Here is a 57,671-nt window from a genome sequence, read left to right on the forward strand (position 1 = left end):
GAGATTTCTCGTGGTGGTCAGGTGTTTTTTGTGCATAACCGTATTGAAAATATTAAAGAAGTAGCTGGTATGATTCAGCGCTCAGTACCAGATGCTAGAGTAGGTATAGGACATGGTCAGATGGATGGTAAAAAACTTGAAGAATTAATGTTGTCTTTTATGAATGGTGACTTTGATGTTCTTGTTGCAACCACGATTATAGAAAGTGGTTTAGATGTTCCGAATGCAAATACTATTTTTATAAATAATGCAAATAATTTTGGTCTATCAGACCTGCATCAAATGCGTGGACGTGTAGGTCGTAGTAATAAAAAAGCCTTTTGTTATTTCATCACACCGCCATATGATATGATGACTGATGATGCTCGCAAACGTATACAAGCAGTAGAGACTTTCTCAGAACTAGGTAGTGGTTTTAATATCGCAATGAAGGATCTTGAGATACGAGGTACTGGAGATATTTTAGGTGGTGAACAAAGTGGTTTCATGAATGAAATAGGTTTTGATACGTATCAAAAAATATTAAATGAGGCTATTGAAGAGCTTAAGGAAAACGAGTTTAAAGATCTATATAAAGAGGAAACTGTCGAAAAAATTCACGTTACTGATGTCACCATAGACACTGAGTTTGAGTTACTTTTCCCAGACGACTATATTAATTCTATAACAGAGCGATTAGCTTTGTATTCTAAACTTAACGAACTCAAAAATGAGGCTGAATTAGAAGTGTTTAAAAAAGATCTAGAAGATCGTTTTGGAGATTTGCCAGATCAAGCTGAAGATCTATTAACCAGTATCAAATTAAAGTGGATAGCAGCAAGAATGGGACTCGAAAAGCTCATTATGAAGCAGGATAAACTCATCGGTTATTTCATTTCTGATCAGCAAAGTGATTTTTATCAAAGTGCCACATTCTCAAAAATACTACAAGCAGTACAAGGGCAACCACGTGTGCTGCGCATGAAAGAGAAACAAACTAGAGGTGGATTAAGGTTATTGCTTACCATAGACAAGGTGAAAACCGTTGATCGTGCTTTTGATGTATTAAATGCTATTCTACCAGCTGTAGAAAAAGTATAAATAATATGTTCATAAATTAAAAAGCCTTGTTCTTACATAGGAACAAGGCTTTTTAATGTTATAATATGAACGCTTTCGCGAAAGCGTAATTTTAATAATCTTAGAACCAATGGCCCCAAGGTAGTCTAGTTAAGACTAGAATAAAGGCAAGTGAGTAAAATATGGCTAGCGTTTTAAGTTTTCCATTACTTACGATTTTTTTCTTATGTTTTGAATACCCGATTGTTAAAAGGGTAATGGCGATAATCATGGTTAAAGGATGCTCAACTAACATAAGACGTGCGTCAGAGTTGCCCATCACTTCTTTCATCCCACCAGACCATGCGTCAAACCAAGGAGACGTAAAGTATAAAATTATACCGATCAATAATTGGATATGTGTTACTATAAGACCACCTAGTGCTAGACTAAAGTCTCTATTACCAAATTCTTTTTTAGTAAAATAACCAATAAGAGAATTGATAGTAGCTAGTCCTAATACAATTACGACGATATATGCCCAGCCAGAGTGTGCGTGTTTAATAATTTCCATAGTGATATAATTTAAATTCAAAAATAACTATAAACAAGAAACCCTATTCAATTGAGTAGGGTTTCTTTATGAAATGTATGTATTAAGATCTTTCTTAGTTGAAGATATATCTTAAACCCACTTGCATTTGCCATCTTGAAGATTGTGTTCCTGCATCATCAATTCTTTCAAAACTTTCTGCAAAGTCTGGATTGAAAGAGAATTCAGGATCAACACCATTACTTTCAACTTCAACAATACCTACGTTACCAAAACTGCTGTTTACAAATGATTGCTCACCCCAGTTTTTGTTTACTAAGTTTAAGAAGTTAAAGATGTCTAGAGATACTTGGAATGTGTGTTTCTTTTCATTGAAGTTTAAGCTAAAGTCTTGTAAAAGCTTTAAGTCTACCATGTGGTTCCATGGTCCACGATCTCCACTACGCTCAGCATATTGTCCACGACGGCCATCTAAATAGTCGTTACCTTCAATGAAAGCATCTAGAGCAGCCCATTGGTCTGCAGCAGATACGCCATTGTTATCAACTAAATTGATTTCACTTGCGTTTCTAGGAATATAGAATAAAGCATTATCACTTGAGTCATCATTTAATAAATCTCTACCTTGGTAGATGTAGCTTAAAGCACCACCTTGTTGTCCATTATAGAACACACCTAAGGTAGTTTTTAAATTATCATTCCACTTATACTCATAAGAAGCGTTTGCAGATATTCTGTGACCTACTGCAAAAGCAGAGTTACCAATCTGTGCAGTATTCTTACCATTTACAGTTACGATGTTTCTCCATTGAGAACTGTTTTGAGAAGAAGTACCTTCAAAGATAGATTTACCTTGTCCATAAGAATAAGAAACTTGTCCAGAGAAACCATTGTCATATGGCTTAGTGATGCTTAACGTTCCATTATAAGACCATCCTTCATTAGTGTTAGTTCCTAAGATAACTCTTGTGTAAGTATCATCAATTTCATCACCACGATCATAGAAAGGACGTCCGTCTGCATTATTAAGTGATAATGTAGGATCTTTAAGGTTTAAGTTCTGATAAAATACGTTGTTAATCGTCTCATTATATAAGAAATCTGCACTTACAATAAGTCCCCAAATGTTAGTCTTTTGATCGATACCGATATTGTACTTCATTACCTGTGGTAATTTGAAGTCTGGTGAGAAGATGTCAATCTGTCCACCATTTGCACCACTACCTGGAGCTGGAGCACCGTTTAATGGCTGGTTGAAAGGATCTGCAACAAAGTTTTGACTACCGAAAGCAGCAGTTCCACCTACAGCAATACCATTGTTGTTATAAGCACCACCTGGCCATACTAGAGGAACTCTAGAGGTAAAAATACCTAATCCACCACGTACTTGTGTTTTTCTGTCTCCATTTACGTCCCAGTTAAAACCTGCACGTGGAGAAACATGAATTTGACTTTTAATTTTCTTACCAACTCTTGCACCTTGAAGATCTTTACCTTCAGCTTCTAATAAAGCAACAGTTCTATCATTGAAGTCATCGTTTGCTTGACCTGCATCATAGAAAGGAACATCAAAACGCACACCATAAGTAAGTTTAAAGTTGTCAGTCAATTTCCATTGGTCTTGAGCATATAAACCTAGTTGAGAGTAGTTAAATGCAGCAGCAGCAGCTTGAATATCATCTCCACTAGTTCCTGCTGGATCTAGTAAAGAATAAGAGTGGAAGTATGAGTCTGCAGCAACATCGTTAGAAGGGTCATTATCAAAATAAGTATTGAACTCTGCTAATGAGTTGAACTGATACTGTCCGTAGTTTTGTCTTACAAAAACGTTTCTCATATCATAGTTTTCAAAGTTACCACCGAAAGTCATGTTGTGAGCTCCTTTAGAAACTTCAAAGTTGTTTGTAATCGTGAAGATTTTTTGCTCAAGAATATTAGCCGTTGAAAATGCTTCAGAACCAAAAGTAATGTCACCATCACCATCTTCAATGCTTACTCTAGGGAATGGATTTCCGATTGGATCACGGTTGTCATTTACAGATGTATAACTTACAATTAAGTTGTTAGAAAGATCTCTACCATTTGTAGTGTTCCATTCTAATGTTGAAAAGTGAGTCTCAGACGGGAAATAAATTCCTGCGTTAGCAAAATTTATCGCTCTATTACTACTTTGACTAGGAGAGATCGACTCACCATTTACATAATTGTGCTTTGCAGTAAGTGTGTTCTTATCATTGATGTTATAATCTAATTTAATAGTAAACTTTTCACTGTTTAATTCAGTGATTGTGTTTTCATAACCACCTGGATTATATCCAAATACGTTGATTAAATTATCTCTTAAAGCGTTGATGTCTGCAATACTACTATCCCCATTATAAAGAGCAGAATCAAATGGTCTAGGCTCTTCTTCTCTTTGGATTTCAGCATTTACAAAGAAGAAAAGTTTATCCTTAATAATAGGTCCACCTACACGTACACCATAAAGATTTGCAGAAAAGTCATCTAATTTCTCACGGTTGTCTTCACTAATTCCAACTGGAGTTTTTCCAGCAAGACTTTCGTTACGTAAATAGAAGTAAGCACTTCCTTCAACTTCGTTAGTACCAGATCTAGTAATTGCGTTAATTGCACCACCAGTAAAACCTGATTGACGTACATCAAATGGAGCGACATTTACTTGGAAAGATTCGATAGCATCAATAGAAATCGGGTTAACACCAATCTGTCCACCATTAGTTCCTGATCCAGCAAGTCCAAATACATCATTGTTTACAGCACCATCAATAAAGATAGAGTTGTAACGGTTGTTTTGACCAGCTATAGAAATAGCGCCACCTTCAGACACAGTAGCTTGTGGAGTTTTTCTTAAGAAATCTCCAATACCACGTGTTACAGAAGGCATCGTGTTAATCTCACGCTGTGAGACGTTAGTTTCAGTACCTGTTTTACCAGAATCAAAAATGCCGTCACGTACCGCGTCAATAACAATCGCATCTAATGCATTAGTAGAGTCAGTAAGAGTCAAATCGATTCTTTCAGATTCACCTAATTGCAAATAAATGTCGTTTAATACTACTTCATTCTTACCTACATAAGAAATTGTAATAGTATATGGACCACCAGTACGCATGTTAGATACACGATAGTATCCATCTATATCAGTTGTAGATCCATATTTTGAATTAGTAGGGCCATGAACTGCAACTACAGTAGCTCCTAGTAATGGTTCATCCTCTGCCTCAAGGATACGACCGTTAATACTCGAGGTTGTTACCTGAGCAGTTACAGCCATGGAGCTTAACAAAAGCCCAATTGCTAGTAAAAATTGTAAAGATTTTTTCATTTTCAATCAGTTATAGTTTGAGTTGCAAAAATACTGACGAAAAAAGCCTGCAATATTAAGTTAACATTAAGAATGTCAAAAACTTATTAACCGTAACACGTTGAAAAACAGAAAATTAATTATTTAAGCTTCCAAATCTCTTTAAAATTCCGGTTGTTGAACTATCGTGGGCGGCATATTCTTTATTTTCTATGTTGTCTAGGACTTTGTCTGCAAGAACTTTTCCTAGTTCAACGCCCCATTGATCATAACTATAAATATTCCATATAACACCTTCAGTAAAAATTTTGTGTTCATACATAGCGACTAACTTACCGATGCTCTGTGGTGTAAGTTCATCAATTAAAATGGTCGTTGTAGGTTGATCTCCTTCAAATACTTTAAAAGGCAATAACATTTCAATTTCCTCTTTACTCTTACCAGATTTTTCTAGATCTTTTTTGGCCTCAGCTCTTGTTTTACCATTCATTAAGGCTTCAGTTTGCGCAATGAAATTTGCCATCAGCTTATTGTGATGATCTGGCTGATTGTATTTCGCTTTCGCGAAAGCGATAAAATGAGCAGGTATTAATTTAGTTCCTTGATGAATTAACTGAAAAAATGCGTGCTGCGAGTTAGTACCAGGTTCTCCCCAGATAATATTACCTGTGTCATAGGTAACTGAGTTGCCATCGCGGTCAACAGATTTACCATTACTTTCCATAATGGCCTGTTGTAAATAAGCAGGTAGTCTATGAAGGTATTGTGTGTATGGAATGATAGCCTCGCTTTGTGCGCGATAAAAGTTATTATACCATATGGTCATTAATGCTAATTGAACAGGAATGTTTTTTTCAAAATCAGTGTTTTTGAAATGGTTGTCCATGTCATGTGCGCCATCTAATAATGATTGGAAGTTTTTAGTCCCTATTCCTAGAGCTACAGACATACCTACAGTACTCCACAATGAAAATCTACCACCTACCCAATCAAACATCGGGAATATGTTTGCATGATGGATACCAAAGTTGACTGCTTTTTCTACATTGCTGCTTACGGCTATAAAATGATTTGAAACAGCATCTGCTCCTATTTTTTCAATAAACCAGTTTCTAATGGTTGTAGCGTTAGTCAATGTTTCTTGTGTCCCAAAAGACTTTGAAACGATGACAAATAATGTTGTTTCTGGGTTTATTTTTTTAAGAACTTCTTCTACATGATCTCCTTCAACGTTAGAGACAAAATGAAGGGTCATGTCATTTTTGTACGCTTGTAAAGCCTCATAAATCATGACTGGTCCTAAATCACTACCACCGATACCTATATTAACAATGGTGTCAAATTTTTTACCACTAGCTGTTAAAGTTTTACTGTTCAGGACGCTATCAACATAATCAAACATCTTTTGCTTACTCTCGATGGCGTCACTTACATTGCTTGCAACACTGCTGTCTGCACTAGATTGTGGGGTTCTTAATGCAGTATGTAAAACGGCGCGTTTTTCTGTGGCGTTTATAATCGCTCCATTAAAGTAAGAGTTAATAGCTTCTTTTAAACCACACTCTGTAGCTAGTGATGTAAGGTGAGTCCTTGTAGTCTCGGTAATTAAGTTTTTAGATAAATCAACATAAAAATCCTTGTCTATTAACGTAAGCTTTTCTGCTCTAGAGGTGTCTTTTTTAAACTCTTCTCTGAGGCTGAAATCGTCAAAACCTTCAAAGTGTTTTTCTAATTTAAGCCATGCGTTTGTTTCAGTCGGATTTATGTTTTTCATAGTACTTGGTCGTCGTTTTTAAAAGAAAGTAAATCTATTTCGTCCTTCAATGGTTGAATGAAATTGAGGTAGTCTTCCATTTTTTCATTAGGCAATGGATCTGCGCTAGGTAAATTTTGTTTGTATGGGTCTACTTGTTTTCCGTTTACCCAGAATCGATAACACACATGTGGTCCTGTTGCTAGCCCAGTAGATCCTACAGTTCCTATTACTTGACCTTGTTTTACACGCTGACCTACCTTTACTTTGCGTTTTGTCATATGTAGGTACTGAGTAGAATAAGTGTTATTGTGCTTAACTTTTACATAGTTACCATTACCGCGTGTATACCCAGATTTGATTACTACACCATTTGCGGTAGATACGATAGGCGTTCCATAAGCAGCGGCATAATCTGTTCCCTTGTGTGCTTTCCATCTTTTTTGAACAGGATGAAACCTACGTTTTGTAAAACGGCTCGATATTCTCGAATAGTTTACAGGTGCTTTTAAGAAAAAACTACGTAATGTTTTACCGTTTTCATCATAATAATCACTGATGTTGTTTATGGAGTCAGTCTTGAAATCAAACGCGTAAAATGGTGTCTTATCTGTTTCAAATACGGCAGCTTCTATACTTTCAATCCCTGCATATATACTATCGTTGATATAACGCTCTGTATAAATCATTTTAAAACGATCACCTTTTTGGAGCCTAAAAAAATCAATAGACCATCGATAGATATCTGATAATTCATAAATAGCCGCCATGCCTAATCCTTCTTCTTCCATTGCCTCTGACAGCGTAGAATTGATAACGCCAGATGCTGTTTTTCTGACAAATTTCAATGGGTGTTTATCTTTATATGCTTTAAGGCTATCTGCAAAATTGAGCACTACATAATCCATTTTAGTAGGCTCATAGATAAAAGCTTCTGGTGTGCCCAGGCTATCTTTTCTTTTTAAAATTTTATAAGGCTTACCTACTTGTATACGTCGCACGCTATATACAGCGTCTAGTTCTTCGGCAGCTTTGAAAATACTTTGGCCATCTACTAGATGTGGATCTATTATATTACCAAAGGTGTCACCACTTTTTACAGTATCGGTAACTACTTCATAATTATTAAGGTCAAAACCATATTGCATTACTGGAACTACTACCTCAGCAACCTCTGATTCTACATAAACTTCTTTTTCTTTACAAGCTGTAAGGCTTATTCCCAGTACTAGGGCGATGACTAGAAATTTCTTCATCTATTATTTTGTGTTTAATGCGTGTTCAACCCATTGTTTTCCCCAGTTATCGATCTCATCTTGAGTCCATAGTTCTGGATAGAAAATAATTTTTTGAAAACTAGGTGGCAAGAATTTTTTCCAGTTAGTTCCTCCAGTTGCTTGTATAGGATCGCCTTCTTTTCTCAGATAGCGATGGGCACTTCCCATATGCATTAGTTTCCAGTTGATATTAGCGTTTTGGTCATGAGCGCGCATGGCGTCCATTAGTTCTTTTGTTTTTTCTTCTTCAGGTAATTGCAGGTATCGTTGGTAAATATTTGTGTCCTTTACCTCATGCGCGATACGCAAGAATCTAGGTGTGTAACGTTCTTCAAACTGTTTTAGTGTAAGCGTTTTTTCTTGGGTATGCATATCGATACCACCTTGCTTCCAGTAACAATGATTGTAGAGTTCTTCAAGGTTGTCGTTATCGCTTTCGCGGAAGCGTTCTCTAACATCTGGATGTACTACATTTATTAAATCACTACTGTAAAATTCTATCATGCGGAACTGTGCACTCTGAAAACCACTAGCTGGTAATAATGACATACGGAATTTTAAAAATTGCTCGCGTTCCATTCCTTTAATCATTACTTCAAAAGAGCTAATTAAAATACCGAAATAGCGATTAATACGACGCAGTTTTTCTGCAAAGAAAGGACCTGTTAAATCTTTACTTTCTATAATTTGTAATTGCTCGTGTATAATGAGTTTAAAATAAAGCTCTGTAATCTGATGGTAACCTATAAAAATCATTTCATCTGGAAAATGAGTAGATGGCACCTGTAGACTTAGTAGTGTGTCTAATCTTATGTAATCCCAATAAGTAATGTATTGGTCATATAACAGTCCATCTAGATAGGAGAGCATGTCCTGACCTGAATTCTTAAATTTTTCTTCTAACAACTGAATACGTTGCGCGATTTCTGGACTGATTTCCTGTGACATGAAAACATTTTAAGGTTCTACAAATGTAATAATACCTGTGAAACCTTAAAACGTATCTATTGATTTAAGAAGGATGTTGTTAACAGTAGCGATAAAACTACTATGGCAAGGTTTTAAATTGATATTTTAAACCTTTAAAAGCGTCTAAATCTGCAGTTAATGATCCAACGGCTAGTTTTGCTTTTATTTTTAAAGGCATTTTGTTTTCATCATCAGATATCCATACCGTTAGGCTTTCTTCTTCTTTAAAAACGCGGCCTGATTGTACGTAGGGTCTGAATTCTAAAGCAGGAACTTTACCAAATTTAGTTCTAATGGTGTCACGACCTAAGAATTTTAATTTAAAGTCAAAATTCTCTTTATCAAAGAACATTGGTAATTTAAACTCGTCCCCTTTTTTTAATGTCTTTATATCTACTATTGTGCGCAAATGATAAAAAGCACTCATCATATCTTGAGTAGAAGGTTCTATATCCATAGACTCTACTTTATTATGCTTTTTATCATTAATAACAGCTGTTCTAGTGTCATGATTAAAGTCTATCTGAATATCCTTAGTGTGTCCACCTTCATCAATATCGCGTATAAATCGATACGGCTTTACAGTAGTGCGATCTATATAAGTTTCATAGCGATCGTCTACTTTAAAGAATAGGTGTAATAAACCTGTGGATTTACCTTTTCCTTTAATATGGTAAACTTCTTTTCCTTCTAGTTTAGTTTCACTAACCTGCATGGTAGCATAGCTAGCGTTAAAAACGCCATAATGAATTCTAAAACGGAACCATTCCCCTTTTTTAAATGCCATTTCTGGTGGTGCAGTGGAAGGCATAAAAGCCGTTGTGGCGATAAATATTGCGAGTATAGGAAGTATTAATTTTTTCATGATACTTTGATTTAAAAGCATTTTCATGCGTTTCAAAGTATGAAATACAAAACTCGTTCCAAAACTCGATTCTTTCATGGTATCACATTTTAATCTTGTGGAATATCTTCAATAATTGTTTCTAATTCTTCAACTTCTATTTGAACAGAGTCCGTTGTTTCATTTAAAGTATCTACTTCTTCTTCATATTCATACCAGTCGTCTTCAACCTCAGATTCTTCATATTCATAATCATCATTATACCATTCTTCATCTTCATCCATCATGTCTAAGTAGTTGTATTCATCAAATGTGTTACTGAATAGCCCTATAAAACCTAAAACAATTAAAATTAAACTTACAATACCTACCACTAGATTAAAAGTCTTTGCGTTACTAACTCTTTTATAACTACCAGGATCATATTGTTCTGGGTTTTGCTGATACTTAGTCATACTAGATTGAGCAAGAGCAAAACCTATAATACTTAAGACAAGAGCTAGATACTGGCCACCTACACAACAACAAATCACAAATAAAACGGTCGCAACAATTGCAAGGACCATGGCACTATTATCTGCTGGTAATTTTGAGCGATAAGGTTGTGAGCTCCAGTTTTGTCCACCTTGATTTTGATTATGTTCATGGCTTTTTGAACTGTCGTATCCAGAGTTAGAATAGTTATTATCTTCCCAGGACCTATTTTGATTAGAAGAGTTTTGGTTGGTGTTGTTTTCCAATGGTGTAAAGTTTAGTTTTTATAAAATTAGTGACTAGATTCTAGCCAGCTTTTATGATAATCCTCATCAGCTATTTCTAGTGCTGCTTTTGTAACCTTTAAAGGTTTAAAAGTGTCTACCATAACGGCTAGTTCTTCAGTTTTAGTTTTTCCTATGCTGCGTTCTGCCGCTCCTGGATGTGGACCATGTGGTATTCCTGCAGGATGTAAGCTGATATGTCCAGCATCTACATCGTTGCGGCTCATAAAATCACCATCTACATAATACAGTACTTCATCACTATCAATATTACTATGGTTATATGGTGCTGGTATACTATCTGGATGATAGTCGTATAATCTAGGGACAAAACTACATACTACAAATGCATCTGTTTCAAAGGTTTGATGTACTGGTGGCGGCTGGTGAATGCGTCCGGTTATAGGTTCAAAGTCGTGTATGGATAATGCATAAGGGAAATTATAACCATCATAGCCCACAACGTCAAACGGATGTGATGCATAAACCATGTCAAAAATCTCGTCTTGTTTTTTAATCTTCATTAAAAAGTCACCCAATTCATCATGTGTTTCCAGCGTGTCGGGTCTTCTTAAATCTCGCTCGCAATATGGCGAGTGTTCTAGTAACTGACCGAACCAATTGCGATAGCGTTTTGGAGTGTAAATAGGTCTTCTGGACTCTGTGATAAAAAGTCTATTATCCTTATCATCAAACCTTAATTGGTAAATAATCCCTCGTGGAATTAACAGATAATCACCATATTTAAAATCTATATTACCCAAATGTGTGCGCAATGTTCCTGATCCTTTATGGATAAAAATCAACTCATCTGCATCTGAATTTTTATAAAAATAATCTGTCATAGATTCTTGTGGTGCTGCCAGTATAATGTTGACATCACTATTAGTAAGAACTATAGTGCGACTCTCTAAATAATCAGCTTTAGGTTTTACTTGAAAACCTCTAAATCGATATGATTTAATATGATTTTCTAAAGCAATCTCAGGTTTTACTGAATACTGTCCTTTAATTTCCTTAACCATAGTAGGTCTATGGACGTGGTATGAGTTTGTAGACATACCGTCAAAACCTATGGTTCCAAAAAGCTGCTCAGAATACAATTCACCATTTGGTTTTCTGAATACAGTGTGTCTTTTAGGCGGTATTTTTCCTAGCTTGTGATAAAAAGGCATGAGCTTTTATTTTTATGACTAGCAATTTCGGAAATTCCTGAGATGATTCCATGCTTTAAGTCAATTATTTATAAGTGGGCTTTTGAGAATACGCTTTCGCGAAAGCGTACTAAAACTGAAACCCTAGATTTACATAGAACTCACCTTTACTTTGCTCTGGACTAAAGCTGTATTTTAATTCTAATGGTCCTAAGAATGTCTCTAGTCCATACCCGATAGCATATCCCGTAAAACCATCTGTACTGAACCAGTCTGATTTTTCAAATAGATAATCATCAATCTTAACAGAATTAGTACTTAAAATGATATGGTTGTTTTTAAAGATTTCATAGTCTAGTTCAATAAGTCCACCCATTACCGTATTACCACTCAAGCTTATAAAATCATAACCGTAAAATGGTAGTATATTATTAATGCGCCTTGCGCCATAACCACCTAAGTAAAAGTCAAAAGAACTATTGCCAGGATTACCTATGGGTAATCCAAATAGGACATCTCCACGCAGACTCCATTTACCAAAGCTTCTTGCATGACCTACAGAAACTTGGGCCATTGAAAATTCTTGAAAGTTATTATCTACCTTGCTACTATTATATAAATAGATGTGTAAATCACTATCTATTTTCCAGCCACTAGATGGGAAAAACAAGTTGTCATAGGTATCATAGAGTACACTTGTGTACACACTACTATAATTGCTATTTTCAAATATCGTGCGCTGGTCTGTGTTAGCATTAGTGCCCAATGTTTCTGTAAATAATCTTAGAGATTTATATTCTGCTCCTATAGTAAGATTGAACCCATTTCCTATTTTAGTTTGTAGAAATAGTTGTTGAGTCCAGTCGTTGTAATCTAGATCTATAGAGTTGACATCAATATCTATATCTGTAACTTGTTCTAGAAAACTAGCAGATATCTGTTTTTCATATTGAACAAACTCGCTATGAAAGCCGATAGACCAGTACTTACCTTTATCGATATAATAATCAAAATTATATCTGACATTGTCACCTAAAATAACATCTGCAGAAACGACATCACTATCAAATAAAACGTTTTTTCTAGTAAGGTTAACTAATGCTGCACTTCTTAACAACTCATCATAATGAACACCTAGTCTTAGGTAATTGCGCACCGTAGTTTCTATAACGCCTATTTCTAGAATAGCACCATCTGGTGTATTGATAATTTCATAATTAATTTTAGAAAAATTATTAGTGGCTTGTAAATTATTAATTCCGTCTCTGATGTCTGTATATGCTACGTTACCAGGTGTTTCAATTTTAAATCTACCGTTTATGTAGGCTCTAGAATAGTTTTCATTACCATTAATATATACTTGAGCTAGGTATATGCTATCTGTTGTTACTGCAGGTAATTTTTCTCTATGATAGCCTTCTCCATCAATTAGCTTTTGCAGTTGGTCTAATTTTTTAAATGCAGCTATTTCTCCTTCTTTAATAATCGCTTTTCCTTGATCAAAGGATATGACTGTGTAATCTTCAATATCAGGATCAATATAGATATCAGTGAAGGATACTTTTTCTTTCATCGCATTGATAGTACGATAATTATTAATTTGAGTAAGAATATCAAAAGCACCGTTGAGTTGATCTCTGTTTTTAAGTCCATCTTGAACATCTACACCTATGATAATGTCCATTCCTAAAGCTCTTAACTTTTCTACTGGGTAATTGTCTGTGACGCCGCCGTCTATAAAAAGTCTATTCTCTATTTCTACCGGAGCAAATAAGGAAGGTAAGGCACCACTGGCATTTACTGCACGAGGTAAATAGCCATTATCTAATATGATATCTTCTCCAGTTTCAACATCTGTAGCTACACAAAAAAATGGAATTGGTAATTCACTAAATTCATGCACATCTTTAACATGAGAGAGCAATCTGGAAAGTAAATTATATATATTTTGTCCTTTGCTTAGTGAGTTAGGTACTTGTACTTTAAAGTCCTTAAAGGGTAAGGTCACACCATAGCGTTCATTATCCTTGCGTTCAAAGTATGTTTTGGATTCACGTGGTATGTCATCTGAAATTATATCGTCAAAATCAATAGTCTGAAACACAGAATCTAATTGCTTACCGGTGTAGCCAGATGCATATAAAGAACCTACAATTGCGCCCATGCTAGTTCCTGCAACATAATCTATCTTAATACCTAACGAGTCTATGACTTTTAACGTTCCGATATGAGCGAGTCCTTTTGCGCCACCACCAGATAATACTAGACCTATTTTTTGCTTGTTAGCTTTTTGATTTTGTTGCGCATATAAAAAATCCGCTTGCGCGAAAATGAATACTAAGACAATCCATATGTGTTTATTCATTTTCATTCTTATAAAAGTCGATGATTTTTTGTGCTCTTGAAACACCAATAATATCTTCTATTTCTTTTTTAGAAGCTGTTTTGATTCTTTTTACAGATCTGAAATGCCTTAACAACTCAACAGCTGTTTTTTCTCCTATTCCTGGTATGTTGTCTAACTCTGTTTCAATAGCTTGTTTACTGCGCTTATTGCGGTGATGTGTAATCCCAAAACGGTGCGCCTCATTTCTCATTTGTTGAATTACCTTAAGTGTTTCAGAACGTTTATCGAGATATAATGGTACTGGATCGTTAGGATAAAATAATTCTTCTAGTCTTTTAGCAATTCCTATAATGGTGATTTTTCCTCTCAGCCCTAATCTATCTAGAGCTTTTAAACCACTAGATAATTGTCCCTTACCACCATCAACCACTACAAGCTGAGGTAATGGCTCGCCTTCTTCTAATAATCTTCTATAGCGTCTATGTACGACCTCTTCCATACTGGCAAAATCATCTGGACCTTCTACTGTTTTAATATTAAAATTACGATAATCTTTCTTACTCGGTTTTCCATTTTTAAATACGACGCATGCAGCAACAGGATTTGTTCCTTGAATGTTGGAGTTATCAAAACACTCTATATGAACCGGTTCTTCATCCAGTCTTAGGTCTGCTTTCATTTGTGCCATAAGACGTTTAACGTGTCTATCTGGATCTACTATTTTAATAGTTTTAAATTGTTCCTGTCTATAAAATTTTGCGTTGCGCAATGATAAATCTACAATCTTCTTTTTATCACCTAACTGTGGTATTGTTACCTTTATTTGATCACCTAGCTTTACCTCAAACGGCACATAAATTTCTCTACATTGAGAGTTAAAACGCTGGCGCAATTCAATGATTGCAATTTCTAGTAATTCTTGATCGGTCTCTTCTAGCTTTTTCTTGATTTCTAAAGTATGTGAACGCACAATCGCACCATGTGATAATTGTAAGTAGTTTACATAAGCATGTGTTTCATCAGATATCAGACTAAAAACATCTACATCAGTAATTTTAGAATTAACCACAGTAGACTTAGATTGATACTTTTGTAAAATTTCTAGTTTTTCTTTAATACGTTGAGCGTCTTCAAACTGCATGTTTGCCGCATACTCCATCATTTGTGATTCAAAATGCTTTGCGGCATTTTTATAATCACCTTTTACAATATTGCGCACATTATCAATATTTGCGGCATATGCGGTTTCACTCATTAAACCATCACAAGGTCCAGCACAATTACCTATATGATACTCTAGGCATACTTTATATTTTCCAGCATTAATCTTATCTGCACTTAGGTCGTATTTGCAAGTACGTAAAGGATATAATCCTTTAATAAGATCTAGTAAGGCACGCACAGTTTTAACACTCGAAAAAGGACCGTAATATTCACTACCATCCTTAATCATTCTACGAGTTAAAAAAACACGAGGAAAACGTTCTTTCTTAATGCATAGCCACGGATAGGTTTTATCATCTCGCAACATGATATTATATCGCGGATTTCTATTTTTAATCAAAGAGTTTTCCAGCAATAGCGCATCCATTTCTGTTTCAACCACGATATGTTCAATAGTCACGATTTTCTTAACCATCGATTTGATACGATAACTATCGTGATTCTTTGTGAAATATGATGAAACGCGCTTTTTCAGGTTTTTTGCCTTTCCAACATACAGTAGTTTGTGATCTTTATCATAATATTGATAAACACCTGGTGTAGAAGGTAGGATTCTGATTTGAACCTCGAGCGGTGATAATTCCATAGCGATGTAAAGTTAGGAATTTTCTAGAGCACGCTTTCGCGAATGCGTATTAAAATCAACCTATTTTCTTATCATTTCTATAACGGTGTGGATTTTGAAAATATTTTAATTTTACAAATAAAAGATGGCAAGTTTTAAAGAAATCATATCAACAAATACACCAGTTTTAATTGACTTTTTTGCTACGTGGTGCGGCCCATGTCAGACCATGATGCCAGTATTAGAAAAGCTTAAAGATGAACTAGGCGATGCTGTAAAAATTCTCAAGATAGATGTTGATAAAAACAAAGCACTCGCCACTCAAATGAATGTGCGTGGTGTACCAGCTTTTATGATCTATAAAAATGGTAAGCAAACTTGGAAAGGAAGTGGTGTGCAACCGCTGCATGTACTGAAGGAGCAAATTGCTAAAGCGGCTCTATAATTATTTCCTAATAAGCTTGAGCTTATAACTCTGCACTATTATAGTATCGTTAGGATGCATTAATATCCTAAAATTAGGATCATACCTATTTGTTTCATTATAGATAATATTTCTATCCATATATTGATCTGATCGAGATATATAAATCGCTGTAGTTATAGGTAAGTATTCTCCTGTGTCATCCTTTTCTATAAAAAAGCAGTCGTTATAAATCCGACGCGCAGCGCTAAGATCATCTGGGTCGTCTAGGTCTAATATCGTTCTATCATTCAACCTTTGATATTTGAACATATCGAATCTCCAAAACTCAGCATTAGTTTGCTGAACATTTTCCCATACTTCATAATCACCTCTATCAATGACTGTTCTCGTCTGCATTCTTTGGTAAAAACGAGTTGTTACTTTATTAATGCCAGAAAATGTTCCATTCAGATCTTTGTATAGGTCCATTTGATAAGGATTCACTAACGCTTGCTTATCCTGCCAATAAGTTATCAGAGTATCATTTTGTACTTCACCTTGTTTGGTATATATCTTAATTTCTGAAATATCATAAGGAGTTTGCTCCACTGTGTATGTTACTGCTTCATCAGTACTACATGAAATTAATAAAAGCGCTAATATGAAAGTGAAATATTTATTAAGTTCCATCATATTCAATTATTTAAAATGTGTTTCTTTGGTTTTATATACTGCAATTAATTCCAGAAATAATATCATTTTCATCTGGATCAATTAAATTGTTGTTAATATCAAAAACATTAATAGTCCCAACATTTAATATACTGTCTAATGCACAAAAATTAGATAAGTTATCATTTTCATATATACCAACGTTACCATTAAAAGCTATAACGCCTTCAAGACCATCCAAACTTAATAAAGAATCATTATTAAAAATTGAAAGGCCGCCATCGCTACCAGCTCCAATAGATAAATTATTAAATGTAGGAAGTATTGCTAGTGATGGATTATCGCTTAAGCTCAGTTTTCTCAATGTTCTTAAATTTTGAATTCCAGTTATAAAGGTCAGGTTTTGATTATCAAAAATTTCGACGCCAGAGACGCTTTCTAAATTTTCCAAACCTGATAGAGTCGTTAATGCATCGTTGATACCTATACCTAGGTCACCACCTATTATTGTTAAGTTGCTCAGGGATTGTAACGAGTTAAGCATGTTATTGTTTTTAATAATTAAATAACGTTCAGTGCTTAAAATGTTTTCAAGTCCGATCAATCTAGTTAATGAGTTATTATTGATAATTTCCAAACTATTTATACTTGTCACATTTCTAATAGCTAGAAAATTGTCCAGTAAATCGTTATCTAATATTTGAATATCACCTACAGCAGTTAAATTTTCTAGTCCTTGAAAATTTATAAGAGAATTATTATTAATTACAGCGATATTAATTCCGTTAGATTCAACATTAGAAAGTGAAGATGTATCAGTTAAATTGTCATTAGATCTTATGGTAAGAAAATTACCAATAGTTGTCAATGATTCTAAGCCATTCAAATTTGTAATTAATGGGTTATTTATAATTATAATACTACCGCTAACTGAGGTTAAATTTTGAAGTTTTGTTAAATTCGTGATGTCTGAAATTGAAGAAGCAGAACCTACGATCAGATCTCCGTTAATCTCACAATATCTGCTGCTAAATCTATTTACCTCTTGTTGAGTGCTTAGGGTAATATTACCATTAAAAACGCAATTTCCCTCATCACTACTGTCGCTCGAACAGGAAATTAGAATTAGAATTGAAACGATTGAAAGAATAAATTTCATATTACCTATAATTTTGATAGTCTGACGAATCATAAGGAACAATATTACAAATTTTGAAAAGGAATATTAAGAGATACAAGAAATAATTTCTAGCTGTTTTGTTTCATTAAAATCTATTTGAAATTAAGAGGACTTAATTGTAATTAACCTCTTAACGCTAAGACTATTTAAACATGCGTTATCTTCTACTTTTTATTCTCATTTCAACCACAGCCATGGCTCAAAATATGACACCTACCCAACCATTAAATGTTTTAGGAACAGCATTAGAATCTTGCTGCAACGATCCTATGACAGGTTACTGGCGCGATGGTTATTGTCGTACGGCAAGTGAAGATCTTGGTACTCATGTGGTTTGTGCCGTGATGACACAAGAATTCTTAGATTATACAAAGTCACGAGGAAATGATCTTTCCACGCCTAATCCTGCATATCGTTTTCCTGGATTAAAACCTGGTGACAAGTGGTGTCTGTGTATTTTAAGATGGTTAGAAGCAGAGAAAGCTGGTGTCGCTCCTCAAATTAATCTTATGGCTACTGACGATGCTGCTTTAAAGTACACTAGTTTAGAATTACTTAAAAAGCATGCGATAGAGTAATAGTTATTTTTGCCAGTCTTCACCTTTAAGTTTTGTGGCAGCAATAATAACATCCATTCTAGAGATTTGACCGATTAATTTACCGTTTTCAGTTACAGGAAAACGTCTGTGACCTGTTTTTAAGAAACGAGTAGCGGCCTCAAAAATGTCTGCTTCTGCTTCTATAGTGTCTACCTGTTTAGACATATAATCACTCACCTTACGATCACCGACGGGCATATTGTGATATCGACTATCGCCTATTACATGCATGAGATCAGTATCACTTATAATACCCACCAACTCTTTTTTTTCATTGACAACAGGTCCACCTGTAATACGTTGTTTAAGTAAGGTTTCCATTACAGTAGTAATACCTTGATCGGGATTAAAGGTGACTAATTTACGAGTCATAAAATCTTTTACTTGAAAAGCCTGATTTGAACTACTTACCTGACCAGTTCTTTTTCCTACAAAACTTTTGATACCCATAATTGATGTTTTTGAATATCAGTAAGGTAAGAAATTTTTATGAATTTAATATGTGTTTTTTTTAACTAAAACGTACTTAAAATTTAACTAAAAAAAGAATTGCATATTCTGGAACTAGAATACATTTACTTCATAATCTTAAAGTCATAAACCATGGCAAATAAACCAGCAAAAGGCCCGAAAAATTTCGGTAAACCTTCTTCCAAGCCTGCGGTAGCTCCAAAGGCAAAGAAACAAGCTCCAAAGAAGTAATTGTTTCTTATGGTGCAATACGATTGCACCCTTTAAGTCTAAAAATTTAAAAAGCAAGGCCGTTTCCTTAAAAAAGAAACGGTTTTTTTATACGTTTAATTTTTAGGGTACTGTAGTTCTTTTTGCTTAATTAAATAATCAAAAACTTTATCGCCTTGGGTATCATATATAGTCAGTTTTAAAGATCTATTTCCATAAGAACCAGTAACGTCTATAATTCCAAAATTATGTTCATAAAAAGTAGCTCCTTTTACCTGTAAAGTGTTTCCTTCTTCTCTGGCTTGATGAGTTCCAGCAGTTAATGGTGAACAAGTTATATCTATTAAAGGATAAGCATCTTCACGTTCTAATCTAGATATTTCAGTATGATGTCTATCACCACTTATAAATAGAACACGCTCAATACGTTCTTCATGTAATCGATTTAAGAGACGTTCTCTTTCACCTGGATAAGTCGCATAATTTTCATAAACTGCCGCATCGCTTATGATCTGTCCTCCAGCAACGACTACTTTAAAAGATGCGTTGCTAGCTGTTAACGCATCGATAAGCCAGTCTAGTTGATCTTCTCCAAAATAGTCTTTATGGTTATCCATCCCTTTATTAGGTGCTCGATGATAGCGATCATCTAGAAAAAAGAATTCAACATCATTAAAAGGGAAGTGCTGTGTGACACCACCATTTCCAGCAGCATTAGTGTTTAAATTTCCCCAGTAATCATTAAAGGCTTTTTCGGTAATTTTTTTATGAACATAACTGCGGTCAGAGTCGTTAGGTCCATAATCATGATCATCCCATGTGGCATAATGATGTACACTTCCTAAAAGTGCCTGCAGTTCTGGTAAGGCACGCGTGTTTCTGTGACGGTATCTAATACCTGTTTCAGTTAAAAAATCAGGTGTTCTTAAATAAGTATTATCTCCTGACCAAAGCATCAGATCAGGATCTTTAGATAAAATACTATTGAAAATTTCATAATGACCACCATATGGCGATGGTCTATCATCTTTTTGATCGTTAATAAAATTGCAAGAGCCCAAAGCTATTTTAATATCTGGTGGATCTGTTCTATACTGCCATAGGGTTTGTGTCTGAAATTCTAATTTATAATCTCTAGGGACATATATGTCATTAATGTAGAGCTTGTATGTGTAAGTAGCGCCATAGATAACTTCTCGCGGATATAGTTTTGCGATATAATCTCCATCAGCATGAGTTGATACGGTTTCTGTAAATCGCATGTCTTCATCACCTGTAAAGTATCCGATTTTCACATTTGCAGGTGCCTTTGTTTGTATCCATATAAGCGCTTCTCTAAAATCAGAGTAGCCCACCATAGGTCCAGATTGTAGTAAGGATTCTTGTGCTATCGAGAGACTTGATATAAAGAGTAAGAGTAGAAGTATCTTTTTCATGATGATTTTTTAATTTTTAAAGGTCTTAAAAATTTACATAGTCTGTATAAACCTAAGGTTAATTATATGCCATATGATATAGATTATACGCTTTCGCGAAAGCGTTTTTCAAACGATACAATTAACAACGATTACTTAAAGATATATTCTCATAAATTACATGCATCTTTGCCTACTTAATCGATGATAAATAGTGTCTAAAAAGAAACTTATAATAGGTCGCACTGATCGTGCAGACTTTCCTAAACTTGAAATCGAAAATCTCGATATTAAAATTGATACGGGTGCTTATACCTCTAGTATTCATTGTACTGATATTGTTGAAGAAAACGGTATACTGCTCGCTACATTACTGGATGAAGCACATGAGCAATATCATGGCAAGCAAATGAGGTTTGAAGAGTATGAAATAACTAGTGTGCGTAGTAGTAATGGTACTTCTGAATTGAGGTATGAAGTGCAGGCTAACATCAGACTCTTTGGTAAGTTATGGAAGATTTCATTAACGCTTAGTAATAGAGAGCAGATGAGATATCCGGTGCTTATCGGACGCAAATTTTTATCTTCTAAATTTATCGTTGATTCTGAATTACAGGATGTTTCTTATCTTCAAGGCCTACATGAAAATTAATATACTCTCACGCGGTAAAACGCTATATAGCACACAACGAATGGTGGAAGAGGCAGAAGCTGCTGGCCATCAAGTCAAAGTTATTGACCCATTAAAGTGTGATATAAAATTAGAAAGACAGAAACCTAGCGTTTACTATAAAGGTGAAAAGCTAGATAAACCAGATGCTATCATACCACGTATAGGTGCTTCTATAACCTTTTATGGAACTGCAATTGTACGACAGTTTGAAGCGATGAATTGCTTTACGACAGTGAGTTCGCAAGCTTTAGTACGTAGTAGAGATAAGTTGCAAAGCCTGCAGCGTTTATCAAGTGCTGGTGTTGGTATGCCTAAAACTGTTTTTACAAACTTTGGTAAACATACAGGTGCGATTTTAAAAATGGTAGATGGACCACCTGTGGTTATTAAAGTATTAGAAGGAACTCAAGGTATAGGTGTTAATCTCGCAGAAGATTTTGACAGTGCACAGACCATTCTTGAGGCCTATAATACAATGCAGTCAAGAGTTATCGTTCAAGAGTTTATAAAAGAAGCTGGTGGCGCTGATCTTAGAGCCTTTGTGGTCGGTAATCGTGTCGTGGGCGCAATGAAACGTCAGGCGATGGAAGGCGAGTTTAGATCTAATTTACATCGTGGAGGTAGTGCAAAACAAATAAAACTATCTAAGGAAGAAGAGTTAACGGCAATAGGTGCGGCAAAATCTTTAGGGCTAGGAGTTTGTGGTGTAGATTTATTACAAAGTGCACGTGGTCCGTTAGTGCTTGAGGTAAATTCTTCTCCAGGATTAGAAGGTATCGAAGGAGCTACTAACTATAATATTGCTCGTGAAATCATCAAGTTTATAGAGCAAAGTGTATAATGTCGTTAAGAATTATAAACATACTTGATACAGAGATTAAGCCTGGACACAGTTACAAGCTTAATTTTAATAAAGCAAAGCTTTATACTTCAACAGCTATTGAAGTACCAGTAATAATTAGTAGAGCACGCAAGGCTGGTCCAGTAGTGCTACTTACTGGTGGTTTGCATGGTGATGAAATTAATGGTATTGAAGTAGTGCGTCAGATTATTGCCAAAGGTTACAATAAGCCACAGTCTGGTACAATTATCTGTATGCCAGTGCTCAATATTTTTGGGTTTCTGAACATGAAAAGAGAGTTTCCAGATGGTCGTGATTTAAACAGAAGTTTTCCTGGTTATAAATCTGGTTCTCTTGCAGGTAGATTTGCACATCAATTTGTGAATGAGATTTTACCTCATGTAGATATCGTTATGGATTTTCATACAGGTGGAGCACAGCGTTTTAATGCTCCTCAAATGCGAGTAGATTCAAATTATGAGAAATCTCTTGAGTTAGCTCAAATTTTTAAGGCGCCGTTTCTTATTCATAGCGGTAAACTAAAAGGCACTCTTAGACATACCTGTATGGAATTAGGTAAAGCATATTTATTATTTGAAGGTGGTAAGTCATTTGAGAGTGATAAAAATATTGTTAGGGTAGGTGTGCAAGGAGCAAAAAGAGTATTATATCATTTAGATATGCTAGATGTAGCTTTTGAATTACCACCAGATACTCCAGCAAGTATCGTTGTTAAAAGTTCAAAGTGGTTAAGAGCTTCTTATTCTGGACTTTTTCATCCCAAAGTGCCTTATGGTAGATTAGTTGAAAAGGGTGAATACATTGCTACCATCACTGATCCATATGGTTCTTTTAGACACAGGGTAAAGTCTAATCAGACCGGATATATCATTAATGTAAATCAAAGTCCGATGGTTTATCAAGGTGACGCCATCTTCCATATTACAGCAAATCATGGAGAAGCAAGCACTCAGAAATAAATATAAACAACTGCGATTAGATTTAAGTCCTCAAGAGGTTGAAGATTATAGTTTACAGATTGCAAATAGGTTGTTAACTATGGATATCTGGGATTTTAAAATGTATCATCTTTTTTTAAGTATAGAAAAACATAAAGAAGTTCAAACAGATTTCATACTTCATGCGCTTCAAGGAAAAGATAAAAATGTCATTTTATCAAAAAGTAATTTTTCAGATTATAGTATGAGTCATTATTTGTTGACTGATGACACTCGTATTCTGATTAATAAATGGGGTATTCCTGAACCAGATGGTAACGGTATTGCAATTGATGAAAAACAGTTAGATGTTGTATTTGTACCGTTGTTGGTTTGCGATTCTGTGGGTAATAGAGTAGGCTATGGAAAAGGATTTTACGATAGGTTTTTGGAAAAATGCCGACCAACGGTATTAAAGATAGGTTTATCTTTTGTTAAACCTTTAAATTATCAAATTGAAACCTATCCTAATGATATCCCATTAGATGTGTTGGTCTGTCCTGATGAAATTTACGATTTCAGGAAATAATTTACTAAAAGACTACTGATAGTGCACAAATGAGCTAGGTGGTTTGCGACTTTTACCTTATTTTTCGGTTGTTACTAGAAAGGCCGGTTAAATTGCTGGTTAGAAATAAACGTTTTCCCCTAAAAAACGATGCAAAACAATAATGAAATAAGTCTTCAAAATGCCTTAGAAGACAAGTCATATTTCTTAAATGAGATAGCTGCGATGACTCAAACGGGTGGCTATGGTTGTAATCTAATTACCGGAGCGATTATTCTCAATTTTGGGAGTAGAGACTTGCTTGGGATTCCTCATGATTATGAAATAAATATCGATAATGTTTCTCGATTTTTTGCCAATAAGAAGGTTTTTAAAAAGCTGATAGGTGATTCATTAAAAGGAAATTCTACGATTCTAGATTTAGAAATGAATAAGTTTGACGGAGAACGTCTTTGGGTGCGATTTAATTGTCATCCATTTTTACAGGAAGATAGAGTTGTAGGTCTACGTGGAGTTTTTACAAGCGTAGATCGGTATATAAAAAACACTCAAGAAGTAGAGAACGCTGCTTTAGTAATTAAAGCTCAGAATGAAAGACTAGTTCATTTTGCTCATATACTTTCTCATAATCTAAGATCTCATGCCAGTAATTTGCAACTTACCTTACAGACCTTTGATGATGTTAAAGAGCCCAGTGATGTTGAGGTATTCAATAGTTACTTAAATGATATATCCTTCAGTCTTAATCAGACATTACATCATCTGAATGAAGTCGTGACTATTAATACGGAATTAAAGATTAAAGAGAATATAGATATAGAGGCTATATTTAATAGAGTGTTATTGGATTTTGAAGAAGATATTAAAGCGGTAAACGCAACGGTAACTTATGATTTCGCAGAGTTGCTTTCTATAGAATACGTACCATCATTTTTAGAAAGTGTTTTCAGAAATTTAATAAGTAATGCTATCAAATATAGAGATTTGGAAAGACCATTGAAGATTGTGGTTAAGACTAAATCTAAGAACAAACGGAAGCTGTTAATTATAAGAGATAATGGAATAGGTATTGATTTAAAACGTCATGCAGGTAAATTATTTCATATGTATCGTACCTTTCATACCAATGATGATGCCCGTGGAGTAGGCTTGTTTTTAGTAAAAAGTAAGGTTGAAGCTTTAGGTGGTGATATATCTGTTAAAAGTGAATTAGGAAAAGGAAGTACGTTTTCAATAAGATTTGAATAAATGTCTATAAAAACCATACATAGAGCCTGTATAATTGATGATGACAAACTATATGTAAGTCTGATCAAGATGCTCATCAATAAAAATGAGCTAGCTCAAGAATTATTAGTATTTGAAAATGGCAAGCAAGCCTTTGATTATTTTGAAGAAGCTCTTGCGGGTAATAATGCAACAGCTTTACCACAGGTAGTTCTCTTAGATCTTAATATGCCTATTATGGATGGTTGGGAATTTCTAGATGCGCTGGAGCCATATGCAAATGAACTCAAGCAAAGTAGTCTCAAGCTTAACGTGGTAAGTTCTACCATTAATCCTGAAGAAATGAATAAAGCTCGTAATCACGCTATTGTAAATGATTTTATTACAAAGCCTATATCAAAAGAGGCGATGATAAGTGCTTTTAGACTCTAAGATTTTTCTGGAAAAGCTTTTTTACTAAAAAGAATTAATAAGATTACACCTATTGTTATAGCAGAGTCAGCTATGTTGAATATCGCGTTAAAAAAAGAAAAGGTTTCTCCACCGATCCATGGCAACCATGCTGGCCATACACCATCAAAAAGAGGGAAATAAAGCATATCCACTACTTTACCATATCCTAATGGTGCATATCCATTTTCAGGAAATAAAGTAGCTACAGCGCCATGATCACTACCAGAAAAAATCACCCCATAAAATATAGAGTCAATAATATTACCTAAAGCACCAGAGAAAATAAGTGCAATGGATATAATAAGAATTTTGTGGCCGTTATTTTTAATACTATTCCATAACCAATACCCAATACCAAAAACGGCAAAGACTCTAAAAATAACTAGAATCAACTTCCCATATTCTCCTGGAATTTCAGCGCCCCATGCGGCACCTGCATTCTCATAAAACATGAGTTTGAACTTATTAAGATCGTAAATCGGGTTATTAGAATCTGTAGTAAGAGTATAATTAAGTTTAATATAAATCTTACTTATTTGATCTATTAATAACACTAAAATTATAATAAGAATCGCCTTGGATAACTTCATCAGTTGCGTTTGGATATGGGCAAAAATACTATTTAATCCTTAATAGTAATGTTGCTATTTATGGTTTCTATTTTCTGGTTGTAATAAACAATCGACTCATTAGTTAATTGGGTTATTACACCATATTTTGTGGACAATTCTATGTAAGATGACGGATTGATGACTGTAACCATCGCGTTTACTGATACGATATGAAAATCTCCACGTACATTTTTTAATAAACAGCTTCCAGATTCTAGATTGATAAAAGAAAATTCAAATTTACCATTGATGCTTAAAAAGCAATTGCGCGAGTTAATATCTAGAGCTAAGTTTTCTGGAAGGTAAATCGTTGCTTTTCCGTCTATAATCTTGTGTGCACTCAATTTGTCTTGTGGAAAAGAAAAGCTGGGATTAAAAGGATCGGTAATTTTTAAAGTGTCGTTGGATATTGCTGTATTTAACAAAACTGCACTTCGGTATTCTCCTCCTTGACTTTCAATTATTCTAATGTGTTCCTCTTTCGTTGTAATAATTTCTAGCTCAATAGTAGATTCTAGATATATGTCAACTGTAGAGATTCCTGTGTTGTCATAAGTGATATGACTAGAATTGCGTTGTGATTGCGCTTTCGCGAAAGCGAATATCAAAAATATGCTTAAAAGAAAACTCCTTTTGACTACAGGACATTTATGCAATAGAGCCATAGTTAAAAGGAGTTAATTATAAAATGCAAAATCTGTTAAGACTGCATGTTTTTTGCTTCAATACTCAATGTTGCGTGAGGTACTAATTCTAAGCGTGCTTTTTTGATTTTCTTTCCAGTGACACGACAGATACCATAAGTTTTATTCTCTATACGTATCATCGCATTTTTTAAATCTCGGATAAATTTTTCTTGTCTAATGGCTAGTTGAGAGCTCGTTTCTTTATTCATTACCTGACTACCTTCATCAAATGCCTTAAACTGTGGTGCCGTATCTTCTGTACCATTGCTGGCGTCATTCATATATGCACTTTTGATAAGCTCATGTTGTTTTATGGCTTCGTCCATTTTTTCTTGTACTATGGTTCTGAAGTAAGCTAGGTCTGCGTCTCCATATCTTTCTTTTTCTGCTGTATTACTCATGTTCTATATTTTTTTAATCTGTATTGAGGTCACAATGTCGTCAAATTCAACAATCGTACCATTATCTACAGTTTGTATTAATGTTAAATCATCTGCTAGTGTTTCATCCATGATGTATTTCTCATTAGAATGAACTGCGTCGTCAATCTCATTTTGTGATTGTATCACAATATTGATACGATCTGTTACCTCGAGACCTGAGTCTTTTCTTATGTTTTGAATACGATTCACAAGTTCTCGTGAAATCCCTTCCTTTTTAAGTTCAGGTGATATCGTTACATCGAGCGCAACGGTTATTCCAGATTGATTTGCTACTAGCCATCCTTCTATATCTGAAGATGTAATCTCCACGTCTTCAAGGGTCAAGATAATTGCATTTCCATTTACTTCAACCTCTTTTTGCCCAGTTTTTTCTAACAAAACGATGTCTTCTTGTTGAAAACTTTTAATTTTCCCAGCTATTTGCCCCATCGCCTTACCAAATCTAGGTCCTAACGCTTTAAAATTTGGCTTGATTTCTTTAACTAATATACCACTAGCGTCATCAATTAATTCAATCTCTTTTACATTTACCTCACTTTTTACAAGGTCTGCAATCGCTTCTATTTGTGCCCTATCTTTTGCATCTAATACTGGTATCATGATACGCTGTAAAGGCTGGCGTACTTTGATACTTTCCTTTTTACGTAACGATAGAGTAAGACTAGAAATTACTTGTGCTTTATGCATTTTCTCTTCTAGAGCTGCATCTATTAGAGACTCATCTGCTTTAGGGAATAATGCAAGGTGTACACTTTCACTTGCGTCGCTTTCACAAACACTAGTTAAATCGCGGTATAGTTGATCCATAAAGAATGGAGCAATAGGTGCGCCTAATTGTGCTACCGTTTTAAGACAAGTATAAAGTGTCTGGTAGGCAGCAATTTTATCTTGCTCATAAGTTCCTTTCCAGAAACGTCTTCTACATAAACGTACGTACCAGTTACTTAAGTTCTCAGTCACAAAAGTGGTGATGGCTCTAGCAGCCTTTGTAGGTTCATAATCTTCATAGAATGCTGTGGTATCTTTTATCAAAGTATTTAACTCAGATAAAACCCAACGGTCTATTTCTGGACGTTCCTCTAATGGGATGTTAGCTTCACTATAAGTAAACCCATCCACATTTGCATACAGACTGAAGAAAGAATACGTGTTATAAAGTGTACCGAAAAACTTACGTTGCACTTCTGTGATACCGTCTAAGTCAAATTTAAGGTTGTCCCATGGATTAGCATTACTCACCATGTACCAGCGAGTAGCATCTGCTCCATATTTACCTAAAGTCTCAAAAGGATCTGCTGCGTTACCTAGACGTTTAGACATTTTCTGTCCATTTTTATCTAGTACGAGTCCGTTAGAAACTACATTTTTATAAGCCACGTCATCACTTATCATGGTAGCGATAGCGTGTAGCGTGTAGAACCATCCACGAGTTTGATCCACACCTTCGGCAATGAAATCTGCTTTTCTAAGTTGGTTTTCTACTTCTTCTTTATTTTCAAAAGGATAGTGCCATTGAGAATAAGGCATAGAACCAGAATCGAACCATACATCAATAAGGTCTGACTCACGTGTTAGTTTCTCTCCATTTTTACCTACTAGATAAATGTCGTCTACCACGTTTTTATGAAGATCTACAAGGTTGTAATTCTCTTCACTCATATCGCCAGTTTTAAAACCGGCAAAAGGATTAGAAGTCATGAATCCAGCTGCGATAGATTTCTCTATCTCTGCTGTAAGTTCTTCTATAGAACCTATGATCACTTCTTCAGTTCCAGTCTCATTTCTCCATATAGGCAATGGGATTCCCCAGAAACGAGAACGAGATAAATTCCAGTCGTTTGCATTTGCCAGCCAGTTACCAAACCTTCCTTCTCCGGTAGATTTAGGTTTCCAGTTGATAGATTTGTTCAGCTCGTGCATGCGGTCTTTAAATTCCGTCACTTTTATGAACCAACTGTCTAGTGGATAGTATAAAACAGGCTTGTCAGTTCTCCAGCAATGTGGATAACTGTGGACATATTTTTCTACTTTAAAAGCACGATTCTGTTCTTTTAAAGCAATCGCGATATCTACATCTACAGAGCGTTCTGGCGCTTCTCCATCTGCAAAATATTCGTTCTTTACATATTTACCACCTACCTCTGGCAGTTCTTCTCTAAATTTTCCTTGAAGCGTTACTAGCGGTACTGGATTCTGATTTTCATCTAGAACCAACATCGGTGGAATAGGCGGATTTGCTTGTTTAGAAACCAGCGCATCGTCTGCACCAAATGTAGGTGCTGTGTGCACGATTCCTGTACCATCCTCAGTAGTTACAAAGTCTCCTGCGATTACTCTGTAAGCATCTTGTGCGTTTTCATACGGTTGTGCATATGGCAACAACTGCTCGTATCTTAAATTTACCAGATCAGTTCCTTTACAAGAACCTAATAAATGATAAGGGATTTTTTTATCTCCTAATTTGTATTCTAGTTTCGCTTTCGCGAAAGCGTCACCTTCTAAAAGCTCATACTTTTTACCGAACTGGTAGCTCACTAATTTTTCAGCAAGAATCACCTGCATAGGTTCTCCAGTATATTGGTTAAAAGTCTCAGCTAGTACATAATCGATTTTAGGACCAACGGTAAGCGCAGTGTTAGATGGCAGTGTCCATGGAGTAGTAGTCCAAGCAAGGAAAAATACATTTCCATTGTTTTCAAATGGTAATTTTGATGGGTCCTCAACTTTAAACTGTGCTGTAACTGTCGTGTCTGTAACATCTTGATAAGTTCCAGGCTGGTTCAACTCGTGCGAGCTCAGTCCAGTTCCTGCAGCTGGAGAATAGGGTTGTATTGTGTATCCTTTATAAAGTAAATCTTTAGAATAGATTTCTTTTAATAACCACCATACAGATTCCATGTATTTAGATTTATAAGTAATATATGGATCTTCCATATCTACCCAATAACCCATGTCATCAGTAAGCTTGCTCCATATGTCGGTGTATTTTAATACCGCATCTTTACAGGCTTGATTATATTCTTCTACAGATATTTTAGTGCCTATGTCTTCTTTAGTTATGCCTAGTGCTTTTTCTACACCTAGTTCTACAGGTAGTCCATGAGTATCCCATCCTGCTTTACGGTTAACTTGATACCCTTGTTGGGTCTTAAAACGACAGAATAAATCCTTAATCGTACGACCCATAACGTGGTGAATACCAGGTAAACCATTTGCAGATGGTGGTCCTTCAAAGAAAATAAAAGGTTCATTTCCTTCACGAGTCGTCATGGACTTGTTAAAAATGTCGTTTTCCTTCCAGAAGTTTTTGATGCGTTCATCTACTTCAGGTAGGTTCAATCCTTTGTATTCGTTGAATTTCTTACTCATTACACTGGTGTTTTAAAGCTGGCAAAAGTACGGAAATTTGGACACTTATAAAGCGCTAAATATCTAACTTGAGTCTGGTTTTTGAAAAGCTTTTGTCATCATTTATTTTCCTATATTTTCCTAATAGAATCTTACATCAAGAAAAACTAAATCCTTAAATTTAAAACTTAATATTCACGCAGTAAAAGATATTCATGTCACAAGATGTCATTGAGACTACGGCTGTTCTAGAGCCTTTTCCTTATCATAAAATGTTGAGAGACCATTTAAAAAGTCGGAAAAAGACCTGGCAATGGTTTAAAGATGAGAAAATTAAAACGCAACAGATAGAGTCCTTCAAAAAAGAACTTCTTAAAAACACCTACAGACTCGATACAGACAGTCATCGCAATCTATACCAGATGGCGCAAGACATATGTGTAGATTTAAATATAGATGCACAGGTTACATTATATCAAGAGAATAAAAGCTTACAGTTAAACGCAAGCATATCAGTTATAGATCAAGAAGCTCACATTGTATTCTCAGGTAATATATTGCAATTGCTGGATGAAAAACAACTTAAAGCATTACTTGCGCACGAGTTATCTCATTATCTATTCTATAAATTAGAAGATGGAGAGTATGAGATAACGCAACGTATCATTCTTGCTTTAGCAAACGATTCTCGTAGTGAAGATAGCATCATTGAAACTGCACGTATTTTCCAATTATACCTCGAGCTTTTCTGTGATGCAGGTGCATTTAAATCATGCCGAGAGCATTACACAGTCATTCAAATGTTGATCAAGCTTAATACAGGTCTGTCAGATGTAAATGCGCAAAGCTATCTAGATCAGGCAAAGGAAATTATCAATCAAGATGATGAAGCCACAAATCAACAAACCCATCCAGAATCATACATACGTAGTATCGCTCTAGATTTAAAAGGACGCAGCTCTCGAGAATATCACGAGGAATTGCACAAACTCATAGAAGGAAAATGGGATATCAACAGTCTAGATATTTTTGAGCAAGAAAAGACACGAGCGCTATCAAATGATTTTATACAACTTATTTTAAGACCACAATGGATGAATTCGAGTGCGGTAATCAATCTCGCTCAACAGTTTTTTACAGATTTCGCAAGAGAAAAAGAAGTGGATACAACTAAACTGTTGGAACGTTTGAAACACACCACACCTAGTACAAAAAGTTATTTGTCTTATGTCCTATTAGATTTTGCTAGAATAGATAGCGAATTAGAAAAACTGCCTATTGCACATACCTTAGAAATAGCAGAATTGCTTGGTCTAATAGAAGAATACGAACGAGTTCTTAGAAAAGAACTCAAACTTAGCGTTCGCAGTTTTAAAGACTTAAAGCAAGAGGCGATGACGGATTTGAGCAACGTTAATGAAAACCAAGATAACAGCATCTACGATAATGAGTGATTATAAAGCAAGTTTTTTTAGTCTTTTAGATGAGGTGAAAGATCATGGCGGTAGTACCACGGCAGATTTTATTGCACGTGTATTACCGCTTATAGAAAAGGCTCATTTTTTGAGATCTCGCAATCTCGTGTTAGGGATTTATTCTATTGAAGATATTTACTTTAATGGAAGAATCATCTCCATAGATTCTGAAGGAAAAGAGTTTAGAACAGGAGAGCACAAGATATTTAAAAAACCTAAACAGCGCTATGCGGTTGAAGTAAGTGGTAATTATAGTGAAATAAGTAAGATTGAAGGTGATGATTATGACCAGCACATCTATGATGATGAGGCGATTCAAGAGGATTTTGAAAAACCTATTACTAAGCCTGTTTACCTTGCACGATATAAAAGTTGGGATTTAGAAACAGGATATTATGATCCTATTACTGAGATTTTTACACTAGGCTTTATACTAGCTTCTGTCGCATATGGTATAGATTTTAGAGACATTGACGAGCTTAAGCGTTTTATAGAAAACCGTGAGCGCTTATATTTCTATAACAAAGATTTACATCCTACCATACATCACGTGATTAGGGAAATGACACCTTTGTACAGAGAAGATCGTGCGCCTAGTCTTGAAGAAATCATTGCGAAACTCAAAAATTACCGAGATTTCAATCCAGAGAATTACATTGATTTAACAGATACTGAAGGGTTCCGTAATTTAAATCTGTCAGACCGTGGTAGCTATATTCTAGATAAATTAAAACGTAGACTTTTTGATATTTCGCGCAGGAATAAATTGCTTTACTTTAATGATCGTGGTGGTTTCTTAAACTTGACAGAAGCCTCAGTGCCTATGTTACTAGACTATAAAAACATCACTGAAAAAGATTTAATTTTTTGGAACGCTCATATTCAAACGCAGTTCATTTCAAAGAAAAAAGTCAATCTTAATAGATATTTAGAACTTGATAAAAACAGATTTTTAAGTCCAGCACTTAATAAAATAAGACTCGAGGCGCGCAAGAGTAAAAATGAATACGGTTTTGATCAATTGCGTGTTGTTGTTGCTTTTTTGCACTGGTATAATTTTAAAGAAAGTGAAGATGAGCGTATCAGTTCGCCGCTGTTATTATTACCAGTTTCTTTGGTAAAAAAGAAAGGTGTTAAAGATCGTTTTGAACTAAATGTAAATGATACTGAGGCAGAGATCAACCCAGTATTAAGTTACTATCTTAAAGATTTATACGGTATTGAATTACCAGATTTTATAGACCTAGAAACCAGTTCTATTGAAGAGCTTGTTCAAAGCATCAAAAACCAAATCTCACTAGGTGGTACGGGAATCGATTTAAGATGGAGAGACAAGCCTAAAATCCAGTTAATTCACAAGCTTGCAAAACGCAACTTCAAACTTAAAAAGCGCAAACTTTCTAATCGTAATTCTGGTTTAAGCACACGCAGTTATGACTATTCTTATGACGCTCAAAATGTAAAACCATTAGGGCTTGCTATTTTCAATAACCTTATTGCCAAAAAGCATAACGAGCTCGAGTATATCATTAATGAGGATATCAACCCATATAGTGATCTTGCTGTTGCAGAGCGCCGCCGCAGTTTTTATCATACCGATAATGATGGAGATGTAAATCCCTTGGTATGGGAAGTGGATACTTGTAATATGACTATAGGTAATTTTAAGTACCGTAAGATGAGTCTTGTACGAGATTATTCTGAGATTTTAAAAGCCGATATTAAAGATGAGGTCTTTGATGAACTCTTCAGTGAGAAGCCCAAGAAAATGAATCTCGATGGTTATCAAAAAAGTGGTTTAGCAGACTTATATCCCATTATCCAGTCAGATCCTACACAATCTCAAGCCGTTTTAAGAGCTCGGTCTGGCGAGAATTATATCATTCAAGGACCACCAGGAACCGGTAAGTCGCAAACCATTACTAACCTCATTGCTGATTATGTAGCTAGAGATCAAAAAGTGCTTTTTGTTTGTGAAAAACGTGCCGCTTTAGATGTGGTTTTTCACCGTTTGAAAAATAAAAAACTAGATGAGTTGTGTTGCCTGATCCACGATTCTCAAACCGATAAAAAAGCCTTTATAATGAATCTCAAGGATACCTATGAGGCCTTTATGAAGAAGGATATGAGTACTTCTACGCTTTCGCGAAAGCGTGAAAAAATCATCAATCAAATAGAAACGCATCTGGGGAAGTTAGAGCATTTTCACGATACGATGTGTGATGGGATGCCACCACTTTATGAGTTGTTTCAAGAGTTGATTACCTATTACCAAACCAAAGAAAAGCTCAGTGATAACGAGTTAATTTATGTGCCGTTTTATAAGGAATGGAAAGAAAATGAAACATGGATAACCGAAATGATTGCTCAAATAAAATTGAACAATCACGGACATAATATTTCAGATTATGCGCTAAATGGATTATCTCAAGGATTACTTGATGTACCTAATTCTAAAGGAGTTGTTCTAGAAAAAATAGAAGCAACAGTGAGTTTGTTAGATCGTCTCAATGAACTCCTCGATGAACAAGAAGTTACTGTCAGAACACAATCTGTTGCCGCATGGCGATTAGAATTTGATTTTGCATCTAAGGTTTCAAAAATAGTAGCTCAAAATGCGTTAGGAATTTTTGATAGCAGCACGATTGCAGCTTCTAACTTAGATAACTTCAATAGAAAAATAGAGAAGCAAAAAAGGTTGTATTTAAGATTAGTAGAAGAAAATAAAAACTGGAAACAAAAATTAAATGCTGTTGATGCTAAAATTGCTCAAGAACAATGGCAACGATTAGATGGTTCTTTTTTTAAATTCTTAAACCCTAGCTGGTATAGAATAAAAAATCAACTTAAGGCTGCTTATAATTTTAGGGCTCATAATATTGCGCCTTCTATAGAGTCTGTGTTAAAGACCTTAAATGAGGAATATGCAGCACTAGAATCTTTAGAGCAACAACGAGAAGAAGCCGCCGATAAATTTGGTTTAGAAGATTTTGTAAGCGACTATGAATGGATCAAACAACAGCAGCTAGATCCTGATGACATCATTAAAAGCTGGATGGCGACAGATCATACATCATATGTGAATAGCCTATTAGGTTTTAAATTAGATTTTGATCAATTTGATGAGAATTTAAATCAACTATTTACAAATTGTGATCATCACTTACTCTCTCAAATAGAAGATAAATTACAACGTGGTAAGGCTAGTATTCATACTATAGGGCTTTTTACACCTTATATCATGCAATTACAGTCTACAAGTAAAGAGATGCAAGATAACTTGCGCCGTAAACCATGGCAAACTGGCGACATCGCTTTCCATACCGCTTATAAATCTTTAAAAGAGGTTTATGATAAAGAGCCTGTATTCTCTCAAACCAGTGAAGATATCCTTGCTAGTTCCGTACGCAGTGTAGATGCTTTACTAGATAGTTATTATGAATCTAATGTAGCTTTTATACGTTCTAAGATTAGAGATAAGTTCTTAAATAAAGTGCGCATTACAGAATCTGTTGCAGCACAATTAACACCAGAAGAAAAAATCCTTAAAAAGAAATATAATGCTTCTCGACGTGTATTAGAAAATGAGTTTGGCAAAAGTATGCGTTATAAATCCATACGTGAGCTAGCTACTGGAGAGGCACAAGAAATAATGACTACTTTAAAACCAGTATGGTTAATGAGTCCGTTGAGTGTCAGTGATTCTATGCCTATTGACACGTCAATATTTGACGTAGTAATCTATGATGAAGCTTCTCAAATCACGGTAGAAGAAGGCGTTCCATCCTTATTTAGAACGCATCAAACGATTATAGTAGGTGATGAAATGCAAATGCCGCCTACAAACTTCTTTAGTTCCAACACTACAGATCAAGAAGAAGATGAAGAAGAGACCGAAGAGAAAACAGGAATTATGCTGGATGCAGATAGCCTCTTAAATCAAGGCGCTAGAAAATTGAGTTCCGTCATGCTAGGATGGCATTATCGCAGCCGTCGAGAGAGTTTAATTAGTTTTAGTAATGCCGCTTTTTATAAACGCAATTTACTTACCATACCTGACAGTCGTATTCCTAATGCAGGTATAGAGCCGCTGGAGCCTATTATCACGCCAGATCAAGAAATAGATGCTCAAGATGTGCTCAAGCGCAGCATTAGTTTTCATTATATGGAAAATGCGGTATATCATAAACGTGTTAATAAAGACGAGGCGACTTACATCGCAAATATGGTACGCACGTTTCTTATGGAAGATGTGAAAAAAAGCATAGGTATTGTTGCATTCTCTATGGCGCAACAAAGCGAGATAGAAGAAGCACTGGATAAACTAGCTCAAGAAGATCCACATTTTGGGAAATTGCTAGAAGAAGAATATCAGCGTACAGAAGAAGATCAGTTCGTGGGATTATTTGTTAAGAATCTAGAGAATGTGCAAGGAGATGAGCGTGATTTAATTATCATGAGTATTTGCTACGGTTTTAATAATCAAGGTAAAATGTTTATGAACTTTGGACCTATTAATAGACGTGGTGGAGAAAAACGATTGAATGTAATTTTCTCACGTGCAAAGCGCAATATGATTATTGTTTCTTCTATTCTCGCGGCAAATATTAAGAACGATTATAATGAAGGAGCTAATTATTTTAAACGTTTTCTCGCTTACGCAAAATTTATTAGCGACGGACAATTAGAGTCAGCAAATGGTATTTTAGACAGCTTACATCTTGATGACGACGAAGAAGAAAGAACAAAACGCTTACCAATTATTAATCAACTTAAAACTGTTCTTGAAAAAGATGGTTATATCGTTGATAGAGCTATAGGTCAATCGCATTTTAAATGTGATCTCGCCTTGCGTAAAAGTGATAGTGAGTCTTATGAGCTTGCTATTTTAATAGATCGTTCTACACACTATGCCACTGATGATATTTTAGAACAATACAGTCAAAAACCAGCAGTTCTTAAAGCATTTGGGTGGAAATTACAACATATCTATAGTAAGGACTGGCTCGAGCAACCAGAGCGTGTGCTAGAAAAAATTCGTCAAAAACTAGAAGGGAAAGAAGAAGATCCAGAAGATCCAGAAGAACTTGAATCTGAACTCGAACGTGAGAATCAAATAGATGCTGTTGAAGAAATAAAGTCTAATGATGAAAGCTCAAACATTTCAATACCTGAAGTACCTGAAACGGAACTTGAATCTGAAACGGCAAAAAAACCTCAAGGTAACCTAATTTTTAAGCGTTATGAATTTGTAGAAGGTTCTAGTAATAAATACTGGGAAATCACCGTAGATGGATTTGATATCATAACCAGATATGGTCGTATAGGTAACAAACCTCAAGAAAATCGTAAGAGTCTTGATGATCAGGTTTCGGTTCTTAAAGAAGAAATGCGATTGATAGGTGTGAAAACTAGGAAAGGTTATCGACCGGTTTAGTATTTAATTTCACGCTTTCATGTAACTATTATTCCCATTTCAACTGCATCCGCTTGATTCTATCGGCTAGCTTTTCACTGCTTAATTTTTCGCGTAAGCGGTCTGTGATGATCGGAAAAGAGAATGGTGTAGGTTTTTCACAGGCTTTCCAGATGATTTCTTGTTCCTGGATGCGTTCTAGTGCCTCACGCAAGCGGTATTCTTGGATGGCTTGTTCAAAGGTCTCGGTATATGCTTGTCTAAATAATAAATTATCAGGTTCATTATCACGGAATACTTCAAATAGTAGCTGACTGCTATTTTGCAGGTGTTTTGTTTTTACCGCTTTATTAGGATAACCCGTGAATACTAATCCAGATATGACGGCAATATCTCTAAACTGCCTACGAGCCATTTCTGTGGCATTCATGCTAGCCTGTAAGTCTTGTGATAACATCTCTGGTGTGAGTAAATCGTTGTCCAGAATCTCCTGCATGTCAAAGGCTTGGTCACTTAATATTTCAAATCCATAATCATTAAAAGCCAGTGAGAATGTGATAGGTTTTAATAAGCTGACTCGATAAGCAATAATTCCTGCCATAGCCTCGTGTACAAAACGTCCTTCAAAAGGATAAAAAACGGCATGATAACCTTCACGAGTTTTAAAAGTCTCGATTAAAAACTCACTCTTTTGCGGTACGATGCTTTCTAATTGCTGTCGCTGTATAATTTCTTTAAGTGCTTTTACTTCTGGCGTGCGTTTTTTGCCCGTTTGAAAGTTTTCCATTTCGTCACGTAGTAACTCTCCTAATTGTGCACTTAACGGCAGGCGACTACCTTGCCAACTAGAAACCGTATTAGTTTTTTTGGTCGTGTTTTTGACATGAGCAATCATCCCTTTTAAACGAATAAATTCTAGCGTGCGACCAGCAAAAATAAATACATCACCACGATCCATTTTACTTATAAAATATTCTTCTACACTACCTATATAACCACCAGATTGATATTTTACAGTTACCAGTGTTGCTCCTACAATAGTTCCCATTTGCAAGCGATGACGCATGGCTATCTTTCTATCATCAATTAAATACCGACCGGTATCATCAATTTTTACTTTTTTATATTCATCATAAGATTGTAGAGAGGAACTACCGTAAACTATAAAATCCAGACACCATTTCCATTCTTCATCTGTAATCGCTGCAAAGCAGAATGTGTTTTTTACCTCAGGAAAAATCTCATCGGGATAAAAGCCACCAGACACTGCGAGTGTGCACAGGTACTGAATTAACACGTCATAACATAAAATATAAGGCAGTCGATCCTCTACGGCTTGTGTTGCGACAGTCTTTTGTAACGCACTAGCTTCTATGAGTTCTAACGCATGCGTAGGTAAAAAATGAATCACACTGGTCTCTCCAGGTCTGTGACCAGAACGTCCTGCACGTTGTAGAAAACGTGCCACACCTTTAGGTCCGCCTACTTGAATGATGGTTTCTACAGGTGCGAAATCAACACCTAAATCCAGCGATGAGGTACAAACACAAGCTTTTAAGCTTTCGTTTCTAATCGCGTTTTCTACCCATATGCGCGTTTCTTTATTAATCGATCCGTGATGCATTGCTACTTCACCAGCAAACTCAGGATGTTTTGTCATTAAGGATTGGAACCATAACTCACACTGCGCTCGTGTATTTGTAAAAATCAGTGTGGAACGACTAGAATTGATGATTTTAACGACATCTTCAAGTAAATGCAATCCTAGGTGACCACGCCACGGAAATTTGTCCATACTTGCCGGAATAATGGATTGTACTTTGATGTCTTTTTTGATGTTGGCTTTAATTAATACGCTTTCGCGAAAGCGGTTTTCATCAACACCTAGTAACACTTCACGAGCTTGCTCTAGATTACCAATCGTAGCACTAATTCCCCAAACTCTGATATTTTTACTCAAGCCTAGAAGTCGAGAAATACCAAGTTCCATTTGAACACCACGTTTAGTTCCCAAAAGTTCGTGCCACTCATCAATAATGATAGCTTGACAATCTTTAAAAATCTTTGCGTGGTCTTTTGAGCCCAGTAAAAGATGTAAACTTTCTGGTGTGGTAATGAGTAAGTCGGGCATAGATTTACGTTGAGCTGTACGTTCTTTTGTAGACGTATCACCACTACGTATTCCAACAGTAAAAGGTAAATCGATACCATCTACAAATCGTTGTGATGCCTGTGCGATTTCCTGACTTAACGACCGCAACGGAGTAATCCATATCGCTTTGAGCCCTTTTTTAGGTTTCTTCTTATAATCGGGATGCTTTTTTATGTAATCTAGAACTACGGCAACCCAAAGCGCATAGGTTTTTCCACTACCAGTAGGTGCGTTTAATAATCCATGCTTACCAGCTAAGAAGGCATCCCAAGTCTTTTTTTGAAATGGAAAAGCTCCCCAACCTTGCTGGTCGAAGTAATCCTCAGCTATTTTATGAAGTTGGGTTTTATTCATCCTTTAAAAATCCGCCGTCTTTAGGGATTAAAGCTTTTAAATCATCTAAAGTATTTGCTTCCTCTATAGGTTTATCTGTACGCCATCTTAAAATTCTAGGGAAACGTGTTGCAACTCCAGATTTATGACGCTTACTAGGTGCGATTCCTTCAAAGGCAATTTCAAAAACGTGATGAGGTGTTACAGATCTTACCGGACCAAAACGTTCTAAAGTGTTTTTTTTAATCCAAGCGTCTATTTTTCTAAACTCTGCATCGGTAAGACCAGAGTAGGCTTTTGCAAAAGTGACGAGATCACCATCGTTCCATAGACCAAAGGTGTAGTCTGTATAAAGATTTGCTCTACGACCATGACCTCGCATAGCATAGGTGAGCACTGCGTCGATAGTAAAAGGATCTACTTTCCATTTCCACCAATCTCCTTTTTTGCGACCTACTAGATATGGACTGTCTTTGCGTTTAAGCATTAATCCTTCAGATTTACGATCTGCACTGCGTTCTCTTTCCTTGGCAATATCTTCCCAAGTTGTGAAGCTCATCGTTTCTGAAATAAGTAGCGGAAACATTGAATCACTTTCAATCAAATTTGCTTTCTCATTACTGTCTAGAACTAATTTATCTAATAAAGCTCTACGTTCTTGAAAAGGTAATTCTCTAATGTCTTTTCCTTGCCACTCTAATAAGTCATAAGCAACAATTACTACTGGTACATCTAAAAGTAATTTCTTACCAACAGTTTTGCGGCCTATTCTAGTCTGTAGGTCATTAAAGTTAAGTATTTGTCCATTTTTATAAGGTAATACCTCGCCATCAATGACAGTTTCATCTGGAATAACATCTAGAAATTTTTGAAATTCTGGATATTTATCAGTCACTAGTTCTTCTCCACGTGACCACACAAAAATTTCTCCAGCTCTTATAATGGTTTGCGATCGGATTCCGTCCCATTTATGCTCTGCGCTCCATTGTGTTACATCGCCTAAGTCTGAAACTTCATTTTCTACTGCATAGGCTAGATAAAATGGATACGGTTTGCCACGCATGGCGACTTCGTTATCTTCATAAACTAGTTCTTTAAAAGTAGTGTTTTCTCCGGTCCAGCTTCCCATAAGTTTATGTGCTAGAACGTCTTGATCAATATCTGTAGCCTGTGATAACGCACGAGTCATTAATTTTTGAGAAACTCCTATTCTAAAGCCACCAGTCATTATTTTATTAAAAACAAATCGCTCATAATAATTGAGTTTCAACCAGTTTTCTTGTAGATATGCTTTCTTTTCTGAATCTTCCTTTTTACGCAACTCAATGAGTTCTTGAATGATTTGAGAAAGTGATTTTTCAGAAGATTCATTTGTGGTGGGTAGAATTAGAGCAATAGTTTCGGCTAGGTCACCAACAATGTGATAGGATTCTTCAAATAGCCATAAGGGAATACCACTAATTTCTGTCGCCCATTCTCGCATCAGTGTTGTGTTTACTGGGCGTTTAGGTCGTCTATGTGAAAGAATGGCAATGGTCCAGAGTTTATCCTCGTCTTTAGCGGTTTTAAAGTACTCTGTTAGTGCTGCCACTTTTAGAGTAGTTTTATTAGTGCCGTCTATGGTTCTTATGAGCTCTGCAAACTGTTTCATGGCGCCTATTTAGATGATGAAAAGTTTGTGTTAGATGGCTTTGACTCATCCTCAATGATAGGTTTTTCGGCTTCATTTAAATTTTCACCTTCATATTGAGTACGTTCACTGATGGCGTTAAGGCCTTTTTCTTCTCTTAAATAACGGGCAAAGATATCTTGATAACCGTGTGTAGTGATGACGTTTTCGCATCCGGTTGCGTCAATACTGTTTAATAATCCATCCCAGTCGCAGTGATCAGATAATACAAAACCTTTATCGATTGCGCGTCTGCGTCGTGCTCCTCTAAATGCCATCCAACCACTAGCGCTTGCGGTAACATAAGGTACCATTTTGCGCATCCATGGACTACCATGGGCACTCGGTGGCGCTACTACTATATTACCTGCGAGTTCTTCTTTAGTCGTTTCTTTAGTGATTAAATAAGTAGGCGGGAAGTTTATGAGTTCTCTAAGTACTTCAGTCATTTTAAAAACAGCGCCATGACAGTAGATTTTCATTTGCGACGTGTCAAGATGTTTGATGAGTCGCTGTGCTTTGCCTAGCGAATAAGCAAATAGTACAGATGTCTTACCATCTGCATGATTTTGAGCACACCAATTGTTTACATCGTCCATTACTTGTGCTTGCTGTTGCCATTTAAAAGCAGGCAGTCCAAAAGTGCATTCTGTTATGAAGGTGTTGCATTTAACAGGCTGGTATGGTGTTGAGATTCCGTCATCTTCAGTTTTATAATCTCCTGTAAATACCCAAACTTCGTCATTGTGTTCTACACGTATCTGACTAGAGCCTGGGATGTGACCAGCAGGATGAAATGAGAATTTTACGTTATTGATGAGCAGGTTTTCGCCGTGAGCGATACTAGATACATTGATGTCACCCAGGCGATGTTTTATTATGGGAACATTATCGTGTTGTGTAATATAATTTTTATGTCCCCATCGAGAATGATCTGCATGTCCATGGGTTATAAGCGCTTTATCAACTGGTTGCCATGGATCAAGATAGACTCTAGCAGCAGCGCAATAAATTCCTTTCTTAGTAAATTGTAGTAGAGGTTTACCCATTGCTTAAAATTAAGCACTGGTATTGAGAAAGTATGTATGATTAAGAGAATTTTATTAGGGATTGACACTGTCTTTTTCTTCTAGCTCTAATTCCATTGCTTCTAGATTCTTTAACAGATTTTCTTTAGATTTTTGCTGAGCAAATACTTCCATCATCTGGATTTTAAATTCGTCTAGAGCTATTATTACCTGATCATAGCGTTTTTGTTGATCCTTAGTGCTGTAAGCATTATGAGTTAGTAGAGCATGATAAGATTTTATTCTAGTTTCTAGAACTTTTAATCGTGACTTAACTGGTTGATTTGCAATTTCATCTGGTATACTCACAATCATATCATCGATTGAGGTAGCCAGACGTTGTGCCGCCGCCGTGGAGTGGTCAAAGTTTTCTAATTCTGTTGTAAAGGTCTGGTATGCATCCCATTTAGTTGATAATTGCTGGGCTTCACCTCTTAAAACCATGCGTGACGTCGCTGGGTCAAAAGAGGTTTCTGTACTTTGCTCGACAACAGGTGCTGTTTCTGGTGTCTCACCACAGGAAATAAGGAGCAGTAATATGAATAGGTAACGCATAGTTTTAAAACGTATAATTACAAAGATGATTATATTGTAGACATAAAAAAAGTATCCTGATAGAATCAAGATACTTTTTTGATTTTAATAAAAAGGTTAAGATTATTTATCCTTCATCTCTTCATTATATTCTTCAGTAGCGTCTAGGTACTTTTCTGTTGTACTTTGTTTTCTATTGCTATTGATTTCTTCCATATATTCCTCCATTGCATCTTCTTTATTGTCAACATATTTTTTACGAGCTTGGATAATTTCTTTTTCTAAATCGTCAAAGGCTTCCTGAATCTCTTCCATGTTTTCCTTATTGTTTTTAGTAGAAGCTTTTTCTCCCATACGTTCTTCTTCAAATTCAGCAATTTCTTTCTCTACATCTTCAATCGCATCTTGTACATCATCAATGCGCAAGTATGTTGGAATAGTAGACTTAAATTAATTAAAGCTAGTTCTTAAGCTTTCTGATTTGGTATTGATATTCTCTTCTGTGGTCGTTGATAATTCTGAGATATTGGTTCTTAAAACAGTATAAGAGTCATATCCTTTTATCGAGACAATTTTATCATCATTAACCTCTACATTACTTTCAAAGTCGTTAGCTAATTGGGAAACATTCTCTCTAGTATAAGTCATTGTATCTTGAATAGCGTCTTCGGCGTCTTCTGTAGTTTCTTCAACTTGTTCTGTAGTGTCTTCTACCATTTCTTCAAGTTCTTTATTTTCCTTGTCTTTACAAGCTATTAAGGTTACGGTCGCAAAAACTGCGATAATTAGTGTCTTTTTCATAGTATGGTTTTTAATGTTAAGACAAATGTAAGTTCAATTAATTAGTATAAAAACTAATAATAACTAAATAATGTTTAATAAAAAATAAGAATTCTTAATTATGTTAACTAATTATTGCTCTTACGCTTTCGCGAAAGCGAGATGTGAAAATGTTAATTATTACAAGTAAATTTTAAGATTTTGAGAATAGAGAGTTGGTATCTTTACCATTCTTAAAATTAATTATGGCGACTAAAATACTGATTATAGGTGCCTGTGGGCAGATAGGCACAGAGCTTACAATTCGATTACGTGAGATTTATGGAAATGATAACGTGATTGCTGGAGACATAAGAGAAGGAAGTGAAGAATTAATGCAATCTGGTCCTTTTGAAATAGTTGATGCTATGAATAGGACTTCTATTGAAGATGTGTGTTTGCATTATGAGATAAATGAAGTGTATTTGATGGCAGCCATGTTAAGTGCTACTGCAGAGAAGTATCCTAAAAAGGCATGGAACTTAAATATGGATTCCCTTTTTCATATACTTAATATAGCAAAGGAAGGTAAGATTGATAAAATTTTCTGGCCTTCAAGTATTGCTGTTTTTGGACCTACAACACCTAAGGAGAATACACCACAACAAACCGTTATGGAGCCTAGTACAGTATATGGAATTTCAAAACAAACGGGTGAACGCTGGTGTGAATATTATTATAATAAATATGGTGTTGATGTGCGCTCTATAAGATATCCTGGATTAATATCTTGGAAAACATTGCCTGGTGGTGGAACAACAGATTATGCTGTTGAGATATTTCATGAAGCCCTTAAGAATAATCACTATGATTGTTTTTTAAAAGAAGATACTAGCTTGCCCATGATGTTTATGGAAGATGCAATTAAAGCAACTGTATCTATTATGCAGACTAAATCAGAAAATATTAAGCAACGCAGTTCTTATAACCTTGCTGGAATGACATTTACGCCTGCAGAGATTGCTAGTGAAATTACTAAGCACTTGCCTGATTTTACAGTGACTTATCAACCAGATTTTAGGCAGTCTATTGCTGATAGCTGGCCTGGATCAATAGATGATAGTGTGGCTCGCGAAGACTGGTCATGGAGCCATGATTATGACCTAGAGAAAATGGTTAAAGAAATGCTAGATAACCTTAAATAAGTCTCTTATACACTTACTGTGTTTATTATATTTGCGGTATTAAATTAATAGATATGTCATTCTCAAGTTTATTTGAATCTGGTGAAAGTGCCAGAAATAAAAGTCATTTTGCTACTATAGTAAGTATTGCGCAGTCGCATGAAAATGTGAGCGCTCAAGAAACGGTAGTTTTAGAGCGTTTAAAGTCTAAACTGGATATATCTGATTCGGATTATGCGGCGATACTTAAAAACCCATCTGCATATCCAGTAACGCCTCCAACAGACAGTGAGGAACGCATCCAGTGGTTGCACGATTTATTTAAAATAGTTTTTGCTGATCATGCGATGGATGAAAACGAGCATAAACTGTTGAGAAGATATGCTACCGCTATCGGTTACAATGATGAAGATGCTAAATATCTAGTAGATAGATCAGTCGAGATTTTCTCTGGTCATTTAAATCTAGAAGATTACAGATACTTATTGAATAAGAATCGTAAGTAATACTTCTTTACTTAAACTTTTTAAGATTAAGCCTTTTATAAATGGTGTTTAACAATTCATCATCTGTATAAGGCTTTTTTACTACATCTTTAAATCCAGCCTTGCGGTATTCTACTAATTCTGGGGCAGATGTTTTTGTTGTTACAGCAATGATCGGTATTTTCTTGTTATGATCATTTGCAAATTCTTTTATCAGACTAATCAGTTCTAAGGCGTCGACTTGTGATATTGATGAGGACATTAGTATAAGGTCGTAATCATCTTTATCAACTGCTTCTAGTAAATCTTTAGGGTCAGTAAAAACACGATTGTCAAAGTTACCTGTACTTACCAATATCTTTAAAGCTGTCATTTGTGTGACGCTATTATCTTCGGCAATGATAGTTCTTACTTTATCTGTAAGATGTATTTTACTGTTTTTAGTAGTTTCTTCAGTTTCCTCTATAATTTCTTTATCGTGTATAGGGAATACTAATTTAAGATTTGCAACCTGCAAGGTTCCACCTGTTTCTAGTGGTTTTATGAGAATCTCGCCGTCCATTAATTGCGCTAGTTCTCTTGCAATTGAGAAGCTTAAGCTGGTCGTTTTTTCTATGTCCCCATTATCAAGATTAGTGTACGTCTCGATTTCTTGATCACCTAAGAAATCGGGTATTAAACCGTCATTGTTAATGACCTCTATTCTAAGACTAACTTTATTTGCTCTTCTTTGATTTTCTTTAATGTTAATTTCAATACTATCTCCTTTGTTATGCCTTAATGCATTGTCTAAGAAGTTAGTAATGATTTGTTCAAAACGTCTTCTGTCACCAATAATAGTCTTAGGGACAGATTCATCTATTTTTAGATTGATACTAAGATCCTTTGTGGAAGAAGTTGTAGAATAGTTTAAATGAACATTTTTAAGAAGTTTTCTTAAGGAAAAAGGTTCACTTTCTAGAGATAAAGAGCTGTTTTTTAGTATGGATAAATCAATAATGTCATTTAGGATGTCTCTTAACTTGTCACTTTGATCTTTTATAGCTCCTACTAGCATTTCTTGATCTAAGTTAAGCTCTGTCTTAAGTAGCATTGATGAAAATGAACTTACCAAAGTTAGTGGATTGCGCAGTTCGTGAGAAAAGTTTCCAATGAACCTGTTTTTAAACTCTTCTTGTTCTTTTAATATTTGGTTTTTAAGTTCCAGTGTTTCCTGAAATATAATAGACTCATTGCGTTTTTGAGCAATTAGTTGTACTCTATTATAGAAATCTGTTCCTTCTCTAAAAATGATGACAGCGGTATCATCATCATTTTTTATAAAATCTATATCAAAAACGCGATCATTTAGATGAACACACTCTAGTTTGATATGATCGCTTTTTTCTAAGAAATAAGTGTCTATTACTTCAAAAAATGGATGAAAACTTTTTATCGAAGAGTCTTTCTTTAACTCAAAAAGTTGCTGGTCAGTTGTGAGGATGGTCCCTTGTTTATCAATAGAGATAAACTGCAAATCTTTTGTGCTGTAGTCGCGTTGTAGTTCATGCATCGCCATTAGGATAAAATTTTAGCAATTTTTTCAAATAAGCGCTGAACATTGTTTCCTTCTTTTGCGCTGACTAGCATATCTAGAAATTCAAGTTCCTCCTTTTTCTCGGACATACTTCCTTTAGGTAAAAGGTCAGATTTGTTACCAATACTTAAAATAGGAACTTTATTGAAGTTATCCTTTAGATATTGAGTTTGTGATTCAATATTTTGATATGTTACAGGGCGCGTCACATCACACACAAATATGAATCCGTGTGTTCCCAGTAAATACGCTTTTCTAATTTCTTCAATGTCATCTGTACCTTCTGTATCCCATAGAATTAAGTTAACTTCTTTATTGTTAACATGAACTGTTTTCTTAAGAATATGAACGCCTATAGTTACTTTGTAGTCTGCAGAGAATACATCTTCTACAAAACGCCTTATAAGTGAAGTTTTCCCAACTCCAAAATGTCCTACGATGACGATTTTTTTTGATATCATATTATTGGTTACTGAATTTAAGAGCACTATACCTGGTTAATAGTAATTCTTCTAGTGCTTCTCTTGAATCTAATAGATTCTTTTTATTGATTTCTTGTGAGACTTCAAGGTTAAAGTTTTCAAGTTCATTTTCTAGAGTCTCTGTAAATGTACCACTTACGGCAGTTGCAATATAATACTTATGAAAATTATGTAAGTGTATTTCGTATAAATCGTACTCGATAGACTGTAAATCATGGTTGGACTGCTTGAAAGCGTCTTCTACAAAGCCTTTAATTGCCGTTAACATGCCGCTAATCATGTCCTCATCTACTGTTTTCTTTAAGTGAAAACTCCCTATTAATATACCAGAGCCTTTCTCGATGATAAATACTTGTTCAACTTTTGCGTTTCCTAAGTCGCTAATTATAATTTCATTTTCACTAACTCCTGTAAAAATTGACTTGAACTTGCGTTTAACACCTTGCATTGAAAAAGTGTCTTTAGCTGTTTTGTTTACCTGTTCAGACAGTACTTTTATCTCTTGAGAGATGTACTTTTTCACCATCTTACCTAAAATAGGATAGAGCGCCTCAACAACTTCATCTTTTGAATTTTCAATTTGAATTTTCAATGACTCAGTAATTGCTGGCCCTAAGTTTTGAGGAATGTTTTTTGTGAAATCGTCTAACTGTTCCTTTATGATAGGAGAAACTTTTTCAGATAGCCTATGGCGTTCTCTTAAAATTTCTTCTAGAACATTGATTTTGTGAGTAATACTTTCTGCGTATTCTCTATCATCCGTAAGTAAGATCGTCTTCAATAACGCCAGCTTTTCATCTTCTGTCATGGCGGTATTGTGTTATTAAGCTTTGATTTTTTTACCTAACTCTATAAGAGCTTCGCCTAGCATGTCTCTACTAGTTTTTTCATCTTCTATTGTGTCTAGTCTATCTTCCAACTTGTTCTCTAAATCAGTGATACGAATATTTAAATCTGTAGAAAGACTGTCAATGCTTTTGCTAAGCTCATCACGTGTATCGTCTATAAAGCTTTGTAATTCTTGCTTTTTCTTCAGCAAGTCCGCTTTTAGTTCATCAAACTCCGTATTATACTGTTGGATGTTTTCTCCAAAAATGAGGTTCTTTATGGCCTCTATTTTTGAGTTGCTATCTACACTTTCATTTTCAGCCTTTTGGGTTTTAGATATTTTACTCATTTTCATTTCTCATTTGAGAAGTAAAAATACTAGAAAAATATTACTTATCGTGCTTTTGAATGAATTCCTCTAGTTTTGCAACCATGTTTTTACTTCCACAGAAGAAAGGAACTCGTTGGTGTAGCTCTGTAGGTTTTAAATCCATAATGCGAGTATGCCCGTCACTAGCGGTTCCACCAGCCTGTTCGGCAATAAAAGCCATAGGGTTACATTCGTATAAAAGGCGCAGTTTTCCATTAGGTGCTTTAGCACTTTGTGGATACATGTAAATACCGCCTTTAATCATATTTCTGTGAATATCAGAGACTAAACTACCTATATAACGACTAGTGTAAGGTCTATTATCTTCATCCTGTTGACAATATTTAATATAATCCTTTACACCTTGTGGGAAATGATTGTAATTACCTTCGTTAACACTATAAATGTTTCCGTCTTCAGAAAATCTCATGTTAGGATGTGATAAATAATAAGTTCCTAATGCTGGATTCAAGGTAAATCCATTCACACCATGGCCAGTTGTGTAAACTAGCATTGTTGAAGTACCGTAAACAATATATCCTGCAGCGACTTGTAAATTTCCTGGTTGTAAAAAGTCTTCTAATTGTACTGGAGTACCGACAGGTGTTACTCGTCTATAAATGGAGAAAATAGTCCCAACAGATACGTTAACATCTATATTTGAACTACCGTCTAAAGGGTCCATTAAAACTACATACTTGTTACTATGGTTCTCTTTATGGCCTTCTATAGTAATGAAGTCATCATTTTCTTCACTAGCTATACCACATACAATTTCGCGATTAGTAAGTGTCCTTATAAAAGTGTCATTTGCAAGCACATCTAATTTTTGTTGATCTTCACCTTGTGTATTAATCTCACCAGCACTACCAGTGATATCTACTAGTCCAGCTTTGTTAACCTCATGATTAACCATTTTTGCAGCTAGTCTTATAGAGTTGATGAGTCTAGAGAGTTCGCCACTAGAATATTGAAATTCAGATTGATTCTCAATAATAAATTCTCCTAAGGTTTGATTTTTACGTGCCATGTTGGTTTGAGGTGTGTTGCAAATATCCTAAAATATTCTTCATACATATAACGATGTAGTAAGATAGTTTTAAGAATTTGTATATAACTCTATTATATATTTACTTAATTTTAAGATTATGATACAAATAAAGGAAGCTAGTATAAATGATTATCCTAGAGTTTTAGAGCTTATTCAAGAGTTAGCTACTTTTGAAAAAGAACCTGATGCTGTAGAAGTGACTGTCGAGGAATTAATTGAAAACGGTAGTGGCGATCATCCACTTTTTAAATGTTTTGTATGCTTTTATAATGATAAGATTGAAGGAATTGCACTTTGTTATCCTAGATTTTCAACTTGGAAAGGAAAGACAATTCATCTGGAAGATCTCATCGTGACCCAAAAATTAAGAGGGAAAGGTTTAGGGAAAGCCTTATATAATCAGGTGATGAAATATGCATTTGATGAAAAAGTACGTCGAGTAGAATGGGTCGTGCTGGATTGGAATGAAGGAGCAATAGAATTTTATAAAAATACGGGAGCAACAATTTTAGAGGATTGGTATCTTGCACAAATGGACGAGGAATCGCTTCATAATTATGTTTTAAGAAATGAAGATATTTAAATTTGGTGGTGCGTCAGTAAAGGACGCCGCTGGTGTGCGCAATGTTATACAAGTAGTTCAAACGATGGGCTATAATGGCCTAGGGATTGTGGTTTCTGCAATGGGCAAAACGACTAATGCTTTAGAGGATATTATTGAATGTTATCAAAATAATGATCAAGCATACTTGACTCTTATTGACGAGTTATTTGCTAAACATCTAGAAATTGTATCTGATCTAGAAACTAATGGTGCTGGTGAGGATGTTTTGATACGCTTTCGCGAAAGCGAACTTAAAAAAAACCTTAAGGTAACCATAGAATCCTTGAAAGGTACCATGTTGCGTAATCAAAGTAAAAATCACGCGTTTATTTATGATCAAGTGGTAAGTCATGGAGAATTACTTTCTACTAAAATTGTAGCAAGTTATTTTAATGCAAATGAAATTCCCGTAGATTGGATGGATGCACGTCAATTGATCAAGACTGATCAAAAGTATAGAGATGCTGCGGTAGACTGGAAAAAAACTGAGAAATTAATTAAAAATAACTGCGAAGGAAAACTGTTTTTAACACAAGGTTTTATAGGGTCTGATGATAATGGTTTTACCACAACCTTAGGTAGAGAAGGTAGTGATTATACTGCGTCTATTCTAGCTTATGCTCTTGACGCTAGCCACGTAACCATTTGGAAAGATGTGCCTGGTGTATTAAATGGCGATCCACGTGTATTTGAAAACACAGTTCTTTTAGAGCAAATTTCATATCGAGAGGCCATAGAATTAGCATTTTATGGAGCTAGTGTTATACATCCAAAAACCCTACAACCGCTTCAAGGTAAGCAAATTGAGTTGAGAGTAAATTCTTTTCTTTATCCACAATCGCAAGGGACCGTTATTAAAGATGGAGATGCTTTAAAGCCTATGACACCTTGTTATATCGTGCGCAAGAATCTTGTTTTTTTAGAAATATCTGCACGTGATTTTAGTTTTATTGGAGAACATAATATCAGCGACATTTTTCATCAATTAAGTGAGAGTAAAATGGAGGTAGGATTGTTACAGAACTCTGCTATTAGTTTTACGATATGTGTAGAGGATAAGTATGGTAAACTATCTGAATTATTAGACGACCTAGAGGCTAGGTATAAAGTAAATGCGGTAAGTGATGTATCGCTTTACACTATTAGACACCATAGTGATAATGCAATTGAATCTATAGAAAATGGAAAAGAGGTGCTTTTAAGACAGCGTACTCAAGAAACTTTACAGCTAGTCGTTAAAGGATAGAGTTGAGCACTTATCAATTATACTATATTTGTAGTTCTACTATCTAAATTAAAGAATGGGTCTGGTAACAGCAAAAGAGGTCGCAAAAGCGATTCATATAGATAAATATGGTTTCCTTGGTACTCTTGGTGGCTGGTCACTTATGAAATTATTGCGCATTTCCACGCTCAATAAACTTTATAACAGACATAAGCATTTAAAAGATGTAGAGTTTCTAACAGCTCTACTCGAGGATTTACAAATAGAGTTTGAAATTCCTGAGGAAGACTTAAGACGTATTCCTAAGACAGGTGCTTTTATAACGATATCTAATCATCCTCTGGGAGGAATTGATGGTATCTTGTTGATGAAATTATTGCTGGATAAAAGACCAGACTATAAGATTATAGCAAATTTTTTACTGCATCGTATAGAGCCTTTAAAGCCATTTATAATGCCGGTAAACCCATTTGAGGATCGTAAAGATGTAAAGTCTTCTACGGCTGGTTTTATGCAGGCGATTAGACACCTTAAAGCTGATATGCCTTTAGGTATTTTTCCTGCAGGAGAAGTGTCTACATATAAGGATGGTAAATTAGTGGTAGATAAACCATGGGAAGAAGCTGCAATGAAATTAATTCAACGTGCTGAGGTGCCTGTGATCCCGATATATTTTCATGCAAAAAATAGCAGGTTATTTTATAGACTGGCAAAAATATCTGATACTTTCAGAACGGCAAAATTGCCTTCAGAAACCTTAACTCAAAAACGTCGTGTTATAAAGGTGCGTATCGGTAATGCTATTTCTGTAAAAGATCAAAAAGAGCACGAGAATCTAACTGGTTTTACTGATTTTTTGAGGCGTAAAACTTATATGCTTTCTAAGGCATATGATAAAGAGTCTACTAAACTAAAGGATATACCTAAAACAATAAAGCTTCCTAAAAGCCCTAAAAAGATCATAAAGCAGGTTGATCCTGCAAAAATGATAAAAGAAGTCGACCAGTTAAGAAGAGAAGATAAACGTCTTTTACAATCTAAAAATTATGAAGTATTTCTAGCAAAAAGCGCTAAAATGCCTCATGTAATGACTGAGATAGGTAGACTGCGTGAAATTACATTTAGAAAAATAGGTGAAGGAACTAATAAGGCGATAGATCTAGATCACTACGATAATTATTATCATCAAATGTTTCTATGGGATAGTGAGGCAAAAGCGATAGCTGGTGCATACCGTATGGGAATGGGTAGTGAGATTTATGAGGCTCGTGGTATTGAAGGTTTTTACCTTAACGAGCTGTTTAAATTTGAACCTGAGTTATATAAAATGATGAATCAGTCTATAGAAATGGGACGTGCGTTTATCATACCAGAGTATCAACTTAAACCGATGCCTTTATTTCTTTTATGGAAAGGTATTGTTCACTGTACTTTGCGTTTTCCAGAGCATAAATATTTAATAGGTGGTGTAAGTATAAGTAACAAGTTTTCAAATTTCTCAAAATCATTGATGATCGAGTTTATGAAAAGCAATTACTATGATCCATACATTGCACAATACATCACGCCTAAGCAAGAGTTTAAAGTAAAGCTAGAAGATGCTGATAAGGATTTTATTTTTGATGAGTCTGAGGCTGACTTAAATAAATTTGATAGGTTAATAGATGAATTAGAACCTAACGAGCTGCGTTTACCAGTTCTCATTAAAAAGTATGTCAAACAAAACGCAAAAGTAATAGCGTTTAATGTTGATCCATTATTCAATAATGCGATTGATGGTCTAATGTATATACGTATTGCAGACTTGCCTGAAAGTACTGTAAAACCAGTTATGGAAGAATTTCAAGCCGAGATGGAGGCGCGATATTTCAGAGATAATGAAGACAGCGAAGAATAATATGAGATTATTCTTTCTGGTAATATCCATATTCTTTTTTCACCATTATTGCAATGCGCAAGTTCTTAAAGGAAAGGTCATTGATTCCTTAACACAAGAGGCCGTTAGCGGTGTATCGGTCTATATTGATGGAACTTCAAAGGGTGTTATTACCGATTTAGATGGTAACTTCAAATTTAATTATTCTGATAATGTAAAATCAGCATTAGTGATTAGAATGATGGGATATAAAACCATTAGATTCTCTAATCCGCTAGAAGCTGATTTGAGCAGAGTAGCTCTTGCTCAAAAAGCAGATGAGTTAGATCCAGTGATGATTAATCCAGATCCATGGTCGCGTAAAAAGAAAGAACAATATTTTAAAAAATACTTTCTAGGTACCTCAACCATTGCTGCTGACTGTAAGATACTTAATCTAGATGACGTGAAAATGCGTTTTAATCCAGTAACAGGTTTAATGACAGCTCGGTGCAATAAGCCCATTATGGTTAGAAATAAGCATTTAGGCTATTTAATTAGTTATGACTTGATAGATTTTGAACTACAGTTTGAGAAAAGAGTTTTGAGAGCAGGACCTGGTATTGTTTTGCCTAATGATGTTCCCATCTTAGAAAGTTTTCATCTTAAAGAAGCCTATTATTTAGGGTCTTCATTTTTTCAAGAACTAAGTGATAAACCATCACGACGTAGAAAGTATTTAAGTAGAAGGAATGACTTATATAAAGTAAGTGAGTTGAGGTTTTTTAGAGCCTTAGCTTCGGATCAATTACAGGATAAAGGATATGTGCTTTTTTATGATAAATTTGCAGTAACTGTTGAAAACCATATACGAGTAAAGCAATTTGAAACTTACTCCGTCGTTGGATTTAGGCATGATAAATATCCAATTATGGATTCCAAAAATAATAGAACAGATATATATCTGACAGGTGAGCAAATTATAGTTGATCAACACGGTAACAATCTGTCAGGTAAGGCTATAAAATTTAATGGTTTTATGGCAGAATTGAGAGTAGGTGGAATGTTACCTCTAGATTTTATACCTCAAGAAGATTAATCTTGTTTTTTCTTCTTTTTATTAAGTCTTTTTTTGACCTTTTTGATTGCTTTTGTTTTTTCTATCTTTTTTAATTCAGATTCGATGAACTCTTCACAATAAGCTTGAATTTTTTTTCTTGCTTTTGCAAACGTGTCTTCATTACCGTCATTAAGCTCACTTATGTTTGCAATAGGAAAGTCAATAATGCTAGCCTTTTCAGCAATCGTTTTAGGAATACGACTTGCTATGTCATCTCCAATCGTAATGATGTAATCAAAAGAAATTTTCTGATAGTCATTAATGTGATTTGAAGAGTAGTCTGATACATCAATTCCTACCACATCCATGCTGTCTATTACATTGGTGTGAATAGATTGAGGCTCTAGTCCAGCACTATAAATTTGAGCACGCTCATTGGTGAAATAATCCATAAATCCATGTGCCATTTGACCAGCAGTGGCGTTAGATATAGAAAGAACTAGTATATGAAGCATTGAGGATTCACTAGATTAGTAATAAGTACTAGGTTAATGTTAAGCCAAAGTTAAGACGACTATTTATGTTACACAATAAATAATTTAAACCTTAACATTAAACTTGTTAAAGTGTTGTTTTACAAATAATTACTAAAACCAAGGTTTTTTGTTGAGTTGATAGGTTTGATAAAATTCTTCTTCAGATTTTGTTAGATAAATAATTCCTTCTATGATCCCTATGATGCCAGCGCCACCACAAGTTAAAACACCTGCGATAAGAAGTATAAAACCTTCTTTATTATAGCCTAGAACAAATTTATGAATTCCTAAGTAACCGAAGAATATGCCTAATACTCCAGCAAGTATTCTTTTATTGTTAGTGTCTTTAGTAAAATTATCATATTCTCTCTTGAAATCATCTGCAGCATTTGAAGCAGCTTCTTTTGCCTCTTCAAAACTTTCTTTGGCTGCCTCTTTTGCACTATTAAAACTATCTTTTGTACTATCGTATCCATGATCGCTCATACTTTTTTAATTTAAAGGTATTAAGAATGTTCTATTTTTCAAATAACTCTTCATTAGCAGGTTCCCAAAGTTCAACTTTACGACCATCTATATCTATAATCCAGCCAAATTTCCCGTAATCAAATTCTTCTATTTCTCCAGCAATTTCAACTCCAGCATCCTTTAACTGTTCTATTAATTTTACAAGATCATCCACCCGATAATTAATCATAAATTCTTGGTTACCTGGGTTGAAATAAGTACTGTCTTTCTTAAAAGGACTCCATTGTTGAGAAGCTTTTTCTTCTGTAGGTCCTGTCCAGAAGGTACAGCCGTAATCATCTACCGGAAGACCTAGGTGTTCTTGATACCACGCTTTAGTGGCAGCAACATTTGCACATTTGAAAAAAACGCCTCCTATACCTGTTACTTTTGCCTTCATAATCCGTGGTTTTTAATGATTTTACTAGCAATCACATGTGCTAGTTTATATTTAGATTCAATGGTCCAACCTGCTACGTGCGGACTTAATAAAACATTGTCCATCTTCAATAGTTTTTTAAAGGGTAAAGGCATTTCCTTATCAAATAAGGATGTAAACGAGCTTTTTTCATATTCTAGAACGTCTAATCCAGCACCTTTTATTTTTCCTGACTCTAATGCTTCAACTAGGTCTGCCGTGATAACAGATTTACCTCTAGCCGTGTTGATAAGATAAAATGCTTTTTTAAATCCAGCTATAAACTCTTTATTAACCATACCTGTGGTTAAGGTAGTTTGTGGTGTGTGTAAGCTTAACACATCTGCCTGAGATTGTAATTCTTTTAAAGACACTTGCGTGGCGTTCTTATCTTCTAATCCATTTTTAAGATCATAAAAAAGGACTTTACAATCAAAACCGGAAAGCTTTCTAGCAAAAGATTTTCCCATATTACCATAACCTATCAGTCCTACTGTTTTCCCTTCTAGTTCTAATCCACGGTTTTCTTCTCGCAGCCATATACCATTTCGCACTTCTTGATCTGCTCTATTCAGGTGATTAAATAGAGATAACAGCATTCCTAATGCATGTTCACCTACCGCATTACGATTACCTTCAGGTGCATTGTAGCATGCGATATGAAGCTTTTGGGCGACATCTAAATCTATGTTTTCTAATCCAGCACCTACGCGACCTATAAATTTAAGTTTTTGTGCGGCTTTTAAAAACTCTTGATCAATAGGGAATCTACTGCGCACAATGAGACCATCATAATCACTGATAACTTTTATTATATTTTCTTTTGAAGATGTGTAGTCGTAGTGATTAGTATAACCAGCATCTTCTAGCATGGAGGCTAGAAGATCATGATTAGAATCTAGGTGCAGTACTTTCATAGTTTAAAAATACGATTTATAAATATGGATTAATGTAGGGTATAGGATGGAATAACGTACGTAAATTACGTAGGGACTATTAATAAGTTGATTTTATTAATAATCAATCATATTCAATTCTTGTTCAAAATCATATTGTAAATCCTCATGTAGAGTGCTTATACGCACTTTAATGAGAACAATTTGTCTAGTGCAAATATCTCTCAACACTTTACTTTGTGAGTAATAGGGTTGAAAGTCTTGAAGTAATTTACAAAAATGAATGAGTATAGCAACTTCGGTCTCCTTATTACCAGAGTACCGTATAAATTTTTTTGCGTCTTTTAATACCTTACGTATTCCTTTTTTTGCGTGGTAAATATTGCGTGTGTTAACAGATAGAAATTGCTTATCTAGATTTGCTTTTACACTATCTACATAATCATCTTCATGATGCGCTTCAAACAGTAAATAAGTGAGCAGTTCTTTATTTTCTTTTTTGAAACGAGATAAGCGCAGGACGATTTCCATGAGCTCTTTTTCGTCCTTGTATTTAAGTTCGTCTTTGAGTTCTTTAACGCTGCCCGTTTTCATGTAGTTGTTTGATGTTATATACGCTTTCGCGAAAGCGTAATTCTAAA

52 protein-coding genes (2 of these 52 cut by a window edge) are annotated in these 57,671 nt (G+C 35.2%); 17 read left to right on the forward strand and 35 right to left on the reverse strand.

What is annotated here, in order from left to right:
- Positions 1-1,080, forward strand: the end of a protein-coding gene (mfd, locus tag R1T42_RS13150) for a transcription-repair coupling factor (RefSeq protein WP_317290646.1). The gene continues 2,259 nt to the left of window position 1, outside the view; only the last 1,080 of its 3,339 coding nucleotides appear in the window; its start codon lies off the left edge, out of view; the stop codon is at positions 1,078-1,080.
- Positions 1,081-1,180: 100 nt separating this feature from the next.
- On the opposite strand, the gene R1T42_RS13155 is transcribed toward mfd, so the two are convergent.
- The 10 genes from R1T42_RS13155 to uvrC all read right to left on the reverse strand — a co-directional run bounded on the left by R1T42_RS13155 (position 1,181) and on the right by uvrC (position 15,828).
- Positions 1,181-1,612, reverse strand: coding sequence for a hypothetical protein (locus tag R1T42_RS13155; protein WP_036582746.1), 432 nt, complete (start codon positions 1,610-1,612; stop codon positions 1,181-1,183).
- Positions 1,613-1,706: 94 nt separating this feature from the next.
- Positions 1,707-4,937: a TonB-dependent receptor gene (locus tag R1T42_RS13160; RefSeq protein WP_317290647.1), complete on the reverse strand. Its 3,231-nt coding sequence runs from the start codon at positions 4,935-4,937 to the stop codon at positions 1,707-1,709.
- A gap of 115 nt (positions 4,938-5,052) precedes the next feature.
- Entirely contained in the window at positions 5,053-6,690 is a 1,638-nt protein-coding gene (gene pgi / locus R1T42_RS13165; RefSeq protein WP_317290648.1) for a glucose-6-phosphate isomerase, read from the reverse strand.
- Positions 6,687-7,925 carry a M23 family metallopeptidase gene (locus tag R1T42_RS13170; protein ID WP_317290649.1) on the reverse strand — a complete coding sequence of 413 codons (1,239 nt, stop codon included), beginning with the start codon at positions 7,923-7,925 and terminating at the stop codon, positions 6,687-6,689. Before R1T42_RS13170 ends, pgi begins: the two co-directional genes overlap by 4 nt.
- 3 nt (positions 7,926-7,928) lie before the next feature.
- Complete coding sequence (locus R1T42_RS13175; protein WP_042269490.1) at positions 7,929-8,894, reverse strand: tryptophan 2,3-dioxygenase family protein; 966 nt, start codon at positions 8,892-8,894, stop codon at positions 7,929-7,931.
- A gap of 100 nt (positions 8,895-8,994) precedes the next feature.
- Positions 8,995-9,780 carry a DUF3108 domain-containing protein gene (locus R1T42_RS13180; protein ID WP_317291874.1) on the reverse strand — a complete coding sequence of 262 codons (786 nt, stop codon included), beginning with the start codon at positions 9,778-9,780 and terminating at the stop codon, positions 8,995-8,997.
- Between the two features lie 89 nt (positions 9,781-9,869).
- Complete coding sequence (locus R1T42_RS13185; RefSeq protein WP_317290650.1) at positions 9,870-10,499, reverse strand: CCC motif membrane protein; 630 nt, start codon at positions 10,497-10,499, stop codon at positions 9,870-9,872.
- Between the two features lie 26 nt (positions 10,500-10,525).
- On the reverse strand, positions 10,526-11,692 hold the full coding sequence (locus R1T42_RS13190) for a homogentisate 1,2-dioxygenase (RefSeq protein WP_042245579.1): 1,167 nt from the start codon (positions 11,690-11,692) through the stop codon (positions 10,526-10,528).
- A gap of 109 nt (positions 11,693-11,801) precedes the next feature.
- Positions 11,802-14,036, reverse strand: coding sequence for a patatin-like phospholipase family protein (locus R1T42_RS13195; RefSeq protein ID WP_317290651.1), 2,235 nt, complete (start codon positions 14,034-14,036; stop codon positions 11,802-11,804).
- Positions 14,029-15,828, reverse strand: coding sequence for an excinuclease ABC subunit UvrC (uvrC, locus tag R1T42_RS13200; RefSeq protein ID WP_036582730.1), 1,800 nt, complete (start codon positions 15,826-15,828; stop codon positions 14,029-14,031). The genes R1T42_RS13195 and uvrC overlap by 8 nt, the downstream gene beginning before the upstream one ends.
- A 124-nt stretch (positions 15,829-15,952) precedes the next feature.
- On the opposite strand from uvrC, the gene trxA reads away from it, so the two are divergent.
- On the forward strand, positions 15,953-16,252 hold the full coding sequence (gene trxA / locus R1T42_RS13205) for a thioredoxin (RefSeq protein WP_317290652.1): 300 nt from the start codon (positions 15,953-15,955) through the stop codon (positions 16,250-16,252).
- Here trxA and R1T42_RS13210 read toward each other — a convergent pair whose 3' ends face one another.
- Together R1T42_RS13210 and R1T42_RS13215 are read right to left on the reverse strand one after the other, a co-directional pair.
- Positions 16,253-16,906: a hypothetical protein gene (locus R1T42_RS13210; RefSeq protein WP_317290653.1), complete on the reverse strand. Its 654-nt coding sequence runs from the start codon at positions 16,904-16,906 to the stop codon at positions 16,253-16,255.
- A gap of 31 nt (positions 16,907-16,937) precedes the next feature.
- Complete coding sequence (locus R1T42_RS13215) at positions 16,938-18,044, reverse strand: hypothetical protein (protein ID WP_317290654.1); 1,107 nt, start codon at positions 18,042-18,044, stop codon at positions 16,938-16,940.
- A gap of 227 nt (positions 18,045-18,271) precedes the next feature.
- Between R1T42_RS13215 and R1T42_RS13220 the strand changes: the two genes are divergently transcribed.
- Positions 18,272-18,643 (forward strand): DUF2237 family protein, encoded by a 372-nt coding sequence (locus tag R1T42_RS13220; protein WP_394805722.1) that lies wholly within the window; start codon positions 18,272-18,274, stop codon positions 18,641-18,643.
- A gap of 3 nt (positions 18,644-18,646) precedes the next feature.
- On the opposite strand, the gene R1T42_RS13225 is transcribed toward R1T42_RS13220, so the two are convergent.
- Together R1T42_RS13225 and R1T42_RS13230 are read right to left on the reverse strand one after the other, a co-directional pair.
- Positions 18,647-19,114 carry a CBS domain-containing protein gene (locus R1T42_RS13225; RefSeq protein ID WP_036582725.1) on the reverse strand — a complete coding sequence of 156 codons (468 nt, stop codon included), beginning with the start codon at positions 19,112-19,114 and terminating at the stop codon, positions 18,647-18,649.
- A gap of 347 nt (positions 19,115-19,461) precedes the next feature.
- The gene (locus R1T42_RS13230) at positions 19,462-20,781 is read right to left on the reverse strand and encodes an alkaline phosphatase D family protein (RefSeq protein WP_317290655.1); all 1,320 of its coding nucleotides are present in this window, start codon (positions 20,779-20,781) and stop codon (positions 19,462-19,464) included.
- Between the two features lie 193 nt (positions 20,782-20,974).
- Between R1T42_RS13230 and R1T42_RS13235 the strand changes: the two genes are divergently transcribed.
- From R1T42_RS13235 to R1T42_RS13260, 6 genes are all read left to right on the forward strand, one after another.
- Entirely contained in the window at positions 20,975-21,412 is a 438-nt protein-coding gene (locus tag R1T42_RS13235; protein ID WP_036582720.1) for an ATP-dependent zinc protease family protein, read from the forward strand.
- Positions 21,402-22,274 carry a 30S ribosomal protein S6--L-glutamate ligase gene (gene rimK, locus R1T42_RS13240; protein ID WP_317290656.1) on the forward strand — a complete coding sequence of 291 codons (873 nt, stop codon included), beginning with the start codon at positions 21,402-21,404 and terminating at the stop codon, positions 22,272-22,274. Before R1T42_RS13235 ends, rimK begins: the two co-directional genes overlap by 11 nt.
- The gene (locus R1T42_RS13245; RefSeq protein ID WP_317290657.1) at positions 22,274-23,254 is read left to right on the forward strand and encodes a succinylglutamate desuccinylase/aspartoacylase family protein; all 981 of its coding nucleotides are present in this window, start codon (positions 22,274-22,276) and stop codon (positions 23,252-23,254) included. The genes rimK and R1T42_RS13245 overlap by 1 nt, the downstream gene beginning before the upstream one ends.
- The gene (locus R1T42_RS13250; RefSeq protein WP_317290658.1) at positions 23,229-23,801 is read left to right on the forward strand and encodes a 5-formyltetrahydrofolate cyclo-ligase; all 573 of its coding nucleotides are present in this window, start codon (positions 23,229-23,231) and stop codon (positions 23,799-23,801) included. The genes R1T42_RS13245 and R1T42_RS13250 overlap by 26 nt, the downstream gene beginning before the upstream one ends.
- Before the next feature lie 129 nt (positions 23,802-23,930).
- The gene (locus tag R1T42_RS13255) at positions 23,931-25,028 is read left to right on the forward strand and encodes a sensor histidine kinase (RefSeq protein WP_317290659.1); all 1,098 of its coding nucleotides are present in this window, start codon (positions 23,931-23,933) and stop codon (positions 25,026-25,028) included.
- Positions 25,029-25,439, forward strand: a complete 411-nt coding sequence (locus R1T42_RS13260) for a response regulator (RefSeq protein ID WP_036582713.1) — start codon at positions 25,029-25,031, stop codon at positions 25,437-25,439. It begins immediately after the preceding gene.
- Here the strand turns inward: R1T42_RS13260 and R1T42_RS13265 are convergent.
- Genes R1T42_RS13265 through ileS form a run of 4 tightly spaced genes read right to left on the reverse strand, consistent with a single transcriptional unit; the run spans position 25,436 to position 30,569 of the window.
- The gene (locus R1T42_RS13265) at positions 25,436-26,050 is read right to left on the reverse strand and encodes a lipoprotein signal peptidase (protein WP_036582712.1); all 615 of its coding nucleotides are present in this window, start codon (positions 26,048-26,050) and stop codon (positions 25,436-25,438) included. The two genes, R1T42_RS13260 and R1T42_RS13265, sit on opposite strands and share 4 nt — an antisense overlap.
- Before the next feature lie 32 nt (positions 26,051-26,082).
- Positions 26,083-26,736, reverse strand: coding sequence for a hypothetical protein (locus R1T42_RS13270; protein WP_317290660.1), 654 nt, complete (start codon positions 26,734-26,736; stop codon positions 26,083-26,085).
- Between the two features lie 35 nt (positions 26,737-26,771).
- Entirely contained in the window at positions 26,772-27,158 is a 387-nt protein-coding gene (locus R1T42_RS13275) for a TraR/DksA family transcriptional regulator (RefSeq protein WP_036582709.1), read from the reverse strand.
- 3 nt (positions 27,159-27,161) lie between these two features.
- Positions 27,162-30,569 (reverse strand): isoleucine--tRNA ligase, encoded by a 3,408-nt coding sequence (ileS, locus tag R1T42_RS13280; RefSeq protein WP_317290661.1) that lies wholly within the window; start codon positions 30,567-30,569, stop codon positions 27,162-27,164.
- Between the two features lie 194 nt (positions 30,570-30,763).
- Between ileS and R1T42_RS13285 the strand changes: the two genes are divergently transcribed.
- Both R1T42_RS13285 and R1T42_RS13290 read left to right on the forward strand, forming a co-directional pair.
- On the forward strand, positions 30,764-32,002 hold the full coding sequence (locus R1T42_RS13285) for a M48 family metalloprotease (RefSeq protein ID WP_317290662.1): 1,239 nt from the start codon (positions 30,764-30,766) through the stop codon (positions 32,000-32,002).
- Positions 31,965-37,460: an AAA domain-containing protein gene (locus R1T42_RS13290; RefSeq protein ID WP_317290663.1), complete on the forward strand. Its 5,496-nt coding sequence runs from the start codon at positions 31,965-31,967 to the stop codon at positions 37,458-37,460. Before R1T42_RS13285 ends, R1T42_RS13290 begins: the two co-directional genes overlap by 38 nt.
- Before the next feature lie 28 nt (positions 37,461-37,488).
- On the opposite strand, the gene R1T42_RS13295 is transcribed toward R1T42_RS13290, so the two are convergent.
- From R1T42_RS13295 to R1T42_RS13320, 6 genes are all read right to left on the reverse strand, one after another.
- Positions 37,489-39,945, reverse strand: a complete 2,457-nt coding sequence (locus R1T42_RS13295) for a ligase-associated DNA damage response DEXH box helicase (protein WP_317290664.1) — start codon at positions 39,943-39,945, stop codon at positions 37,489-37,491.
- Positions 39,938-41,575 (reverse strand): ATP-dependent DNA ligase, encoded by a 1,638-nt coding sequence (locus R1T42_RS13300; RefSeq protein ID WP_317290665.1) that lies wholly within the window; start codon positions 41,573-41,575, stop codon positions 39,938-39,940. Before R1T42_RS13300 ends, R1T42_RS13295 begins: the two co-directional genes overlap by 8 nt.
- Before the next feature lie 5 nt (positions 41,576-41,580).
- Entirely contained in the window at positions 41,581-42,642 is a 1,062-nt protein-coding gene (locus R1T42_RS13305) for a ligase-associated DNA damage response exonuclease (RefSeq protein WP_317290666.1), read from the reverse strand.
- Between the two features lie 54 nt (positions 42,643-42,696).
- Positions 42,697-43,215 carry a hypothetical protein gene (locus R1T42_RS13310; protein WP_317290667.1) on the reverse strand — a complete coding sequence of 173 codons (519 nt, stop codon included), beginning with the start codon at positions 43,213-43,215 and terminating at the stop codon, positions 42,697-42,699.
- A 102-nt stretch (positions 43,216-43,317) separates the two neighbouring features.
- Complete coding sequence (locus R1T42_RS13315; RefSeq protein WP_317290668.1) at positions 43,318-43,620, reverse strand: hypothetical protein; 303 nt, start codon at positions 43,618-43,620, stop codon at positions 43,318-43,320.
- Positions 43,621-43,644: 24 nt separating this feature from the next.
- Positions 43,645-43,995, reverse strand: coding sequence for a hypothetical protein (locus tag R1T42_RS13320; protein ID WP_317290669.1), 351 nt, complete (start codon positions 43,993-43,995; stop codon positions 43,645-43,647).
- 224 nt (positions 43,996-44,219) lie between these two features.
- Here R1T42_RS13320 and R1T42_RS13325 point away from each other — a divergent pair, with 224 nt between their 5' ends.
- Together R1T42_RS13325 and R1T42_RS13330 are read left to right on the forward strand one after the other, a co-directional pair.
- A complete protein-coding gene (locus R1T42_RS13325; RefSeq protein WP_036582678.1) occupies positions 44,220-45,158 on the forward strand; it encodes an NAD-dependent epimerase/dehydratase family protein in 939 nt (312 codons plus the stop codon).
- 53 nt (positions 45,159-45,211) lie between these two features.
- On the forward strand, positions 45,212-45,643 hold the full coding sequence (locus R1T42_RS13330) for a tellurite resistance TerB family protein (RefSeq protein WP_042245605.1): 432 nt from the start codon (positions 45,212-45,214) through the stop codon (positions 45,641-45,643).
- Positions 45,644-45,650: 7 nt separating this feature from the next.
- On the opposite strand, the gene R1T42_RS13335 is transcribed toward R1T42_RS13330, so the two are convergent.
- Genes R1T42_RS13335 through fbp form a run of 5 tightly spaced genes read right to left on the reverse strand, consistent with a single transcriptional unit; the run spans position 45,651 to position 49,908 of the window.
- The gene (locus R1T42_RS13335) at positions 45,651-47,180 is read right to left on the reverse strand and encodes a hybrid sensor histidine kinase/response regulator (protein ID WP_317290670.1); all 1,530 of its coding nucleotides are present in this window, start codon (positions 47,178-47,180) and stop codon (positions 45,651-45,653) included.
- A complete protein-coding gene (locus R1T42_RS13340; RefSeq protein ID WP_317290671.1) occupies positions 47,180-47,659 on the reverse strand; it encodes a Rab family GTPase in 480 nt (159 codons plus the stop codon). The genes R1T42_RS13335 and R1T42_RS13340 overlap by 1 nt, the downstream gene beginning before the upstream one ends.
- A gap of 1 nt (position 47,660) precedes the next feature.
- Positions 47,661-48,488, reverse strand: a complete 828-nt coding sequence (locus R1T42_RS13345) for a cell envelope biogenesis protein OmpA (RefSeq protein ID WP_317290672.1) — start codon at positions 48,486-48,488, stop codon at positions 47,661-47,663.
- A 15-nt stretch (positions 48,489-48,503) separates the two neighbouring features.
- Complete coding sequence (locus tag R1T42_RS13350; protein WP_317290673.1) at positions 48,504-48,857, reverse strand: fructose 1,6-bisphosphatase; 354 nt, start codon at positions 48,855-48,857, stop codon at positions 48,504-48,506.
- Between the two features lie 40 nt (positions 48,858-48,897).
- Complete coding sequence (gene fbp, locus R1T42_RS13355; protein WP_317290674.1) at positions 48,898-49,908, reverse strand: class 1 fructose-bisphosphatase; 1,011 nt, start codon at positions 49,906-49,908, stop codon at positions 48,898-48,900.
- Positions 49,909-50,026: 118 nt separating this feature from the next.
- Here fbp and R1T42_RS13360 point away from each other — a divergent pair, with 118 nt between their 5' ends.
- Genes R1T42_RS13360 through R1T42_RS13375 form a run of 4 tightly spaced genes read left to right on the forward strand, consistent with a single transcriptional unit; the run spans position 50,027 to position 54,712 of the window.
- The gene (locus tag R1T42_RS13360; protein ID WP_317290675.1) at positions 50,027-50,512 is read left to right on the forward strand and encodes a GNAT family N-acetyltransferase; all 486 of its coding nucleotides are present in this window, start codon (positions 50,027-50,029) and stop codon (positions 50,510-50,512) included.
- Complete coding sequence (locus tag R1T42_RS13365) at positions 50,499-51,779, forward strand: aspartate kinase (RefSeq protein ID WP_317290676.1); 1,281 nt, start codon at positions 50,499-50,501, stop codon at positions 51,777-51,779. The genes R1T42_RS13360 and R1T42_RS13365 overlap by 14 nt, the downstream gene beginning before the upstream one ends.
- Before the next feature lie 55 nt (positions 51,780-51,834).
- Positions 51,835-53,655 (forward strand): lysophospholipid acyltransferase family protein, encoded by a 1,821-nt coding sequence (locus R1T42_RS13370; protein ID WP_317290677.1) that lies wholly within the window; start codon positions 51,835-51,837, stop codon positions 53,653-53,655.
- 1 nt (position 53,656) lies between these two features.
- Positions 53,657-54,712 (forward strand): carboxypeptidase-like regulatory domain-containing protein, encoded by a 1,056-nt coding sequence (locus R1T42_RS13375; RefSeq protein ID WP_317290678.1) that lies wholly within the window; start codon positions 53,657-53,659, stop codon positions 54,710-54,712.
- Here the strand turns inward: R1T42_RS13375 and R1T42_RS13380 are convergent.
- The 6 genes from R1T42_RS13380 to mgtE all read right to left on the reverse strand — a co-directional run.
- Complete coding sequence (locus R1T42_RS13380) at positions 54,709-55,188, reverse strand: arsenate reductase/protein-tyrosine-phosphatase family protein (RefSeq protein ID WP_317290679.1); 480 nt, start codon at positions 55,186-55,188, stop codon at positions 54,709-54,711. The genes R1T42_RS13375 and R1T42_RS13380 overlap by 4 nt on opposite strands.
- Before the next feature lie 132 nt (positions 55,189-55,320).
- Positions 55,321-55,695: a TM2 domain-containing protein gene (locus tag R1T42_RS13385; protein ID WP_317290680.1), complete on the reverse strand. Its 375-nt coding sequence runs from the start codon at positions 55,693-55,695 to the stop codon at positions 55,321-55,323.
- Between the two features lie 31 nt (positions 55,696-55,726).
- A complete protein-coding gene (locus tag R1T42_RS13390; RefSeq protein WP_317290681.1) occupies positions 55,727-56,116 on the reverse strand; it encodes a VOC family protein in 390 nt (129 codons plus the stop codon).
- Positions 56,113-57,051, reverse strand: coding sequence for a 2-hydroxyacid dehydrogenase (locus tag R1T42_RS13395; protein WP_317290682.1), 939 nt, complete (start codon positions 57,049-57,051; stop codon positions 56,113-56,115). Before R1T42_RS13395 ends, R1T42_RS13390 begins: the two co-directional genes overlap by 4 nt.
- 96 nt (positions 57,052-57,147) lie before the next feature.
- Positions 57,148-57,624 (reverse strand): hypothetical protein, encoded by a 477-nt coding sequence (locus R1T42_RS13400; protein WP_317290683.1) that lies wholly within the window; start codon positions 57,622-57,624, stop codon positions 57,148-57,150.
- A gap of 42 nt (positions 57,625-57,666) precedes the next feature.
- Positions 57,667-57,671, reverse strand: partial view of a magnesium transporter gene (mgtE, locus tag R1T42_RS13405; protein ID WP_042245628.1) — the 3' end only. 1,345 nt of this gene lie beyond the right edge of the window; the window shows 5 of its 1,350 coding nt (coding positions 1,346-1,350); the start codon falls outside the window, past its right edge; its stop codon occupies positions 57,667-57,669.

The organism is Nonlabens ulvanivorans (assembly GCF_032922765.1).
Taxonomy (GTDB): domain Bacteria; phylum Bacteroidota; class Bacteroidia; order Flavobacteriales; family Flavobacteriaceae; genus Nonlabens; species Nonlabens ulvanivorans.

Coding starts and splice junctions, on each gene's coding strand:
- R1T42_RS13155 (WP_036582746.1), bottom strand. CDS start 1,612: ATGGAAATTATTAAACACGCACACTCTGGCTGGGCATATATCGTCGTA.
- R1T42_RS13160 (WP_317290647.1), bottom strand. CDS start 4,937: ATGAAAAAATCTTTACAATTTTTACTAGCAATTGGGCTTTTGTTAAGC.
- pgi (WP_317290648.1), bottom strand. CDS start 6,690: ATGAAAAACATAAATCCGACTGAAACAAACGCATGGCTTAAATTAGAA.
- R1T42_RS13170 (WP_317290649.1), bottom strand. CDS start 7,925: ATGAAGAAATTTCTAGTCATCGCCCTAGTACTGGGAATAAGCCTTACA.
- R1T42_RS13175 (WP_042269490.1), bottom strand. CDS start 8,894: ATGTCACAGGAAATCAGTCCAGAAATCGCGCAACGTATTCAGTTGTTA.
- R1T42_RS13180 (WP_317291874.1), bottom strand. CDS start 9,780: ATGAAAAAATTAATACTTCCTATACTCGCAATATTTATCGCCACAACG.
- R1T42_RS13190 (WP_042245579.1), bottom strand. CDS start 11,692: ATGCCTTTTTATCACAAGCTAGGAAAAATACCGCCTAAAAGACACACT.
- R1T42_RS13195 (WP_317290651.1), bottom strand. CDS start 14,036: ATGAATAAACACATATGGATTGTCTTAGTATTCATTTTCGCGCAAGCG.
- uvrC (WP_036582730.1), bottom strand. CDS start 15,828: ATGGAATTATCACCGCTCGAGGTTCAAATCAGAATCCTACCTTCTACA.
- trxA (WP_317290652.1), top strand. CDS start 15,953: ATGGCAAGTTTTAAAGAAATCATATCAACAAATACACCAGTTTTAATT.
- R1T42_RS13210 (WP_317290653.1), bottom strand. CDS start 16,906: ATGATGGAACTTAATAAATATTTCACTTTCATATTAGCGCTTTTATTA.
- R1T42_RS13215 (WP_317290654.1), bottom strand. CDS start 18,044: ATGAAATTTATTCTTTCAATCGTTTCAATTCTAATTCTAATTTCCTGT.
- R1T42_RS13220 (WP_394805722.1), top strand. CDS start 18,272: ATGACACCTACCCAACCATTAAATGTTTTAGGAACAGCATTAGAATCT.
- R1T42_RS13225 (WP_036582725.1), bottom strand. CDS start 19,114: ATGGGTATCAAAAGTTTTGTAGGAAAAAGAACTGGTCAGGTAAGTAGT.
- R1T42_RS13230 (WP_317290655.1), bottom strand. CDS start 20,781: ATGAAAAAGATACTTCTACTCTTACTCTTTATATCAAGTCTCTCGATA.
- rimK (WP_317290656.1), top strand. CDS start 21,402: ATGAAAATTAATATACTCTCACGCGGTAAAACGCTATATAGCACACAA.
- R1T42_RS13245 (WP_317290657.1), top strand. CDS start 22,274: ATGTCGTTAAGAATTATAAACATACTTGATACAGAGATTAAGCCTGGA.
- R1T42_RS13250 (WP_317290658.1), top strand. CDS start 23,229: ATGGAGAAGCAAGCACTCAGAAATAAATATAAACAACTGCGATTAGAT.
- R1T42_RS13255 (WP_317290659.1), top strand. CDS start 23,931: ATGCAAAACAATAATGAAATAAGTCTTCAAAATGCCTTAGAAGACAAG.
- R1T42_RS13260 (WP_036582713.1), top strand. CDS start 25,029: ATGTCTATAAAAACCATACATAGAGCCTGTATAATTGATGATGACAAA.
- R1T42_RS13265 (WP_036582712.1), bottom strand. CDS start 26,050: ATGAAGTTATCCAAGGCGATTCTTATTATAATTTTAGTGTTATTAATA.
- R1T42_RS13270 (WP_317290660.1), bottom strand. CDS start 26,736: ATGGCTCTATTGCATAAATGTCCTGTAGTCAAAAGGAGTTTTCTTTTA.
- R1T42_RS13275 (WP_036582709.1), bottom strand. CDS start 27,158: ATGAGTAATACAGCAGAAAAAGAAAGATATGGAGACGCAGACCTAGCT.
- ileS (WP_317290661.1), bottom strand. CDS start 30,569: ATGAGTAAGAAATTCAACGAATACAAAGGATTGAACCTACCTGAAGTA.
- R1T42_RS13285 (WP_317290662.1), top strand. CDS start 30,764: ATGTCACAAGATGTCATTGAGACTACGGCTGTTCTAGAGCCTTTTCCT.
- R1T42_RS13290 (WP_317290663.1), top strand. CDS start 31,965: ATGAAAACCAAGATAACAGCATCTACGATAATGAGTGATTATAAAGCA.
- R1T42_RS13295 (WP_317290664.1), bottom strand. CDS start 39,945: ATGAATAAAACCCAACTTCATAAAATAGCTGAGGATTACTTCGACCAG.
- R1T42_RS13300 (WP_317290665.1), bottom strand. CDS start 41,575: ATGAAACAGTTTGCAGAGCTCATAAGAACCATAGACGGCACTAATAAA.
- R1T42_RS13305 (WP_317290666.1), bottom strand. CDS start 42,642: ATGGGTAAACCTCTACTACAATTTACTAAGAAAGGAATTTATTGCGCT.
- R1T42_RS13310 (WP_317290667.1), bottom strand. CDS start 43,215: ATGCGTTACCTATTCATATTACTGCTCCTTATTTCCTGTGGTGAGACA.
- R1T42_RS13320 (WP_317290669.1), bottom strand. CDS start 43,995: ATGAAAAAGACACTAATTATCGCAGTTTTTGCGACCGTAACCTTAATA.
- R1T42_RS13325 (WP_036582678.1), top strand. CDS start 44,220: ATGGCGACTAAAATACTGATTATAGGTGCCTGTGGGCAGATAGGCACA.
- R1T42_RS13330 (WP_042245605.1), top strand. CDS start 45,212: ATGTCATTCTCAAGTTTATTTGAATCTGGTGAAAGTGCCAGAAATAAA.
- R1T42_RS13335 (WP_317290670.1), bottom strand. CDS start 47,180: ATGGCGATGCATGAACTACAACGCGACTACAGCACAAAAGATTTGCAG.
- R1T42_RS13340 (WP_317290671.1), bottom strand. CDS start 47,659: ATGATATCAAAAAAAATCGTCATCGTAGGACATTTTGGAGTTGGGAAA.
- R1T42_RS13345 (WP_317290672.1), bottom strand. CDS start 48,488: ATGACAGAAGATGAAAAGCTGGCGTTATTGAAGACGATCTTACTTACG.
- R1T42_RS13350 (WP_317290673.1), bottom strand. CDS start 48,857: ATGAGTAAAATATCTAAAACCCAAAAGGCTGAAAATGAAAGTGTAGAT.
- fbp (WP_317290674.1), bottom strand. CDS start 49,908: ATGGCACGTAAAAATCAAACCTTAGGAGAATTTATTATTGAGAATCAA.
- R1T42_RS13360 (WP_317290675.1), top strand. CDS start 50,027: ATGATACAAATAAAGGAAGCTAGTATAAATGATTATCCTAGAGTTTTA.
- R1T42_RS13365 (WP_317290676.1), top strand. CDS start 50,499: ATGAAGATATTTAAATTTGGTGGTGCGTCAGTAAAGGACGCCGCTGGT.
- R1T42_RS13370 (WP_317290677.1), top strand. CDS start 51,835: ATGGGTCTGGTAACAGCAAAAGAGGTCGCAAAAGCGATTCATATAGAT.
- R1T42_RS13375 (WP_317290678.1), top strand. CDS start 53,657: ATGAGATTATTCTTTCTGGTAATATCCATATTCTTTTTTCACCATTAT.
- R1T42_RS13380 (WP_317290679.1), bottom strand. CDS start 55,188: ATGCTTCATATACTAGTTCTTTCTATATCTAACGCCACTGCTGGTCAA.
- R1T42_RS13385 (WP_317290680.1), bottom strand. CDS start 55,695: ATGAGCGATCATGGATACGATAGTACAAAAGATAGTTTTAATAGTGCA.
- R1T42_RS13390 (WP_317290681.1), bottom strand. CDS start 56,116: ATGAAGGCAAAAGTAACAGGTATAGGAGGCGTTTTTTTCAAATGTGCA.
- R1T42_RS13395 (WP_317290682.1), bottom strand. CDS start 57,051: ATGAAAGTACTGCACCTAGATTCTAATCATGATCTTCTAGCCTCCATG.
- R1T42_RS13400 (WP_317290683.1), bottom strand. CDS start 57,624: ATGAAAACGGGCAGCGTTAAAGAACTCAAAGACGAACTTAAATACAAG.